The organism is Limnohabitans sp. Rim11 (genome assembly GCF_001269365.1).
In the GTDB taxonomy this organism is placed as follows: domain Bacteria; phylum Pseudomonadota; class Gammaproteobacteria; order Burkholderiales; family Burkholderiaceae_C; genus Limnohabitans_A.
The window spans coordinates 224,819-282,489 of the sequence record NZ_CXOM01000002.1 but is presented as its reverse complement, the minus strand read 5'-3'; the positions used below and the strand labels follow the sequence as shown (position 1 = coordinate 282,489).

The following is a 57,671-nucleotide window of genomic DNA, read 5'->3' as shown; positions in this document are numbered from 1 at the left end:
CGTGAATACCTTTCACAGCCATCAGGTTTTGACGGACTTAAAACCTGGTCAAACGGTTGCGTTAGAGTTTGAATTCGATGCCAACTTAGGCCCGGGCCATTACTCAGTCACGGTGGCACTGCATGCGGGTGCCAATCATGTTCAAAGCAATTACGATTGGCGTGATTTGGCTTTGATGTTTGAAGTGATCAATGTAGGCAAAGAAGAATTTGTGGGCGTTAGCTGGTTACCGCACACGCTAAGGACTCGACATGAGTGATCAGTTTTACAGAGCGTTTGAAGATAAGTTTCGCGGCACCAGAGCGCTGATTCAAAAGCGTCTTGAGGTTTACTTGCCTTTTGTGAAGCCTCTGCACCAGGCTCATCCCAGCGCGTTGATGCTGGACTTGGGTTGTGGGCGCGGTGAGTGGTTGGAGCTGTTGCAAGCTCATCAAATGGCTGCATTGGGTGTCGACCTCGATGCTGGCATGTTAGACGCTTGTTTGGAAAAAAATCTGCATGTTCACTGCCAAGATGCGTTGGCATATTTAAAAGAATTGCCCAGCGACACTGCGGCGGTGATATCGGCATTTCATTTGGTAGAACACCTGTCCTTTGATCGCTTGAAAGAATTGGTGGCAGAAGCACACCGTGTGCTGAAGTCGGGTGGTTTGCTCATCATGGAAACCCCCAACCCAGAAAACTTCTTGGTGGCCACACAAAACTTTTACTTAGATCCAACGCATGTCAGGCCTATACCACCCGACTTGCTGGCATTTGTGCCAGAGTTTTTTGGATTTGAGTCGGTCAAGGTTTTGCGTTTGCAAGAAGCACCAGAAGTGTTAACGCAAGCCAACCTGTCTGTGCTGGAGGTTCTAACGGGTGCCAGCCCCGACTATGCCGTTGTGTCACAAAAAGCGGGTCATCCAGGTTTGAAGCATGACTTGCAGGCATTGTTTGACAAAGCTTTTGGCATCAGCGGCCATGCCCTGCTCGAGCGTCATCGGCAACAAACCCACGATGCCCAGTTTCAACTGGACAGGTCAATGTCGCAGTTGGCGAATCAGTTTCAGTCAAATTTGAATCGACTCGCAGATGCTGTATCTGGGGTTCAACAAAACCATTCGCCAAAATACAAAGGTGTTGTGGGATGGCTTGTATTGCAAACCCTCAGGCTGGCAGAGCAGGGTGTTTGGGCTAGAGTTCGCGCGCTAGTCTTGAAAGTACTGCGCCTCTTATTGTCGCCTCTGGTGATCGTTATCAAGTCGAATCCAGCATTGAAGCTGAAGATGATCAAGCTCGCGCAAGCAGTTCACTTGGATGTTTTCCTAAGAAAACTATGGGCGAACCATTCGATGTCTGACGAAATGACATCCGCAACTGCAAACGAACAACCCATTACGGAAGTCAGTATGTCTAAAAATGCGCAAAAAATGGCGCAGACTTTCCAACATCACAAGACGCCATAGGCCCATCCATGCGAATCGTGATCGATATGCAAGGTGCGCAAACGGAAAGTCGCTTCCGGGGTATTGGTCGTTACAGTCTTTCATTTGCGAAAGCGGTCATCGAAAACTGTCAGAACGATGAAGTAATTTTGGTTCTGAATGGTTTATTTTCTGAGTCCATCGAGCCCATCAGGAAAGCCTTCAGCGAGGACCTGCCCCAAAGTCAAATTCAGGTTTGGGAGGTGCCGGGCCCGCTGGGAATTGCAAATCCTAACAATCAACTGCCGTACGCGATGGCCAAAAGGTTTCGGCATGCGTTCATTGCCAATTTGAAACCTGATGTGGTGCACCTCACTAGTTTATTTGAGGGATATTCTGACAATGCAGTCGCAGAAATAGAGAGCTTCGGGCCGCATGTGTTCAGCAGTGTTGCCCTGTACGACCTCATTCCTTACGTTAACCAAAAGCAATACTTAGACCCCAACCCTTCCTATGCCTTGTTTTATTTGAACAAAATAGAACAACTCAATGCGGCAGATGCATGTTTGGCCATCTCTGAGTTTGCAGCGCAAGAGGCCAAGCAATATTTGCCGGCGCTCACAGAAAAGATACAGACCATTTCAACCGCCATTGACGCGCAGTTTGGACAAGTTCAGATGGCCGAACTTGAAGTTGAGAACATACTGCATCGTTTGGGCATTGAAAGGAAATTTGTCCTATACACCGGCGGTGCTGACGAACGAAAAAATTTACCAAGACTCATCGAGGCATATGCAAATTTGCCTACCGCCATCAAAAGTACAACGCAATTGGTGTTTGCGGGCCGTCTGGCAGACCAATTTGTATTGCAACTGCAAGACGTGGCTCAAAAGTTTGATCTGAAGAAAAATGAGTTGCTATTGACTGGATTTGTGACCGACGCAGAGTTGATCACTTTGTATTCGCAATGCCATTGTTTCGTTTTCCCATCTTGGCAAGAAGGCTTTGGCTTGCCTGCACTAGAAGCCATGGCTTGTGGTGCCGCCACCATCACTTCTAACACGTCAAGCTTGCCGGAAGTAGTGGCTTATGAAGAGGCCATGTTTGATCCCTACAGCGTTGTACAAATGGGCCACAAGTTGCTGCAAACATTTGAAGATCAGGCCTACAGAGAAAGACTCATCCGCAATGGACTAGAGCGCGCCAAGTTATTTACCTGGAAAGATGTGGCGCTGCGAGCGTTGAACATTTGGAAGCAATGGTCGGTGCAGCGTGCAAAAGATCTGAATCACGCCCCTTCTTTAGGACGCCTGCAAACGCAAAAACCCAAAATGGCATTTGTTTCGCCCTTGCCGCCTGTTCAGTCAGGTATTGCGGCCTACAGCGCCTTGCTATTGGACAGCCTGTCAGCGTATTACGACATTGATGTCATCACCCAGTCTGACTCACCAGAAGTATTGTCACAACAACTGTGCTTGCCAGTTTGTTCCGTGGAAAGTTTGCATGACAACGCAAAGTCGTATGCGCGAGTGCTCTACCAATTGGGAAACTCACCCACGCATGCGAGCACATTGGCACTAATGCGCGCTGTGCCTGGCGTGGTCATGCTGCATGATTTTTATTTGAGTGGCTTGAAATCTTGGCTAGAAGAGCATGACCATCAGGTGGGTGTGTGGACCCAGGCGCTTTACGAGTCGCATGGCTATGAGGCACTGGATGTGTGGTCTAAGGACCCCCATCAAGCCTTGTTGAAATTTCCCGTCAACCTTGAACAATTGCTGCTGGCCAAAGGTGTGCTCACGCATTCTGAATTTGCCAAAAGTTTGGTGGAAAAATGGTACGGCCCTTCACTGGCGGCATCCATTCAAGTGATCCCTCTGCTGCGGGACGTACCCAAGCCACCGGACCGTCAAGCAGCCCGAGAGCGTCTGGGCATTCACCCTGATACCCAATTGGTTTGTAGCTTTGGCTTCATTGATCAGACCAAACACAGCAAACACCTACTGTCAGCTTGGGCTCAAAGCAGTTTGTCTGTTTTACCCCATTCGCAGTTGGTGTTTGTGGGGAAAAACGAGGGCGGTGACTACGGCCAATCGCTGATCAACAGCATTCAGCAATCTGGCCGCCAAGACAGAGTGCTGATTACGGGCTTCGTCGACGACAGTGTGTATGCCGATTATTTGGCGGCAGCCGATGTCGCTGTTCAACTTCGCTCGGTTTCGCGCGGTGAAACATCTGCTGCCGCATTGGATTGCTTGGCAGCCGGCTTGCCCACCGTGGTCAACGCCAATGGCGCCATGGCCGAATTGCCAGCAGAGGTGGTATGGCAATTGCAAGACGAATTTTCAATAGAGGATTTAACCCTGGCCTTGGAAATGTTGGCAGCCAATGGTGAAAGACGTGAAAGCATGCGTCAAGCGGCTCGCAGCTTCATCCACACACATCACGCGCCCCAGCACTGCGCATTGGCTTACCAGTCGGCCATTGAAAATTTTTACCAGAGAGATCAGAAACTGGCCATTGAAGTTGCCAAAGATTTGGCAACGTTGATTCCAGAAAACTTCGGAAAATCGCAATCGCTTCGATGGGCAGAATCGGTCAGCTGGAACTTCCCAGGTGTACAGCCAGTTCGCAAATTGTTTCTTGACATCACCGCCACACACGATACATCAAGGCAAACGGGCATTGAACGCGTCGCAATTTCATTGCTGCTTGAACTTCTCAAAAATCCACCCCTAGGATTCAGAGTCGAGCCGGTGCATTTAAGTTCGCTGGGAAACCGTTGGCATGCAAGGTATGCACGCCAGTTTGCATGTCGATTACAAAACCTGCGTACCACCCAATTAGATGACGACGTCGTTGAGCCGCAGCCAGGTGACGTGTATGTCACCCTTGACTTGGCCAGTGGCCCCTTTATTCAGGCCAGTGAAGCCGGGTTGTTTGAAAAATTCCGACAGCGCGGCGTTGCAATGCACGCTTTGGTCTATGACTTGCTGCCCATTCACTTGCCTAACGCATTCCCATCGGGTGCCCAAGCAACGCATACCGAGTGGTTAAAGGCTGTTGCCAAGTTAGATGGCGCCTTGTGCATTTCAAATTCGGTAAAGGCCGATCTTCAAGCTTGGCTCTCTGAGCAGTCCATCACTTGGCAGAACCGCCGTCCCTTTTCGAATGCATCTTTTGCCTTGGGTGCCAACCTTTGGGAATTGCCTGCTTCGGCCAATGACCCCTCGATTTTGGCAACGCTTTTGGGACAACTGCCTACAGGCAAAATATTCTTATCGGTTGGCACCCTAGAACCACGCAAACACTTCATGCAAGCCCTACTGGCCTTTGAAGATTTGTGGGCACGTCAGATCGATGTCAATTGGGTGTTGGTCGGCAGAGAAGGTTGGACCCAATTGCCTGTGGATCAACGTCAAGAAATTCTGACGCTGGTTCATAGAATTCAAGCCCATCCAGAAAAAAACAAACGCTTGTTTTGGTTGAATGACTTACAAGACGAATCCTTGGTGCAGTTGTATGCCCATTCAAATTGTTTGCTCAGTACCTCATTGGGTGAGGGTTTGGGTTTGCCTTTGTTAGAAGCTGCACAGTACCGTTTGCCGATGCTTCTCAGAGATTTGCCCGTGTTTCGAGAAGTGGCAGGTGAGCACGCCAGCTACTTCAATGCCAACACACCTGAGGGCTTGGCTTTGGCCATTGAGAGTTGGCTGAACTTAAAAGATCAAGACAAGCCCGATGTCACTCAAATTCAAACGGTCACCTGGGCTGAAAGCGCCAAACAGTTTTTAAAGTTCACAGGCCTCAGGGCATGACGCAAGTGAACCCAGCACGCCATCACTCCGAAGGGCTTGCAGGCTTGCTGTTGAGCTTGCTCATGGCTGCTGCATTTGTGGGCAGTTTTTTTGGAATTGATTTTGTATTAGGCCGTTCTGTTTTTTGGCAAACAGAAGTGCGCGATGTCACGCAATATGTGGCAGGTTTTAATTTCTATTTCACAGCGCCCTGGCAAAGCCCGTGGTTGGCATTCAATGCCTTGAATTACCCAGAAGGCACCCTGGCCACTTTTGTGGATGCTATTCCCCTTTATGCCTTGTTGCTCAAGCTGGCAGCGCCTGACCATTGGGCACCCTTTAACCCTTATGGCGTGTGGGTTGCACTTTGTTTTGCATTGCAGGCCACAGGTGCATGGTGGCTTGCCAAAGAATTAAAAACGCGCTCATGGGCTTTTCTGATGGCCTTGGTGCTGTTGTTGCTCAGTTTTCCAGCGTTGCTAGATCGCATTGGGCACATTTCGCTCATGTCTCATTGGCTGCTTTTGTTTGCCTTGGCCCTCTACCTTCGAAGCCGCAATTCAAGTGAGTGGCCTTTACTGGCATGGACGCTCTTGTGTCTTGGTGCCTTCTACATCAACATCTATTTGTTTGTCATGGTGGGCTGCGTGTGGGTCAGTGCGATGTTGAATGCTTCACAGCATTCAATGGCCAAACGCGCCAAGGCGCTTGCACTGCCCGCACTCTGTGTCATGGCAACAGCTTGGATGGCGCTGTGGCCATTGCCAAGCGGCAAGCCGACGCCGGAGTTTGGTTTTGGTTATTACGCCATGAACCTTTTGTCGCCTTGGGTGGGTGGCCACATCTTGCCAGCGGCCAATGGCTTGGGGCTGAATCCCATTGCTGGTTTTACGTATGTGGGGGGACCAGGTCACTACGAAGGTTTTAATTATCTGGGTCTGGGCGTCTTGCTGCTATTGAGTCTCGGCGCATGGCGCATGGTGAAATCTGCCATGCACCACAAAGCACTGATCGCTTTGATGCTGATGTTTGCGGCTTATGCGTTGTCTGACCATGTGATGTTGGGGCAAAAAATTGCATTCGAATTCAAATACCCTGAAGCCCTGCTGCCGCTTACCTCGCAGTTTCGAGCGTCAGGCCGCTTTTTTTGGTTGGTGGGTTATGCCTTGCTGATCTTTTCTCTGTACCACTGCCACCAGATGTTTCCAAAGCGTCATTTTGCGGGTTTGGTGGTGCTGGTATGCGGGCTCCAGTGGGTTGACCTTCAAGGTGTTTACCAAGGCTTGAGCTTTAGACTGAATCGACAAGACGCGCCCGTTATGGACGCTGCCAAATGGGACGAGGCGCTGGGTACTAACACGCGTATTGTGTATGCCTATCCAAAGTTCAAATGTGGCAAGGACCCTCAAAATGCGTTGTTGCCTTTGATGAAATACACGTCAGAGCGTCATTTGAAGCTCAATACCGGCTACATTGCTCGTTACACACCCGATTGTCAGGACATGAAACTTGAAATAGCCCAATCAAACCCCGCCAATTCAGCCTACGTGCTGAGTGGCGACGCCCTGGCTGCCAATTTCAAGTTAGATTCAATTTTCCCCAGCACTTGGCAAGTAGATTGCAAGCCCATTGACTTTGCGCAGGTTTGCCGCGCCACTTCTTTGAAAGCCTCACCTTGACATTGAAAACGGTTTCTTTGGTCATCCCCTTCTTCAATGAAGGGCAGGGCGTTGCACCATTTTTTCAACGCTTGATGCAAACCTGTCACAAGCTCAAAGCACGTTATGCCTTTCAAATGGTGTGCATCAACGATGGCAGCACAGATGCCACCCTCGATGAGTTGGTGAAAGCAAGACAGACCTTGATGGGTTTTTTGGCTGACGACAATGCATCCGAGATCACCATCACCATCATTGATTTTTCAAGAAACTTTGGTAAAGAGGCAGCCCTCACCGCAGGCATCGACCATGCAACAGGTGATGCCGTCATACCCATGGACGCTGATCTACAGCATCCCCCCGAACTGTTACCTGTCTTGTTAGAAAAATGGGAAGAGGGCTATGAAGTGGTATTGGCACAAAGAACCAGCAGGCACACCGACCACTTTGCTCAAAAATTTGCTGCGAGGCTCTTTTACAAACTGCATCAAAAGATTTCTCAAATTCACATGCCCGCCGATGTCGGCGACTTTCGCTTGATGGACCGGCGTGTGGTCAACGCAGTGAAGCAACTGCGAGAGAACAACCGATTCATGAAAGGTATCTTTGCGTGGGTGGGTTTTAAATCTGTGTTGGTTCCCTTTGAAGTAGAAGCTAGAAGCACAGGCCACTCTAGTTTCAATGTTTGGAAACTTTGGAACTTAGCCTTGGATGGCATTACCAGCTTTAGCACAGTACCACTGCGCGTTTGGACCTATTTGGGCGGCTTGGTGTCGCTCACAGCATTTCTCTATGCCAGCTACATCTTTGTCAGAACCTTGGTCTACGGCGTGGACACGCCTGGCTATGCGTCCCTCATGATTGCCATTCTCTTTTTAGGTGGCGTACAGCTGATTGGTATCGGTGTTTTAGGCGAGTACCTGGGTCGAGTCTATTCAGAAGTGAAAGCCCGACCCGCTTACATCATTCGTCAAATTATTTCGTGAAGGTGCTGTATTGAACTTGCCTGTTCAGTTTGTGAAGTTTGGATTGGTGGGTGTGGTCAACACCTTGATACATGGCTTGCTCTTGTTTGTGGCCGTCGAAACTTTACAAGCCGGCCCCTTGCTGGGCAATCTGTTGGCCTTCTTGGTGGCCAATGTCAGCTCCTATTTAATGAACAGTTATTGGACATTCAAGGCCTTGCCTACACTTTCACTGTATGGCAAATTTTTACTCGGCTCCTTGTTTGCCTTGTGCTTAACTTTGATCATTGCAAGTTTATTTGAATTTTGTGAACTTCACTACGGACTGGGTTTTGCTTGCATTGTGCTCACAGTGCCGCCACTCAATTATTGGATGCTGAAGCGTTGGGCCTTTGTTGAACAGGTCGCAAACTAAGATGTCAAACATTACAGGAACCAGTAAAAAAGACAACTTGTTGGGCACGCCCGGCAATGACGTCATGAGTGGTCTTGAGGACGATGACATTGTGGATGGCGCTGCAGGTGGCGACGCTCTGTATGGTGGTGAAGGCAATGACCAACTCTACGGCCGTGACGGCAACGATCAGTTGTATGGCGACGGTGGCGACGACTATTTGAACGGCGGTGATGGTCTCGACACTTTGTATGGCGGCGATGGCAACGACAATCTCAGCAAATATTTAAGTGGCGGCGACAGCAAACTTTATGGCGGTGCTGGGTCTGATGAGATTTGGGGGGGCGATGGCGATGACCTCATTGATGGCGGTGAAGGCAACGACAACTGGTTAGAAGGCTTTGCCGGCAACGATGTAATTTACGGCGGCGCTGGCAACGATGAGCTTTATGGTGATGCCGGTAACGACACGCTTGATGGTGGCCTGGGTGCTGATCAAATGAGTGGCGGCGAAGGCAATGACACTTATTTCATCGACAACATTGCAGACTACGTGAATGATTTGACCGGGACCGATGTGGCCAATGTTGCAGTTAGTTTTGTCAAACTACCCAGCGGTATTGAAAAAATAAATTACCTCAACGGCGCAATGCCTTTGCCCTATTGGATAGATGCATTGCTGCCTGATGAAACAGCCGGCTTGTTTTTCAAAACCATACTGGGCAGTGATAAGACCTTTCTGTACGCTTTCCCCGCATCGCTTCCGTCTTACTATACGTCTGAGCAAGATGCGGCGGGATTCTCCGAGTTCAATGCCACCCAAATTTCACAAACAGAAGCTGCGCTGAATTACATTGCTTCATTGCTTGATTTGAAGTTTGTCAAAACAACAACGCCAGCAACACTCAATACCTTGTCGTTTGCAAACAACCAGCAGGGCTCTAGTGCGGGCTATGCATTCCAGCCTAACGAATCATTCAGGGGCAGTGATTTGTTTTTTGACATTGGCGCTAGCAATGCCAAATTTGCTGACGGTACATATGCCGCGTTAACCTTGATTCACGAAATTGGCCATGCCATTGGTTTGAAGCATCCCTTCTCTGCACCGCAAGCTGGTGGCGGTGTGGCCGTCCCTCCCTTTTTGCCAACGACGGAAGACAGAACGTCTTGGACCGTGATGAGTTACACCGACTCAAGCGCGCAATACCACTTGCAATTCAGTCCCTTAGACATTGCAGCCTTGCAGTACTTGTATGGTCCCAGTCCACAAGCCAGAGCGGGCAATGACACGTATCGCGTGCTAGATACCACCAGTCATTTTATTTGGGACGGTGCAGGAACAGACACACTAGATTTGTCAGGCGTGCGCCAGGGCGGCACCATTTATTTAACGCCTGGTTATTGGGGCTACATCGGTACTGCCGCTGCCAGCACGATCACTGCGGCGGGCCAGGTGACCGTCAACTTTGGAACTCAAATTGAAAACTTGGTGGGGTCAAGCTACGCAGACAAACTGTATGGCAATGAACTTGACAACAACATCAGCGGGGGCAGTGGCAACGACACCATTGAGGGCCGAATGGGTAACGACACTCTCGCAGGCGGTGCGGGCAATGACATTTTGCTCGGCGGTGACGGCTTGGATGTTGCTACCTGGAACATTGGCTTGACCAATTTCAAAATCAACAAAACAGCCACTGGCTATCAAATTGTTGATGCTTCTGGTGTGAGCGGTACGGACGATGTCTCGCAAATAGAAACTTTGCGGTTTTCAGACAAAACCATCAACCTCGGCGTGCAAGCCAAGGCCAGTGCCGTGAGCGTAAGCAAAGTAACGCAATTGGCAGAGCTTTACATTTCATTTTTCAACAGGGTGCCCGATGCCGATGGCATGAGTTATTGGATAGACCAACTCAACGGCGGTCAGACCATCGTTCAAATTGCAGAGTCTTTCTACAGCGCCGGTGTGGCGTATTCAAAGCTCACGGGTTTTTCAAACACCATGAGCAACGCAGACTTTGTCAATGTCGTCTACAAAAATGTTCTGGGCCGAAAAGACGGCGCCGATGCGGGTGGTTTGGCGTTTTGGGAAGCTTCGTTAAAGGCGGGTCAAGCCACGCGTGGCTCTTTGGTCAGCGATATTTTGAAATCGGCGCACACCTTCAAAGGCGATGCCACGTGGGGTTGGGTGGCCGATTTGCTCGACAACAAAATTTCGGTGGCTACCAAGTTCAGCATCAACTGGGGCTTGAACTACAACACCCCTGAAGAGTCGATTCAACAGGGCATGGCCATTGCCGCAGCCATTACACCCACCGACACCGAGGCGGCCGTTGCTTTGATTGGTGTGCCAGAAGGCAATTTGTACCTTGGCTGAACCCGTAAATTGACTCCCTTACAATTCAGACTTGAAGAAAGTCGCCAAGGAGCTCAATTTGAAAGCCATCGTTACAGGTGTCACGGGACAAGACGGAGCCTATCTCACGCAGTTGTTGCTAGAGAAAGGGTATACCGTTTATGGCACCTACCGTAGAACCAGTTCGGTCAATTTTTGGCGCATGGAAGACTTGGGTGTGCAGGCGCATCCCAATTTGCATTTGGTCGAGCATGACCTGACCGACCTGGGCTCTAGCATTGCACTGATTCAAAAGGTTCAACCCACTGAAATTTACAACCTGGCGGCGCAGAGTTTTGTGGGTGTGAGTTTTGACCAACCTAACACCACTGCGCAGATTACTGGCATTGGTGCTTTGAATTTGTTGGAAGCCATTCGCTTGGTCAATCCTAAAATTCGTTTTTACCAAGCCAGCACGTCTGAAATGTTTGGCAAAGTGCAGGCCATTCCACAAGTTGAAGAAACCCCGTTTTACCCTCGCAGCCCGTATGGCGTGGCCAAACTGTATGCGCACTGGATGACGGTGAACTACCGAGAAAGCTACGGCATTTTTGGCAGCAGCGGTATTTTGTTCAACCATGAGAGCCCATTGCGCGGTCGCGAATTTGTCACGCGCAAAATTACAGACAGCGTGGCCAAAATCAAATTGGGACAGCTCGATTGCATGGACCTTGGCAATCTGGATGCCAAGCGCGACTGGGGCTTTGCCAAAGAATATGTAGAAGGCATGTGGCGCATGCTACAGGCCAAAGAACCCGACACCTTTGTGCTGGCCACCAACCGAACAGAAACGGTGCGCGACTTTGTGCGCATGGCTTTCAAAGCAGCCGACATTCACGTTGAGTTCAAAGGCCAAGCCGAACAAGAAACCGCTGTGAACACGGCCAATGGCCAAACGGTGATGCGTGTGAACCCACAGTTCTATCGCCCCGCTGAAGTTGAATTGCTGATTGGCAACCCTGCCAAAGCCAAAGCAGTGTTGGGCTGGGAACCCACAACCACTTTAGAGCAACTGTGCCTCATGATGGTTCAGGCAGATTTAAAGCGCAACACGGCTGGGTACTCTTTCTAATGAGAATTTTGCTCACTGGATCGGCTGGTTTTACCGGCCTTTTTTTTAAGAAGGCGGCTGAGTTAGCAGGCCATGTGGTGCATGACCTGCAGGCCGATTTGTTGGCACCCGACGACATCAAGCAAGAAGTGTTGAGTGTCCAGCCCGAGGCTGTGGTGCATTTGGCGGCCATCAGTTTTGTGGGGCATGACAGTGACGCAGACTTTTACAACGTCAATGTGGTGGGCACCGTTCACTTGCTGAATGTCTTGGCGCAGTTGCCAGTGATGCCGCAAAAAGTATTGTTGGCCAGCAGTGCCAATGTGTATGGCAATTCACCCCATTCTCCACTTGATGAAGCCCAAGCCCTGGCGCCTGTGAACCACTATGCCGCCAGCAAAGCCGCCATGGAATTGATGGCGGCCAATTACAGCACCAAGCTACCCTTGGTGTTGGTGAGACCCTTTAATTACACGGGCCCTGGCCAAGGAGCGCAATTCCTCATTCCAAAGTTGGTGCAACATTTCAAAAGCAGGGCGCCCCACATTGAGTTGGGCAATTTGAATGTAGAGCGCGAATTCAATGATGTACGCATGGTGAGTGAAGCCTACTTGGCATTGCTTCAACACCAGCCTCATTCAAAAGACCTTCAGGTCTACAACATTTGCACTGGCAAAGCCTTCACGCTGCAACAAGTGATCGACACCTTGACCCAGCTCACAGGCCACACCTTGAAGGTGAACGTCAATCCTGCGTTTGTGCGGGCCAATGAAGTGCGGCAGTTGTGTGGCAATCCAGGCAAGCTGCAAAGTGCTGTGGGCCAGCTCAGCACCTACACCTTGCAAGACACTTTGCAATTTATGTTGGAAAGTACGCTGTGAGTTTGCAAGTTGGTTTTGGTGCCACAGTGTGGGCACGCGGCAAGCTGCACCAAGAGCTGGATGGCATTGGCTATTACACGCAGGCTTTGGCAGCGCATCTGCAGCCTGCACAGGTGCAATGCCTGCCAGTGGTGTTTGGGCCTGCACCAACTTCCTTGAACAAGCAGCCCCCGTTCAATCAACCACTGGTGACCACCTCCGCCTACAAATGGTTGGCACTGCAAAGCGCCATCACTGGCTTGTCTTTTCCGGTGGAGAATTCTTTGAAACAAAAAATCAATTTGTTTCATGCCACAGACCATCACATTCCCAAACTCAAAGGCATACCGGTGCTGGCCACCATCATGGACGCCATTCCTTTGAGTAACCCAGAGTGGGGCAATCAGCAACTGCGTCAATTCAAAAATGCCCTCTGGAAAAAATCGGTTGAATGGGCCGACCATGTCGTGACTATTTCTGATTATTCCAAGCAAGAAATCATGACGCACTTTCAAGTGCCCGAAGACAAAATCAGTGTGGTCTATTTGGGTGTAGACCCCAAGTATGGTCAACGCTTAGACGCTGTGCGACTCAAAACTTGTTTGAACAAACACAATCTTCAGCGCCCTTTCTTCTTGTGCGTCGGCACTTTGCAGCCGCGCAAAAACATTGGCAGGGTGCTAGAAGCCTTCAAGCAACTGCCTGCCAACATTCAGTCTGAATTTGACTTGGTCATTGTGGGTCGCAATGGCTGGGGTGTTGAGGGCTTGGTCAATGAACTTCAAAACCAAGGACCCGCCTCGCATGTGAAGTGGCTGGGCGCCGTGTCAGAAGAAGACAAATTGTGTTTGTTGCAAGCCGCCACCAGCTTGGTCTTTCCTTCATTGTCTGAAGGTTTTGGTTTGCCATTGTTAGAGGCCTTTGCAGCAGGCACTCCGGTCATATCATCGAACACCACGTCTTTGGCAGAGATAGCTGGTGGCAGTGCTTTAAGCATTGATCCTGAGCAAACAGAATCCGTCAGCCACGCCATGCAAACTTTGGCTGAAAGCACACAGTTGCAATCTGAATTGGTGGTGTTGGGGCGGCAACGCGCAGCAGCCTTTACATGGCAAACTTGTGCAGACCAAACGGCTGCAATTTACAAACAAATGGCGCGTTAGTTGCGCTGTTGCATCAGCCGCAGCCGTGGCTGCTATTGCTTTTAATCAATCCCTGCCCATAGCTTCAATGTCTCTGGGTCAAGCACAGACAATTTGCCACTCGGCATTTTCTTCACAATGCGATGTGTCGCCAATTGCCCCATGGTTCTGGACACTGTTTCGCGCGTGGTGTTGACCATGGATGCAAAACTTTTTTGTTTGGGCATTTCAAACTCAATGAGATCACCTCGGCGATGTTGTTCGCTTAAATCGACCAACATGGCGCAAATGCGTTGCGATGCCGATGGAATGACCAACAAACTGTGGTGATGCGTTAAGCGCCGAATCATGCCGGTTAAGTGCATGAACATGGCTTTGGCGCCTTCTGGTGTTTCAGTAAAGGCCGCCATCAAAATGCTCTTGGGCACAATGGCCAGATCTACTTTGGACATGGCCACCACATCGGCCGACCTTGGTAAGTTGTCGATAACCCCCAGCTCACCAAACACCGCGGGCCCTTTGATCAAGTTCAGGCCCACCTCTTGGCCTTCACGGCCAGATTCAAAAAGTTGCAGGTCACCGCGAATGAGCACGAACAAACCATTCGAAGGGTCGCCCTTGTTGCAAATGACGTCACCTTTTTCAAACACCTTGTAAACGGCGCCGCGAGAAATGCTGGCAAAAGCATCGTCTTCCAATTGTTTAAAAATGGGCAACAACCGAACCTGCAGTGGCAGACTTTTCATACGGCGGCACTCACAGTTGTCGTAGCAGGTGGCAGCGTGTAGACCTGCAAATTGTTGCGCAAGCCTTTCACTTCAACTTCGGCCAAAGCTAGTAACTCGTCTTCTACCAAAGCAGCGGTGTGAGGGCCAATGACCAAATCGCATTTCAAATTGCGACCCAGTTCTTGTAGCCTGGCTGCGGTGTTAATGCAGCTGCCCACAGCGGTAAACACACTGCGCGCTGCAGAGCCAAAATCACCCACCAATGCCGAGCCCGATTCAATGCCAATGCGCATCCCGATGGCATCCAGTCCTTGGGCCTTGCGCTGTAGGTTCCATTCGGCCAAGGCAGCTTGCATGGCTTTGGCGCAATTCAAGGTTGCTATAGCGTGATCTTCGCGGCTTAAGGGCGCGCCCCAAAACGCAATCAAACCATCGCCACTGTAACGGTCCAGGGTGCCTTCGTGGTCCAGCACAGGTTGTGTGATCAACGCTAAAAATTCTCGGGTTAAGGCTGCAATGTTTTCAAGCGACATTTCATCGGTGTGCCGCGTGTAGTCGCGCATGTCGACCACCAGCACCGTGATGTTTTGTTGTTGCGGTCGCAAGCTGTTGGCCAAGCCCATGTCATAGAGCTGTTTCAAAACAGGTCCCGCTACAAATTGCGACAAAGTCAGAAGCGCGCGTTGTTTAATGTCGCGCAGCATCTTGTATTCAAACACCGTCAGGCTGAGCAAGGTACCCAAACACAGTGCGGGCACAAACAGCAGCCATGGAAACACAAGCTTGGTAAACGCAAACGCACACACCAAGGGCCAGCCCAGCAAGATGCACACACCCCACAAAGTGGCATATCTTTTTCGCCAATGCCAAAGAAACCACGTGACAGCGCTTAAACACAAAGCCACCAAAAGCTCTGCCCAGTGCAAAGTGCTGGTCGGTTTGGGTGACCCGTTGTCTAACAAATACGCCAGCGCTTGGGCATGCACCAACACACCGGGTGTGAGGGCCTGCAGTGGTGTGGTGACATAGTCACTCAGGCCAACAGCAGAAGAACCCACCAACACATACTTGCCTTTGATGCGTTCTGGGTCTACAGCGCCATCCAGCACGTCCATGGCTTCAACTGAATCAAAGGCATCGAGACCTTGCGTGAACGGCAAACGCCAACTGGTAGGCTGCCCCTGCACAATCTGAGCGGGTGCTGCAACTGGCGTTTGAGTTTTGGTAGGCAAGCCGCAATCCAAAATGGCTCCAGCAAATGTGTTCATGTTGCCGTTGGGGCCTTTGACCATGGGTGCCAGTCTGCGCACCACGCCATCGGCATCTAGTCGCACCCCCACATGGCCGACGCAGCGTGCATTGCGCAAACCGGCATGGTTGGCCACATAACCAAAACTGGGCACGGCCGCCCATTGATCAGAAAACAATTGTGGCGCCTTAATTTTGTCAGCCGTCACCCCCACCTTGATGGGCGTGCTTCTCTGCTCCATGTCCAACACATGCGCAAGCACCAAGGGCCCGTGTTCTGCCATGGAGGCTAAACGTGCATCGCCCACGGCATCGCCCGCTTCTGGAAACATCATGTCCAGGCCCACCACCTTGGCACCCAAGGGGCCAATCAACTCCTCGACCAAGTCGGCCATTTGCGAGCGTTGCAAGGGCCAGCCCCCCAGCTTCTGAATGGAAACGTCGCTAAAATCGACCAACACCACCTTGGGATGCGTGTCCTTGGCCATTAAGAATTTTTGCGTCATGCTGTCACGAGCTTGATCTTCTAGCATGTGCCAAAAAGGCATGAACAACAAGGCGCTGCTCAGCAACACAAAGGTGGCGGCCACGATCAAAGCGCGCCAGAGTCGCACTTGCTTGCTTTCAGCCACTTGAGGTACGGCAGTGTTTGACCACACTGTCTTGCTGTTTTTATCCATACTGTTGATTTTGCACTGAACCCCGCCAAAAACCATGGGCCTGCTTCGTTTCATTCTTGCCATGCTGGTGATGCTCAGTCACACCGGCCTGACCTTGGGTGGCCTGAATCCGGGTGTGGTGTCGGTGGTGGTGTTTTATGCCATTTCTGGGTATGTTATGTCGGCGCTCATTGGTAAGCATTTTTCTGAAGCCGGGCAGGCAGGGCACTTTTACATTGACCGGCTAGCGCGCATTTACCCGCAGTATCTGCTGTACGCCGTGGCCACTGCGGTTTGGTTTTTCAGCGTGGGGCACACCACGCCATTTTTGCAACACGCACCTTCAGGCCTAGAAGTTCTGAACAATGTGCTGATTGCGCCACTCAATTTCTTCATGTTCAATGCGGCCGACCAATTTACCTTGTTGCCGCCGGCATGGTCCTTGGGGGCAGAGGTTTTGTTTTACGTGTTGGCGCCCTGGCTCTGGCGCTTTTGGAACACTGGGCGCTTTGGCTCATTGGCCATGTGGGTGGCCTTTGCCAGCTTGGCTGTCCAGGCCTTGGCCGGGCTGGGCGTGTTGCCCACAGATGCCTGGGGCTATCGATTGTTGCCGGGAGTCCTTTGGATTTTCATGGCGGGCATGGCGCTGCAGCGCTTGCAGATAAGTTGGCCCACACTTTCACATAAAGCTTTGTGGCTTGTACCTTTGGTGGCTGTTGCAGCTATTTTGGGCCTGCAACAACAAGGCGCTTTGGGCACCCCTTACAACACAGAAGTTTGGCTCGGCATTGGCATTGGCCTGCCTGCAATTCAGCTGCTCACCCAAGTTTTGAAGCTAGAAAACCCCACCTGGAAAGCCTGGGACCAACGGCTGGGTGACCTGTCTTACGGCATCTTTTTGAACCACTTTTTCTGCATGTGGGTGCTGGACCTTGCATCCCCCAAAACGGCTGGTCAGTGGTTAACGCTGTGCGGCAGCAGCATTGCATTGAGCTTCATCAGCCAAGGTTTTGTAGAACGACCCTGCGTGGCATGGCGTCAAAATAGGCGCAAAGCTTGGCACTTGGCCCGCAATGCACTTAAAATCGGGTCATGAACTTTTTAAGCACATTGACAACACTCGTCAGCAGCATGCAGCGCAAATTGCAGGCTGTGCGTCATGGCGCTGTGTCAATGTCTGTGTTTGCCTTCAGTGTGTTGCTTGGCTTTGCGCCTGTGCAAAGCGCGCTTGCTGCCGAAGCCACAGAAACTGCTGCAGCCAATGTAGTGGCGGGTCATGTGGCTTTTGTGAATGGGCAAGTCAGCTTGGCCGTACCCGGCAAACCTGCACGCACGGCCCAAACTGGCGAACCAGTTTTTGTAGGCGACCACATTCAAACCCAAGCCAACAGCCACGTTCATTTGCGCATGGTTGACAACGCCTTCTTGGCCTTGCGTCCTTCTTCGCAAATGGTCATCAGTGCCTACCAATACGACAAAGACCAACCCCAAGCTAGCCGCATTCGCATTGACCTAGAGCAAGGCACCAGCCGCGCTGTCAGTGGCAAGGGTGGCCAGGCTGCCAAAAATCAATACCGCTTCAACACACCGTTGGCGGCCATTGGTTTGCGCGGCACAGACTACACCGTGTTGGCCGATGACCAAAAAACGCGCGTGTCTGTAGCCCAAGGCGGCGTAATTGTGAGCCCCATTGGCCCCGATTGCTTAAGCTCTCAATTGGGCCCTTGCGCATCACCTTTGGCGCGTGAACTGAATGCAGGCATGCCCAATGTATTCATGGAAATCACGGCCAACCAAGTGCCCAAAATTTTGCAAAAACCAGCGGCTCAAACTGCACCTGTAAAAGCTGTGGGCGTAGGCATCACAGACGACGCCATCAAGCCCGACACTTTGCAGCAAACCATTGAACGCAAGTTGGTGGCCGATCAAGTGAATTCGGTTGAAGCTGCCACCAACGTGGCCAATCAAGCCACGCAACATGAATCATTGGCCAAGTGGGGCCGTTGGTCGGCATTGGTGCAACAACTGCCTGAGGGCAGCGATAGCATCAACCAAGTTTTTTCACAAATTGCAGACTTGCGCATTGTTGACAGCAACTCTGTTTTTGGCCTGGCTTATTCAGGCAAAACAAACATCAACATGCCAGACCAAGGGAAGTTTCAATTCTCTTTGGTGGCTGCTGAAGCGTATGTCAAAGACAAAGACGCAATCAGTCGTGTGGCCGTTAAATCTGGCCAGTTAGAAATTGATTTTGCACAAGGCTTGTTCAATACCCAGGTAGCTGTGGCTTTGAACCCAAGCACCCTTGAATCTGTGAAGTCTCAAGGTGTTGTAGACCGATATGGTCGCATGTCATCGACTGCATCTTTAAGCAATGCCAACATCAGTGGCATTGTGCTCAACAAAGGCCTAGAAGCCACCTACTTGTTTGACAAGAGCCTCGCTTCGGGCGGCCTGTTGTCTGGCGTGGCTCAGTGGGTCCGATAAACTTCCAAACAATTTTCAAGTGAATTTCTCTCGTGGCCTTGCTGTGGCGCTGTTGGCATTTCCTGCCGCATTGTGGGCTCAGAGTTCGGCTTCCAATCCAGCGATATATGTGCAAGCACTGTCTGCTTTACAAAAAGGCGAAGTGGAAGTTGCAGAAAAATTATTGCAAGACGTGGTTCAACAATATCCAGAGTGGGCCGGTGCTTGGCTGGACCTTAGCCTGATTGCGTTTCGCAAAGGTCAATACGCGCAGTCTGAAGAATTTTTGTTGGTGTTAGAGCAGCGCTTTTCACCCTTGCCAGAGGGTGTACAAATCGCGGTGCAACAACTGCGATTGCAACTTGCCGCACACTTAAAACCCACGCCATCTTTGGCAGCCAACTGGGTTGACCAGTTCCGACAAAATGTGCGGCACCAAACTGCTGTTACCTTGGGTGCGGGCTACGACAACAATGTGAATGCGGGGCTGCGCTTCAACACCATTACGCTAACTCTGCCCGACAGAAATGTAGAGCTGACGTTGGCGCCCAACAACAAGCCCATGAGTGCGTCATTTGTGCGCGTGGGTGCCGTGCATCAAGCCAAAGTTTCATTGCCTGAAGTGGATGTGTCTTTTCAGATGCAAGCGCAAGCGCGCTCATACAACGGCTTGCCACAGTATGGCAATTTAGAGTTGGTGCCGCAGGTGTCTTTAGAAGGTGCAGCATGGGGCGCTGTAACGCTGGGCATGCAGGCCATTTCTTTGAACCATGCGTTAACGTACAAGGCCCCCATTTTGCGTTGGCAAAAAGAACAAGCATTGCCTATGTGCAAACTGCAACACCAAGTGCAGTTAGAAAACAGGCAGTACGCCGTTGCCACGCATTTGAACAGCCATTGGTCAGCCTACAAGCCAATGCTGCAATGCGAGAGGGCAGATCAAAAGCTGGGTGTTTATGTGCAGTCTGCTAGAGAAAGCGCAGCGTCTGAGGCGCGACCTGGGCAAAACACAAACAGTGTGATGTTGGGCATGCAACATGAGTGGTTAAACCCGATGGGTCTTCAGGGCCACCGGCTGCAATTGCGTGCTGAGGTGCAAAAGTCATTGGACACAGCGGGCTACAGCTATTTGCTGGACAACGGCAACCCCAGAAGACTGCAAAACAAGCTGGCCTTGGTCAATTGGTCTGCCCCTTTGTATGGTCAAAACGACTGGCGCTGGGGAATTGGCTTGCAAAGCAACAGGCAGTGGAGTAACCTCGCTGTTTTCTCCCAAAGAAATTTTTCTTTAGAATCAAGCATTTGGCGCGGTTGGTGAATGTTGTTTTTTACCAAATCATTTTTAAAAAACTTGAGAAAATGTGATCTACGTCACATAAATCCACTTTCCTGTGGGTAGAATCACGCCATTACTGTACAAAAGTCAGTAGTATTTTTGTGTAAATCATTTTCTTTCTAAAAAGTAGGAGCTATCAATGGCTGTCATCACAACTGCAATGCGCACGCAAGTTTCACAACTGTACGTTTCGTTATTTGGCCGCGCGCCAGATGCGGAAGGTCTGGGTTTCTGGGTTGATTCTTTGGCTAACACATCTGGCCAAACCATCGCCAAGATCGCTCAGTCAATGTATGACACTACACCTGCTCGTTCTTACTACCCTCTGTTCGCTACACCTGAAGAAGTTGTTACAACTTTCTACACCAATGTGTTGGGTCGCGCTCCTGATGCAGAAGGCTTGACTTTCTGGGTTGCTGAATACAAAGCTGCTGCCACCAAAGGCGCATTCTTCGACAAGCTGGTTTCTGCTGTTGTTAACTACACAGGTACAGACGCCGCTGGTTTGGTTTCTAAAAACTTGTTCGTGAACAAAGTTGCTGTTGCTCAGTACTACGGCGAGCAAAACGGTAACGTTGCTGGCGCTACTGCTGCTTTGGCAGGCGTGACAGACGACGCTGCAACAGTTGTTACAGCTAAAGCTGCAATCTTGAGCGGTGGCGGCACAGGCCAGACTTTCACGCTCACTACTGGTATTGACTCTGGCGTCGCTTTCACTGGCGGCAGAAACAACGATACGTTCACGGGCAATGACGCTGCTGGCGTAATGACACTAACTAGCTTGGACTCGATCGACGGTGGCGCTGGTACAGGCGACACACTGAACATTACAGCTTTGTTGGCAATTAACACAACTACACCAGTTGCATACACAGTTAAGAACGTTGAAAACGTGAACTTAGTTTCCGCTTCAACTATCACTGCCGATACAACAACAACCAACTGGTCTGGTGTTACAAACCTAACATCTTCTTCTGTTGGCAATTCCAGCGTAACAGCAGGAGCAACAACAGCCGTAACAGCTGCTGCAACAGGCACAAACACGATTGTTGGTGGATCTTCACAAACTGCAACTGGCGTTGGCGCTCTGAGCTTGACTGGTTCTGCTGGTCCTATCAGCGGTACTACTTCAACATTGGCTAACGGTGCTGTGACCATCTCTGGTGGATCAAGCATTACAGCTGGTTTGAGCGGTATTACAACTGGTGGCTCCGCATTGGCAGTTGGTACACAGTCAGGTACAACTGCTACTACCGGTGCAATTTCTGTTACTGCTTCTGAGGTAAATACAACAGCAGTAGCAGGTAATGTGTTGACAGTTAATGGTGGTACAACTGTTAATGTTGCTAAATCAATTACGGCTGGTATCTCCAGCGTTGGTGCAGCAGTAAGTACAACTGGTGGTGCAATCATTGTAAACGGTGGTGCTTCAACATCAAATGTCACTGTTACTCAGACTGCACCAGTCACAGCTGTTGCAGGAGTGACTGCGGTTACAGGTGTTACAGGTGTTGCGGCCGTTGCGGGTGTTGCAGAAGTAGCGACTATGACAAATACAGGTGGTGCGCTGGCAGCATTAACTGCTGGACAAGCCTACACTATCGGCGGATTAACTTTTGTGTCTACTGGCGCCACAACAGCAGCTCAACTTTTGACTGCTTTCGCTAGTTTGGCAGATGGAGCCACATCAAACGCCGCAGGCTTGGCTTTGGGTACATACCATGGAGCACTTACTGGCTATTCAACCAGTGCTGTTGCAGCTAATGCAGTAACATTTACTGCAAGCGCCACTGGTGTCAAAGCCGATTTGACTGACAGCGGAACTGGCGCTGCCTCGGCTGATGTTGCAGTTACAACCCAAGGTGTGACTGCAGTTACATTGGTTAATGCGGTTGCTGCGGTTGCTGGTGTCACTGCCGTAAACGGTGTGATTAACGGTGCAGTCACAATCAACGACTTGAACAATACAAGTGGAACTGTTGCAAACACAATTACATCAGCGACTCTGTCAGGTTATGGCACAACGGCCATCAACAGCAATGCTTTGTCAAATCTTACTTTGTCTAATTCTGCTGCAAACGTAACGGTGACAGATGCTGGTACTGTTAAGACTGCTGTATTGAACCTCAATACAAGTGGTCTGACAGGCGGCACCATCACAGACGCAACTGTCACCACATTGAATGTCAACAACACGGGTGTTACAACTGGCGTTACTTTAGCTGCAGCTGCTGCAACTGGTGTTACTTTAGCTGGTTCTGCTGCACTGACAGTTGCCAGTTTGAATGGTGCTGCTGCAACAACCTTGACAGTAAGCAACTCCGCACTGACAACCATCTCTGCATTTGGTACAACCAATAAATTGGCAACATTGAATGTGACTGGTGGCGGTTTGAGTTCCAACGTTTCAGGTCAAACTGCACTGACAACAATCAATGCTTCAACTTCAACTGGCGCAAACACAGTTACTATTGATAATACTAAGGCCACTTACTCTGGTGGTTCAGGTGTCGATAAGGTTACCGTGACAGGCGTTGCTACTAAAGCCATCAGTGGTGGTGCAGGTTCTTCTGACGTTTTGGTCTTGACTGGAACGGGCGGCACAATCCTGACTGCTGCAACAGCGCCTTTGTACACAAACTTTGAAACTTTGGATACAACGGGTGGTCAAGGAACTTTTGATCTGAGCTTGCTGTCAGCTGCAGGGAATTCAATTTCTAATCTGTCGCAAGGAGCTATAGCTGATGCAGTTACCTACTCGGGTGCTGTTGCAGGTCAAAACCTGACAATGACTGCTTCACCAGGATTTGGTACAACTTACTCATTGGCTAATTCCGCAGGTTCCAGTGATTCCTTAGATGTCACATTGACTTCAGCTGCAGCTTTAACAGGCGGCACTTTGACTGCAAACGGTATTGAAGCAATCAACTTGACTGTTACAGACACCGACGCGACAGTTCAAACTGATACCTTGACTTTGTCAGCTAACACGCTCAAAACTTTGACTATTACTGGTAACTCTGGTTTCACTTTGACTTCTGCAAACACCACTGTCACAAGTGTTAATGCTAATGCTTTGACTGGTGCCTTCACCTGGACAGCTGGTACAGGCAACTTAGCCGCCGCTGCTACGATCACTGGTTCTGCAACTGCCGCCAACACTGTTACATTCACAGCAGCTGCAACAGCTGGTGTAACTTATACAGGTGGCGAAGGTGCAGACGTGATCATTGGTCAGAACGGTAAGGCCAATACAGTAACTTTGGGTAACGGTGCAAACAGCTACACACATGCTGGAAGTGCTGGTATCCAAAACGTTACAGGTGGTACTGGGGTTGATGTGATCACTGGTGGTAGTGCTGCAGACGTAATCGTTGGTGGCGGTGGTGCAGACACAATTACTGGTGGCGCAGGTGCTGACCGTATTACTGTTTCAGGTAACACATCCACTATTGTGCAGGCCTCAGGTGCTTCAGGCAGTAATACATCTACAACGAATCAGCCATCTCAACTGACTGCTGCATTCGATGTTATTTACGGAGCGTCTACAGGATTAACCTTTGATTTGGGTAATACCAATATGCATACAGGTTTGATTACATCAGCAGCTACAAACTTAGCTGCAGGTGTAGCAGATAGCATCCTTTTTGCTCGTGGTACTTATGACGCTGCAAACGGCGTATTCACATACGGAGCTGCTGGTTTAGATACTGCAATGACTTATGATTCTGATGCCGCTGGTGGTGTAACTGCTGAAACCGTGATCTTGGTCGGTTTTGTAGCTGGAACCGCATCTACAGTATCAGTTGGTATCTTGACTCTGGGTTAATTTTTAAACCAAGGCTGACTGCAAAACTAGCCTGTTTAAAACCCTCCAAACCCCATCCCTCAAAAGGGGGTGGGGTTTTTTAACATGTAAAAGGAAATCTATGTCCATCGTCAAAATCGATAACAAGGACTACGAGCTCGATTCGTTGTCTGTAGAGGCCAAGTCGCAGCTAAGCGCACTGCAGTTCTGCGATCAAGAACTTGCTAAACTCCAAGCCCAAGCGGCTGTGTATCAAACAGCGCGCATCGCTTATGCCAAAGCACTGAGTGAGGCCCTTCCTGTCATTGGCGGCAGCGACACCATCAAGCTGTGAACATAGAGGTTGTATATGAGCGATTGGACAGAAGGCTACGTAGCAGAGATCGGCTACACCCACGGCTACTACGGCGAGCTCAACCCAATGCGCATTAAGCTGGCGTTTTTAAACGCTGGCATTGCCTTTCCAGAAGTTGGCACGGCCTGCGAGCTAGGTTTTGGCCAAGGCGTGTCTGCCAACATTCATGCAGCAGCCTCCATCACTCAGTGGAGCGGCACGGACTTTAACCCCGCGCAAGCATCCTTTGCACAAGATTTAGCACGCACCAGCGGCGCAGGCGCTAGGTTGTTTGACCAAGCGTTTGATGAGTTTGCTGCGCGAGCAGACTTGCCAGACTTTGATTTCATCTGCCTGCACGGCATTTGGAGCTGGATCTCGGATGCCAACAGGGCCGTAATCGTTGACTTCATGAGAAGAAAGCTCAAAGTGGGCGGCGTGGTCTACATCAGCTACAACACGCTGCCAGGGTGGGCCGCCTTTGCGCCCATGCGCCACCTCATGACGGAGCACGCACAAGTGCTGGGCACCAAGGGCAAGGGCATCACCAGCCGCGTAGACGAGGCCTTGGCTTTTGCAGAAAAGCTCATGGCAACGCAGCCCCTGTTTGCCAAGGTCAACACCAGTGTTGCATCGCGCCTTGAAGGGATGAAAGGGCTTAACCGCCACTACCTCGCTCACGAGTACTTCAACCGCGACTGGCATCCCATGTACTTTGCCACCATGAACGAGTGGATGGGTCAGGCCAAACTGCAGTATGCGTGCTCGGCCAATTACTTTGACAGCGTAGAGTCCATCAACCTCACGCCCGAGCAGCAAGCGCTCTTGAATGAAATCCCAGACCTTGAGTTTCGCCAATCTATGCGCGACTTCATGGTGAACCAGCAGTTTAGGAAAGATTATTGGGTCAAAGGCCGGCGCTCAATGAGCAAGTTGGCCCAGCAAGAGCTACTGAACGAGCAGTTAATCCTACTAGTCTCTCACCGCCCAGACATCAAGCTTAAGGTACAAGGCGCTTTGGGCGAGGCAGATTTGTTCGATGGCGTGTATACCCCCATCCTAGATCAGCTAAGCGACCATCAATGCACGAGTATTGCTCAGTTGGCGCAGAGCGTGAGCGCCAAAGGCATCACCTTTGCACAGGTGATCCAAGCGGTCATGGTCCTGGTTGGTGCAGGCCACGTGGTGCCCGTGCAGCCTCAAGACAAAGCACTACAAGCGAAGGCACAGGCTGACAAACTGAACGCGGCCTTCATGAACAAAGCAAGGGGAGACAGCGAAGTGGCGTACCTGTGCAGCCCCGTCAGCGCAGGCGGCCATGTGCTCAACCGCTTTCAGCAACTGTTCTTGCTGTGCGCACAAAAAGGTGGACAGTCGCCAAGTGACTGGGCTCGATATGCGTGGGAGGTATTGAACGCGCAGGGCCAGAAGATAATCAAAGAAGGTCAAACGTTGGCAACTGAGCAAGAAAATGTTGCAGAATTGTCACGCCAGGCTGAGGAATTTAAGCTCAAGCAAATGCCGATCATGAAGGCGCTTCAGATCGTCTAACCAATTGGTCAGAACTCATTATGAACAAGCACCAAGACATCGAGGCAGACTTCTGGCTAGAACTGGCCCAAATCCAAGCAGAGTCCATTGGCTGGATTCCAATGGATGAGGGTGCTTACATGCACGTGGGATCTGATTCGCCAGTCATTCAAGTGGTTGGCATCGCCAAAGAAGAGATGGCTGGCTCTAATGTGCTTTGGCTAACCTAGAAGCCCAAGCCTTCTCCGCCCGTTTGGTAGAGGAACTCAAAGCCAGTGGTCACCCCATCTCGGCTACCTACATAGCCCGTCAAATCCACGTTACGCCTCACGCAGCTAGGCTGTGGCTTTCAGGCGTGAACATCCCCAAAGAACGGAACATGCAAGCCTTGGCTAATTGGCTCAAGGTAGACCCACGGTGGCTTCGGTATGGCGGTGTACTGGAGGACTCATTTGTTGCCGATTTCATGTCGCTCGGTGAAGAAGACAGGGCTACTGTGATGGCTGTGGTGGGGGTGTTTTGGGATCGTTTGAGCAGAACAGTATGTAGCCCAGAATGGGGGACTCCTAATCTGAATTAGGGGGGTGGGGGTACGGTGGGTCTGCGCTTGGCAGGATTTGACAAGGGGTGGGGGTGTTGCGGTTAAATGTCGGAATGTTTAAAGCCGAAAGGGGCTTCGTCGACAATGATCTCACTTTACACAACCCCAATCCATCCCTTGGTAACCGTTGATGAAATGGTTGAGGCCCTTGCGGTGCAAAACAACCTTAACGCTGCAAGCCAAACGAAGATTCTAAATTTGGCACGGAAAGCCATCCTTAGTGGTGAACTGAACTCCCGTGATCCACAAACGACCGCACGAATAACAGATTTATCCAAAGCCACACCGCTAGTTATTCCTCAAGATTTCAATACATGGGTGGCCAACACAGGCATGACTTTGAAACTGCCAGCAATAATTCCTAAAAGAGTTCGGGTTAAAAAGCCAGCGGTCCAAACCAATAATTGGAGGTTGAGAGTTCAAGGGGAGGCCACGAAACACATGCTTGCTTTGCGGAAGACAGGATCAAATCCAACTGTCCTTTCTATCTTGAAAGACATACATACTTGGTGTGTTCAAAACAATGTGAAAACTCCCCGTGGGATCGTACCTAGTCAGGGTTATATAAGAACACACGCTCTAGGTGGTAGGTATTGGTCACCACCCCCATGAAAATGCTGCACAAATTGCACAACCATCAAACTGCGCATAGTTTGTGCAACTTCAAATAACCTAAAAATCCAACTAAAACAACACCTTAGACGTTAGAAAATATTTTTTAAAAACAATTTGAACACTGTTTTGTGCCATCAAGAATTTCCTATGACCGCTTCAATTGTTGGGGCGGCGAACCTAGGAAACTTTTATGACATACGATTTATCTCACACTCAAGCGGCCTCAACTCAAGGGGGGCACGACCAACATAAATCCCCCTTCTCATCATTGCGTTTAGCGCAAAACTTCGGTGAATCACTGGGGGTCAAAAAAGTACTATCAACAGTACAAGTCGGTAAGCCCGGTAAAGACCGGTTTTTCCGCGCTCATAAATCACCAGACATGGTGTTCCCAGCCATGCTGTTGGAAAACAAAGCCACCAGTGAGGTATATCTTGTGAGTGCCCCAATTGCCGGCATTTTGGGCAACCTAGTTCGGCCCGTCGAACTGAATGCAGCAATTGATCGGCAAGGTAATCCATTTCTGATTCCAGTACCCCTTCCCGACCAAAACGGAAATCGCAATCATTGGCATCAGTCTTTGGCTGAAGCTGTTATTCGTTCACAGGACACTTGGATTCGAATCACGGCAAACAAAGCAGTCGGCGGCTACGACATCTTTGAAGCAAGTGCCAAACTGCCAGAACCTATTTGGCCGACAGAGTCAATGGATTCCCTGTTAGATGTCGCGTTCCGTGGCCGTGTTCTGGACGTTCCAAATCACCCAGTGGTGATCGACTTGCTTGGGGGCATCTAATGAACCAGTTATCAGACTTCACCGATGGTGTGTTTCTGATCGACTTCGAATTCCGCCCTGAAAACGGGCGGGAGGGTAATACCCCAGAACCTGTGTGTTTGGTTGTCAAAGAATTTCTAAGCGGCGTTACATCCCGATACTGGAAAGACGACATCCACTCACGCAGTTCTGCACCCTTCTCGGTCGGTCGCAAGGCGCTTTGCGTTGCCTATTACTCCAGCGCAGAAATGGACTGCTTCCTCAAATTGGGCTGGCAGCTTCCAGAAAACGTGTTGGACTTGTATGTGGAGTTCCGCTGCTTAACAAACGGCACATCTCCACAAAACGGCGCGAACTTGCTTGGAGCACTTTTGTACTTTGGGCTTCCAACAATTTCAGCCCAGCATAAGGATGCAATGCGTGACTTGACGCTTCGTGGTGGTCCTTGGAGTCAACAGGAGCAGCTTGACCTATTGGACTACTGCGAGACGGATGTCAGTGCACTTGAGCTGCTGCTGCCAGCAATGCTGCCGACCTTGGACCTACCTAGAGCTTTGATGCGTGGGCGTTACATGAAAGCGGTAAGCCATATGCAGGCCACTGGGACACCAATTGACACACAGATGCAACTTGAAATTGCCACCTATTGGGATCAGATTCAAGATGCACTGATTGAAGAGATTGATGCCAGTTACGGGGTATTTGAGGGCAGAACGTTCAAGACCAAAAATTGGGCCGACTACCTCCAAAAAGAAGGCATCGCTTGGCCACGACTGGCTACTGGTCGACTTGAGCTTACAGATGACACGTTCAAACAGATGGCACGCATTTACCCCAAAGTGGCCCCGATTCGGGAACTTCGCTCTGCACTGTCTGAGATGCGTTTGTCAAACATCACCGTCGGCGACGATGGCCGCAATCGTTGTTTGCTCTCGCCATTCGCTTCAAAGACAGGGCGAAACCAGCCATCGAACTCCAGATTCATTTATGGACCATCGGTGTGGCTGCGGGGCTTGATCAAACCCCCCAAAGGTTTCTGCCTTGTTTACGTTGACTACTCCCAGCAAGAGTTCGGTATTGCCGCAGCCCTGTCTGGTGACGAGAAAATGATGGAGGCATACCGTAGCGGTGATCCATACCTGGCCTTCGCAATCCAAGCGGGCGCTGTGCCGCAAGGCGCTACTAAGCAGTCCCACAAAGTGGAGCGTGAGCAATTCAAAGCCTGCGTTCTGGCCGTGCAATATGGCATGGGGGAGATTTCCTTGGCCCAGCGCATTAACCAACCCGTGGCAAGGGCTAGGCAATTACTGGCTCTTCACCGCCAGACCTATAGGACCTTCTGGGCTTGGTCAGATGCAACGCAAGACGAGGCCATCCTGAACGGGAAACTGTGGACGACCTTTGGTTGGGAAATCAGGGTCAAGGGTCAAGTCAATGCGCGCAGTTTGCGTAACTTCCCAATGCAGGGCAACGGTGCTGAGATGTTGCGTATCGCGTGTATCTTTTTGACTGAAGCTGGCATCCGTGTTTGCGCTCCAGTTCATGACGCAGTACTGATCGAGCTGCCGCTGGTTGGGTTAGATGAGGGTATTGCAAAAGCCCAAGGCTTGATGCGACAGGCCAGCGGTGCTGTCTTGGGTGACTTCGAACTTGGCTCAGACGCAAAGATTGTGTGCTACCCCGATAGGTACATGGATGAGCGGGGGCAGGTGATGTGGGACACGGTCATGCGCCTCATTCAAAAAATCAAGGACCAGTAACCTGAGGCAGCAAGCCGCACCACCTGCGGCTGCTTACCGCACCCGTACATTCTTATAAAGATATATAAATATATGTATAGAGATGATAAAAGTATTCCTGTAAAAAGAGTCAAATTAGATTCTTCCTCTGGTCAATACATAGATGCTCCAATGAGTGTTCCCTTCTTAAAGGGTCCAGTACCAATGGATTGGTTAAGTGCAGCAGGAAAGTTGCCGGGTAAGGCATTCAATCTAGGGATTGCTATTTGGTGGCTTGCCAATATGGCAAATTCTAAAAATGTTAAATTGACAGGTAGAGCTTTAGGCTATGTCGGCATTTCAAGAGACGCTACATCAGATGCACTCAAGCGGCTTGAAGACAATGGTTTGATTTTGGTTAAACGATCACCCGGCCAACGACCAACTGTACAAATATTGCCGGTTGCACAAGGTGTAACAAAGAGAGAAAATACAGGGTGAAAAATCGACCGTTCAAGGGGTGGGTCGATCAATAAATTTTCTGCTCTCCCTTTGAGGCCTACACATAGTGTATTTTGATGTCTAAGACTTTACATTTAGAACAATATCTTCAAACACTGGGTGGCCGGGTAACCTGCAAGAGATGCCAAGCCCGCTCAAAACGCACACAAAACCAATGCTGCGCACCAGCAATGCTTGGTAAAAATGTTTGTAGATTTCATGGTGGCAAAAGCACGGGTCCTACATCTGAAGCTGGCCGACAACGTTGCGCGCAGTCCCGTCTGGTTCACGGCAGGGAAACTTCCACTATGCGCATGGAGCGCAGCATCGCCAGCGCAAGGTTGGCATTGCTGGAATCGGTTGGCTTTGAATTCGGCATCATGGTCGGCCTTAAATCAAGGGGTCCAAAACCGCACAGAATGGCGCAGGTGCTTCCAGAATTGCACGCCCTAGTGCGACACCTTCGTTCTCAAAAAATGCGCTCTGCGTGAGCAGATTAGGGTTCATAGTAATCTGTGGGTTCCATCAACCAAATTAGGGGGGTGGGGGATGGGTGGGGGTCAGATATTCCAAAAATCACAAGCCCTACCCCTATGCTTGATTCACCTCATCACTAAGCTCTGGCTAAGCCGCAAACCATCCGCATACTGGGTAAACAGAGCCCCTTTGCAAAATATTATTTTACAAATACCTCAAAGTACTTGCATAATCCAACCTATCAAAATGATAGGTCCTGAGCGTGGCTTCTCCATCAGATCGACAACTAGAAAAACATATCAAGCTAAGCGCAGTTGACTCAGCACATGTGATCTTTACCGATCATGCCCGTCAGAGAATGCGACAGCGGTATATCAATGATCCGATGGTCTTGGATGTACTTAGAAACGGCGTTATAGCCCCAAAGCCTGAGCCAGACATGAAGCACACCGGGCTTAAATGCCGGATGCAGCGTTATGTTGCTGGTGTTCAAGTAGCAGTGGTTGTGTATGTCGAGTACCCCGCTACAGATTTAGTTGTTGTAACAGTGATTGATGTAAAAAAGGATTGAGATGTACCACTACACAGACGGCGGTCTACGCAACGTGTGGCTGGCCAACGGCTACGAAATCAAGAAAACCCCCTTTGGTGAGGGTGTGGCTTTTCACAACCTAGATGGACTCACCACTTCTATTTGCATTGCGCTTACCAATAAGGCCGGCGTGCTAACTGGATCAGAGTTCCGATACATCCGCAGCGCAGGCATGTTGCTCTCACAACCTGCCTTGGGCAAGCTCATGGGTATTGATGGCCAATCTGTGGCGCGTTGGGAAAAGACAGGCAAGGTTCCAAAATGGGCCGACAAGTTGGTTCGCCTTCTTTATCTTGCGCAAGCACAAGGCAACGAGCCTATTAGCGCAGCAGTCGAACGAGTCAAGACAGTTGAGCGTTTGGTCAAACAAAAAATTGTTGTGCAAGAGCGCCGTGGCCATTGGGCGCCCAAGCTGATTGTAGAGAACTCGCTACCTGCCTAGCGGTGGTTGTTCTCTAATTCAGCTATTTTCTTTTTAGCTGCAGCCAGTTCAGCCTCGAGGCTAGAATTTCTATCGGACATGGTATCCATAGCCAGGACAAGCTGTTCATAATCAGTGAAGCTGATCATGCAGTGGAAGTTAAGTTCATTAACTACATTGCCCTCTTCGTGGTTGGTTTCATCGCCGTCTAAGTAAATCACATTACCTTCGAACTCGTCTTCAAAATTAGCTTGCATAACATTCCTTTATTGCGCCATTGGTAACAATCCAGCACTCTGTGGCGAGACGAGTGTTGGTGCGAAAAGATGTCCTACAGCGCGGGTAACAGCATTAGAGGCATCCAGCAATGTGTCCTGTGAGAGATGGCTGTAACGGGCTGTAGTCTTGATTTGGGTATGCCCCAGAAGTTGCTGAACCTCATAAAGCGTACGACCTGAATTGACCAAAAATGACGCAAAACTGTGCCGTAGGTCATGCATGCGAACGTCCTTCAAGCCAGCCGCTTTTCGTGCTGTGTTCCAAGAATAAAAAATAGAAACATAGGGCTTGAATGTTTTTGGGTTTGGAAATGCCCAAGGACAATCATCAAACCTTTTCATTGAATGCAGTAGTGAAACTGCACCATCGCTCAATGGGACATGACGTGGACGTCCTAGCTTCGTTGTGTGGATGCGCCATGAACGGCGCTCAAAGTCAAAATCTTCCCAACGAGCATCAAGAACTTCACGCTTTCTGGCGCCCGTCAATATCAACATTGGCACGATGTACTGAAGCATGGTGTTGTCAGATAGCTTCAACTGTTCATACAAGACCTCAGCTTCTTCACTGGTCAGGAAGCGTTCTTGCTTGTTGTCTTCCTTCATCAGCGGATGGCCCCCCATTGGGTTTTTTGTAATACCCACATCGCCATTTTTGATGGCGGTACTGAATAAGTAGCGCAGCAAAATTGTCAGGCGGTTACAACTTCCTGGTGCATGTGTTTTGCGGTGGTTCGCCAAGAGCGTAATCAGGTCACTTTTTGTGATCTGGTCAAGGTAGCGTTTCCCCCATACAGGTTCAACATGGTTTTTTAACAAGCCACGATCGCATTTCCAGCTCTTTTTGTACCCTTCAACGTAGGGCAGGTACACCTTGTGGATAAATTCTGAAACAGTTGGAATCTTCTTAAGGTTCGCCTTCGCCGCCCTTGGGTCGTGTCCCATAGCTATTTCGTTGCGCTTCTTGTCCGCCTGTTGCTTTGCTTGACCAAGCGTTATGTCACGAGCATCCCCCAATTTAAGTTGGCGGCTTTTCCCGCGCTCATCTGTAAAACGCAGATAATAAGTACGACCGCCTGATTCACGGACTTCCAAAAAAAGTCCCTTGCAGGTTGAGTCAAAGTAGACGATCTTCTTGCTGCCAGAGGGGCATGTCAGGGTTTTGATGGTCTGTTGGTTTAAGTTAATGATGGGCATTTCACACCTCTAACAATATCAGTTGCAACCGTTAATGTGACTAATAATAGCAGAACTGCAAATAATGTCAAATACAGAATTGCTTGAAAGTGGGAAAATTGTGGTCGCTTTACGCACCGCAAGAGCCGCTGCTGGCTGGAATCAGGGTGAATTCGCTGATCTGATGGGCGTAGCGAAAACTACGGTTGCCAGAATCGAGACGCTAGAGATGTCTGCAAGGGCTGAGTACCTGAGCAAGGCAATCCGTTTGTTCAGAGAAGCGGGCATCGAAGTTGACTTGTCAGAGATTGACGCAGTGCCGATTAAAGTATCCATGCTTGCTGTAGCCAAGGCCGTAGATGATCTTCAGGATGTCAGCAAACGGCGTAAAGATCGCCGAACCGGCATTGCAGCCCTGTTACCAGTCAAAGAAGATTGAGGCAGTCGGTACGCGCTGGGTCTGATTTGGGTGTCCGAAAATGCCCAACCCAATTAAGTCACTGTCACCATACGGATTTCTGGTTTGCCCAGCTTGCGGGCGCTGAAGTTTGGCGTGAGTACTGTGGGTATATTTTGGGTAAATTGCAAATATGCGCTTATTAGTAGCAATTATGCTTTTAAATCAACACTTTATAAAAGCGTGACTTAGGTCGCTCACTACTGGTATTGATGCTGGTCTCGATTTCAAAGGCACGGCCAAAGGTGATACTTTTGACGCGACTAAAGGTGCTTTAGGAGCTGCAACTTTCACAGCGTTGGATGGTTTGGATGGCGGCGCAGGTCAAGATGCCTTGAATATTGTTCAAGTTGGTGCTTTCACAGTTCCTGCTGGCGCAACAGTATCAAATATCGAAATTGCTAACGTTACCTCTGGCGCTACAGTTGCTGGAGACTTTTCATCTTGGACTGGCCTTACTACACTAAGAACTGCTGGTGTAGGTGGCTCAACAATTACTGGTGCAACTACAACGGCAATTACTACATCTGACACAGGTGCAGTTTCCGTCACAGGCGGCCTCAGCCAAAAAGTTACTGGTGCTGGTGGTTTGACATTGTCAGGTTCAATTGGCGCAATTGATGCAACTGATAGCGCGCAAGCTGCTGCTGTAACCGCAATTAATGGCGGTACAGACGTAACTCTTGTTTCTAAAGGAATCACAGCCTCTACTGGAACTATTACAGTTGGCGCTACAAAAGCTCCTACAGGCAAGATCGATGTGACAGCGACAGCAGCCTATGTGGCTACAGGAACAGGCGGTATCATTACTGTTAATGGCGGTACTAGCTCAGCAGTAACGCAAAATATCACATCAACAACTGCCGATGCATTAATCACTATCACTGGTGGTGCAGTAGCTGTTAATGGTGGTGCAGCCACTACTAGCACTTCCGTAACTCAGTCTGCTGCTGTTACTGCTGCTGCTGCTGTTACTGCAGTTGCAGAAGTTAAAGATACTGGCGCAACTACAAATGGCAACATTTCAACTGCAGCAGTGGCTGCAAAGGCTGCCCTCAGTGGTGTAGTCAATGGTGCTGTTACGATTAAAGATGCAACTGCAATTGCCTCTACTGCAGCAACGGTTGCTGGTACGCTCGCTACTGTTACCCTGAACAACTATGGCGACTCTACAATTTCTTCAAATGCATTGACTACAGTTAACCTGTCAGGCACTGCAGGTACATTGGGAATCACTACTGGCTTAACAACTCCAGTCAATACGACACTCACATTAAATGTGAACGGCCTGAGCGGAGCAAACACAATCACTGACTCTACCGCTGGAGCTGGTGCTGGTTACAAAACCTTGAACGTAATTACCGATACTGCTAACTCAACTATTGCACAAATTGCAGCAGTTGATGCAACAGCATTGAACGTGTCTGGTTCAAAAACCCTAACATTGACATCTGCAACGGGCATGACGACTCTTGCTACTGTTGCTGTGTCAGGCGCTGCTGGCTTGAACGCTACTTTGACTCAAGCAAGCGTTACCGACATCAATGCATCGGCATCTACAGGAAGCAACACCATCACACTGACCTCTACACAAACTACCTATGAAGGTGGTTCAGGTGTTGACACTGTGACTATCGGTGGAGTTTCTACTAAAGTTATCGACGGTGGTGCTGGTTCAGCCGACGTACTTGTTGTAAATGCGGCGTCATATGCCACTAACCCAACCAAGAATATCAACTTTGAAATTCTGCAAATGGGTGCAAGTGCTTCCGGCGCATTTGATGCGAATGGTTTTACAGCATTGGCCGCTGGCGCAATCACCGGCGACTCTTCATTCACAAATGTGGGTGCAGGTGTTGGCTTGACCTTAACAGGTGCTACAGGTCATGTTGAAACTGTCACATTGCTAAACGCTACCGGTTCAAGCGATGTATTTAACCTTACCCTCAGTTCTGGAGCTAGCGTAACAAACTCAGTTTCTGTTGCTGGAGTTGAGACTGTCAACATTTCCTTGGTGGACACCGGAACTGCTGGTCACGTAACCACACTTCAAACACTTACTGTGACAGATGCTGACGCAACTACCATTAATGTCACAGGCACAGGCGGAATGAATTTGCTGCTGACTGCTGCAAGCACTGCTCTGACATCTGTTGATGCTTCTGGCATGACAGCAGCAGGTTTTGCTTGGTCATCTGGCAACTTGGCGGCGGCGGCAACAATTAAAGGTTCAGTAGCTAACACCAATACAGTTAATTTAGGTACAGCCGCTACAGCTGCAGTGACCTACATCGGTGGCTCTGGTAATGACAACGTCACTCTCAGCACTGCTGGCAAGGCTAACGTCGTGACGCTTGGCGATGGTACCAACGTTGTAATAGGTGCAACTACTGGTGCTAACACCATTACTGGTGGTGCTGGTGCAGACACATTCACAACCGCTTTAGGTGGTAACAACGTCATTAACTTTGGCAACGGCACTAATGCATTCACTGCAACAACTGGCAATAACACATACACAGGCGGTACTGGTGTTGACACTGTGTCAGTTGGCGGTGGCATGAACGTATTGACATTGGGCACAGGCGCTGATGCAGTAACTTTCTCAGCACTGACCGCTAACGCTAACACTTACTCAACCATCACTGACGCTCATGCAACCATGACTATCAATTTGGCTGCTGTTGATACAGTTGCTTGGCGTGATCTGGCAACAATGAGCAAAGTAGCCACATTGGCTGGTACTGCAGTATTCCAAGACTACTTAAATGCTGCATCAGTTGGTAACGGCACAACAGCTTTGACTTTGCTTACCTTCGCAGACTTTCAAGCCACGGCAGATGCTGGTGGTGCGATTGTTAGCTACTTCAATTACAGTGGTGACACGTATATTGTTGTTGACAACTCTGCATCCACTTCGTTTGTGAACGGTGCTGACTTTGTAGTTAAGTTGTCTGGTATTGTTGATTTGTCAACAGCTACACACGCAACTTCAATCATCACTCTGGCTTAATTTTCCAGATGGAAGCTCAAGCCGAAAGGTGAGAGTTTACGAAACCTCCAACCCCATCCCTCAAAAGGGGGTGGGGTTTTTTCTTAGTGCATTGACCATAGTGCATTTAGAAAAAACCTTCACAGACATCAAGAACCAAAAGGACGAGAAATGAGCGACTGGACCGCTGGCTACGTAGCCGACATTGGTTATACGTTTGGTTACTACTCTGAGTTGAACCCACAGCGCGTCAAGCTGGCATTCATCAACCAAGGCTTAGTGTTTCCCGAGGTGGGCGCTGCCTGTGAGCTAGGTTTTGGTCAAGGCATGTCGGCTAACATCCACGCAGCCGCCTCTGTAGCGCAGTGGCATGGTACAGACTTCAACCCCAGCCAAGCTGGCTTTGCACAAGAGTTGGCTGTAGCTTCTGGGACAGGTGCAAAGCTGTACGACGAAGCATTTGATGAGTTCTGCAATCGCCCTGATTTGCCAGACTTTGACTACATTGGCTTACACGGTATTTGGAGTTGGATCTCTGATGAGAACCGCCAAGTTATTGTTGACTTCATTCGCAAGAAACTCAAAGTAGGTGGTGTTCTTTACATCAGCTACAACACGCTCCCAGGTTGGGCTGCCTTTGCACCTATGCGCCACCTGATGACAGAACATGCAGAAATTCTGGGCTCTGAAGGCCGAGGGATTGTCAGCCGCATTGATGGCGCGCTTGAGTTTGCAGAGAAGATGTTGGCTACAAACCCTGCGTTTAGCAGAGCCAATCCGCTGGTGGGTGACAGGCTTACAAAGATGAAGGAGCACAACCGCCACTATTTAGCGCACGAGTACTTCAATCGAGATTGGCATCCTATGCACTTTGCAACTATGGCCAAGTGGCTAGAGGGCGCAAAAGTTCAGTTTGCGTGTTCTGCCAACTATCTGGATGCGGTTGAAGTCATTAACCTGACTGCTGAGCAGCAAGCTTTCTTAAAAGAAATTCCAGACCCTATATTTCGCGAGACTACGCGTGACTTCATGGTCAACCAACAGTTTCGCAAAGACTACTGGATTAAGGGTGCGCGCAAGATGTCTGCACTCGAACAAGCAGAGGCACTGCGAGCGCAAAGGGTGATCTTGACAACACCTAGATCGGATGTCAGTCTGAAAGTTGCTGGTGCTTTAGGTGAAGCCACTTTGACAGAGTCTGTTTACGCACCCATTTTGGATGTATTGGCAGACCACAAAGTTAAAACGCTTGGGCAAATTGAACAAGCGATCAGCGCCGAAGGTATAAACTTCAGTCAGGTTACAGAAGCTGTTATGTTGCTGTCAGGAGCAGGCCATATTGGTTTGGTTCAAGATGACAACGTCATTATCAAAACTAAGAAACAAACAGACAAACTCAACGCCCACCTTTGCCAAAAAGCGCGGGGCAGTAACGAGTTGAACTACCTAGCCAGTCCGGTGACTGGTGGAGGTTTCACACTCAATCGGTTCCAACAGCTTTTCCTAGTGAGCGTTGCACAGGGTAAGAAACAGCCGGCAGAATGGGCACAAGCGGTATGGCATTTGTTGGCAAGCCAGAGCCAAAAGTTAGTCAAAGAAGGTAAGACTCTAGAGACCCCAGAAGAGAATATTGCAGAGCTGACTTCACAGGCTCAATCCTTTGCAGAGAAGGTGCTGCCTATCTTGAAGGCACTACAGATAGCTTGATAAGAAATGAACAGATCTATTGAAGCTGACTTCTGGGAAGAACTGGCCCAAATCCAAGCGGAGTCCATCAGATGGATTCCTTTGGATGAGGGCGCTTATCTGCACATCGGATCTGATGCAACAGTCATCGAGGTCGTCGGCCTTGCTAAGCCTGAGATGCAGGGCAGCACCTTACTCTGGGTGTTTTAAGTTAGCGCTGCGCGAACAGCATTGAATAATCTCTAGACACCCAACCACCCTCAGGTCAACACAGAGCTGGGGGTTTTGTCTTTGCACCACCGTCCCCCACAAGAAGCCATCAAGCCTTTAGAGAAAGCTGTCTCAGCCCTATTTCTAAAGCTACCCTCAAGTTATCCCCCCATCTGTCGATCTACTGAGCGTCAACCTACAAACCAGTACCGGCAGAAAACCATGAATTCACTCAGCAAACTCGCCTTGGCAATGACCCTTGTTGGCGTCTTGTCGGGCTGCGCCAGTATGCTGGACGAAGATTCACAAGATGTAGCGGTCAACATTCAGTGCTATGACAAGCCCGTTCGGGCGCAGTGCGTGGCAGAAAACGCCCGAGGCCGTTGGACCTTTAAGGCGCCTGGTAATGTGCAGGTTAAAAACGACTACGGCGACTTAGAAATTACCTGCAAGGTCAATTATTTCCCCCAATTCACGGTGAACGCACCGGCGCTGCCTAGCTGGAATTTTGCGGGCAATGTGTTGGTTGGCGGCCTCGTAGGCGCGGCCTACGATTTGCACAACAACACTGGCCTAAAATATCCAGAGACCATCAACATTACCAGCCCCACCTGTAAATAATTGCCATGAAACTCATCAAAACCCTCGGCGCACTTTGCTTATCCAGTTTGTTGGTTGCCTGCGGCGGCGGTGGCGGTGCGGCGCTTGGGGTGTTGGTTGAGGCGGCTCGGCCTTCTGCTGCACCCAATGTAGCGCCAGTGGCCAATGCGGGCATTACTCAAAACATTACTTTGGGTTATGCCGGCGGTGTGGCTTCTAAGGTGGTCACGTTGAACGGCACAGGCAGTACCGATGGCAATGGCGACACGCTCACCTTCAAATGGTTCTTGACCCAAAAGCCTGCTGGCAGTGTGGCCGAGCTGTCTAGCACCACAGATCCCAAGCCAACATTTACAGCCGACGTGGTGGGTGTCTACAAGGTCAGTCTGATTGTTAACGATGGCAAATTAGACAGCGTAGCGCCGTCGGTTGTTACCGTGACAGCCAGCATTTCAAACAGTGCGCCTGTTGCCAATGCAGGTACCAAACAAACTGTGGTGTACGGTGCAACCAGCACGGTAACTTTAGACGGCACCTACAGTACTGACGCAGACAACAACCAAATTTTCTACAAATGGACCCTCATGCAGAAGCCTACGGGCAGCAGTGCAGCGCTGGTGGGTGATACCAAAGCACGTCCTACCTTCATTGCTGATGTGGCGGGTGACTATGTGGTGCAATTGGTTGTGAACGACGGCAGTGTAGACAGCCTGCCCAGCTCCGTCATTGTCACTGCCACCCGAGAAAACCGTGCACCCACTGCAAATGCCGGTGAAGACAAGAACGTCACCAAGAATACAGCGGTCACTTTGGATGGCACCAGCAGCTTAGACCCAGACTTCGATACACTAACCTACAAGTGGAGTTGGATGTCTTACCCAAGCACCACAGCACCCACTCTGGTTGCTACAGGGTATACCGATACTTCTACGTCACCCAAGCCTAGCTTTACACCTACCGTGGTGGGCACCTATGTACTAACGCTGACTGTTTCGGATGGCAAGCTTTCTAGTACTGCTGACGCCATTACCGTCACTGTGTCTGACACAAACAATGTGCCTGTGGCCGCAGCAGGTGCTGATCAAAATGTATTGGTCAGTGCTGTGGTGACTTTGAATGGCACGGGTAGTACCGATCAGGACAAGCTAGACACGCTCACCTACAAATGGTCATTGAATGTACCCTCTGGCAGCTCAGCCAGTTTGTCTTCTGACACAGCTTCCCAACCTACCTTTACAGCGGACGTAGAAGGTGTATACGTGGCCAGTTTGGTGGTCAATGACAGTAAAGCGAGCAGCGCCAATCAATCGCTGACGCGTGTCACGGCATCTACCACAGCCAACTCACCACCTGTTGCCACCGCAGGTACCTCCGTTAGCGTCACCACTGCAACTGCTGTAACGCTGACAGGTTCTGGTACCGATGCCAACAGCGACACGCTTTACTACCGTTGGTACTTGGTTTCAAAACCAACTGCAAGTACCTCAACAGTGGTGACAGCGTCTTCAACCACTGCAACAATTTCAGTGATACCCGATGTGGTGGGTGTGTATGTGGTTCTACTCATCATAAATGATGGCAAAGCTGACAGCAACCCCGCAACTTTCACCATCACAAGAACGCTGTAAATTATTTAACCTGCAACGCACCCGTAATGGTGACATCTGCAAGCGGCACGTTGGCATAGCCATTGAAAAACCCTGTGGCTTTGCCAGCAATGGTGTCCACCACTTCCATGCCCTGCACCACCTTGCCAAACACGGTGTAGCCTGCACTGGCGGCGCTGTAATCTAAATACAAATTGTCCACATGGTTAATGTAAAACTCTGACGTGGCAGAGTCTTTGTCATCCAGGCGCGCCATGGCAATGCTGCCGCGCACATTTGACAAACCATTCTTGCTTTCAGACACAATGGGCGCGCCTTGGCCAGTCTTCTTCACCATGCCCGTGGTAAAGCCACCGCCTTGAATCATGAACCCAGAAATAACGCGGTGAAACAATGTGCTGCGGTAAAAACCATTGTTGGCGTAGTTCAAGAAGTTGTTTACCGTAATGGGTGCAGCCACGGGGTCTAGCTCTACAACGATGTTGCCTAAATTAACTTGGCCCTCGGCCACCACCAACACGACTTGCGGGTTGGGCACGGTCAGCGTGCCGGTATAAACCACAGCCCCTGTATCTGATTTAACGGTTAGCACAAAGTCACCCGCTTGCTTTACCAAGCAGTTCAGAACCAAAGTGTCTGTGGTACTGTTTGACGCAAAACTGGGGTTAATGCAGGCGCCGTTAGATTCAACCACCAAAGAAGACCGCAAGTCTTTGCCGCCCAAATAAATGGTGGCCGTCTTGCCGAACATCAATGACTGCGGCTTAACGCCGGTAATGGTGGGGGGAAATCCGCCGCCGCCGCCGCAGGCGCTTAGCAATAAGGCAAGAGTTGAAGCTATTGCAAAGTAAAGACTGCAAGTGACGTATTTAGGTTTGAAAGTCATTCACAAATTCTAACCGGCACGCCCAAGTTTGAACTTATCTTTTGTACCAGGCCTTCACAATAGATTCGGCAGGTTTCCCCCTAATGCTTTGAGAAATATTGGGGAAGCCTTCCTCACTGGGCACCAACGTGTCAGTAAGCCAATACCCTGTGCTGAAATTGATGCCATAAGTCTTAAATTGAGTTTGAGCTTGCAAGGCCTGAAAGGCCGCTTCAACGGCAATGGCTTGCACACCAAAGTCTGTGACGTAGCTCTTCTGAATGCAGTTGGGGTCTGAGTAAGCAACCGGTGCACCGTTGCTGGCAGGGCTAATGCAAAAACCATCTTCTACCCAGCCGTCACTGATGGCTTTGTCTCGGCTTTGAATGTTGAAATCCCAAATGATAGGAATGTTGGCAGGGCTAAGCCCTGCGCCCGCCAAAAAGTCTGCATAGATGTTCATGATTTGCGCGGTGTATTTTTGCTTCAGTGAACTGACAGTCATCGTGGCATCGTCTGCATAAGTCCATGGCCAAAGCGGTGTGAGCGGCACAATGATGGCATCTACTTTTTGAATAATGCGTTTGTCATAAAACCTGGGGGTGCCCATGTACAACTTGCCGCTGTACACACTGCGCACATCGTCAATGAGGGCCAAGAATTCTTGCGTGGCGGGTTCTGGGTAATTGGTTACCTGAGGAAAATAAAAAGCACTCCATTGAATGTTCAGAATGTCAATTTTGAAATCATTAGACAAGACCGCCATAGACTTCATTACGTCATGCCAACCGCGCAAGATGCGAACCATTTCTGCTTCTGGCATGTTGGATGCGTTGTACACCGTCATGCTTTTGTTTAGCTTGTCGACGGGCCACAACTGCCAAGCCAAAGACACCTTCAAGTTTTTACTGTGCGCGGCTTCTACCAGCCACTTGAGTTCTGCTTTGGGTATTTGCCAGGTGGCTTCGTCGGTGGTCCAAGTTTTAGCAGCAAGGTCATTGATGGGGCCGTACTGGTAAATCTCAACCACGTCCACGCCGTCACTGACCAGCTTGTCCAAGGTTTTCAGGTACAGCAGCCGCGCATATGCTGCATTGGAGGCGCAACCATTGTTTTCTCCACCAGGGTAATAGTCTTTCAGACCAATGCCCCGGACAATTGAGTTTGCAAACTGCCCAGATGCAGTGGGTATGGCGCGGGTACCCATGAAGCTGGCTGGGTAGTTGGTGTTGTAGGTTTTAAGGGTACACGGGGGTTGAGAAGTTGTAGCAGAGCTTGTGGAAACTGTGTTGACAGCACCTCCGCCTCCACCACAGGCGCTTAGTACCATTAAAATTAGTGTGTAAAAAAAGAATTGCACTGTACGCAGCATATTGAAATCACCTTGTTGCTAATTTGGGTGCAACTGTAGGCTTCTAATGCACAAGATGCAATTTAAAACACCCAAAGTAATGTGCTGCCCTGCATATCTGCTTTGGCCAGGCCCACGACCTCGATGACAGTTGCTTCATATCCAACGTGCAGATAAGTGCCCTCATCCAATGAAATCCAGTCGATTGACTCGGCTTGGATTTGGGCTAGTTCTGAGTCTACAACAAGGGGGCAACCTCTGGGTCAGGGTCAGTCGCCGGGTGCAATTAAACCTTCGCTGGTGCCTAAACCTAAATCTGGTTTGCGGGCCAGTAAACCCAGTGCGTCGTGCAAGCTGGTGCCATCGTCAAAATCTGCGGCCAACTGCTTGTTGGAAATGGCTGCCCACGCTGGCGTGCTGCTGAAAAAGGGCAGCAGGGTGCTGACATCTGTGTCAAATTGGTTTTTGGCTTGCAGGCGCCAAGGCGGATTCGAAGGCGAGCTCAGTTGGCCAGCACTGCCAGTACCAGGACGGCCGTAGCCCACCATGGTGAAAGTTTTGCCAATTTCATCTTCAGCGCGGTACAACTCGTAGCGTTCTGCCGAAGTAGGGGCTGGACTGGAAAGCCATACCAGTGCCAAATCGTTGTTGCTGCTGGTGCTGTTGTAATCTGAATTGATCAGCACTTTTTTGGCCGCAATGCTTTGCGTGCCGTAGCTGGTTTCAAACACCACGCTGGTGCTTGTGGTTTCTGATGCAAACACATGGGCAGCCGTTAAAACAGCTTGACCGTTGTAGAGCAGCACCCCTGTGCCGTAATAAGAACCGGCCACCACACGCACCACACCGTCGTAACCATTGCCAATGAGTGCGCGGTTGCGAGAGTCTGTGTAAGAAGTGACGGTGGTAACCAAGTTGGGCTGCTGTAGGGTTGGCTGATAGGCTTTGATTTTAGGGTTTGGCAAGGCCTTGAAAATTTTTTAAGAAATGCTTGAAAACTTCATATAGGAACAGCTATACTCGCTTCCTATATGAATTCCATCATCCGTGTACCCCTCAACACAACGCCCGAACAATTCGAGCGTTTGTTAGCCTTGCAGGCTGCTTTTGCAGAGGTCTGCAATGCTTTGGCGCCCGAGGTGCAAAAGAGCAAAGTCTGGAACCGAGTGGCCTTGCACCACTTGCATTACCGCAACCTGCGTGAAAAGTTTCCGGCTTTGGGCTCCCAAATGATCTGCAACGCCATCTATGCCGTGTCGCGCACCTCACGCTTGGTGTTCCAAACTCCGGCCAGCCCATTCAGTTTGGCGAAGTTAGGAACAAAGCCGCTACCTTTGTTGAATTTTGCCAACAGTTGTCCCGTTTACTTTGACCGCCACACCCTCAGCATCAAGGGCACGCAACTGTCTTTGTTCACCTTGGACGGTCGCATGCACTTTGAGCTAACTTTGCCGGAAGAGCAGCTTCAGCTGTTTAAAGTGGCCAAATTGCGCGAAATCTCCTTAACTCGCAGGGTTGACAACCTGTTTGAGCTGTCTTTCTGGCTTGACACCACCGTGCAGCCCCAAATTGTGGCCTCACAGGCGGCGGTACTTGCCCAATTGGCCGGTCAGTTGGCTGAAGTTCCGGCAGTGTCTTTGCCACTCATTCCTGATTACGTTTCTGTAGAGGTTGCTATATGAAGCCCCAAATGCCCCCTTCCGAACTCTCGCAGGCCCTTGAGCCATTGCGCCCTGAAATTTATCGGGCCATTGGTTTCAGTTTGCTCATCAGTTTGCTGGCGCTTTCACCCACCGTTTACATGCTGGAGGTGTATGACCGGGTGGTCAACAGCCGCAGCGGCGTGACCTTGCTGATGCTCACCCTCATGGTGGTGTTGGCCTATGCCGTTATGGAGCTTTTAGAAAAAGTGCGAGGTGCCCTGATGCGTGCTTCGGGTGTGCGCTTAGACGCTGCCTTGTCGAAGCGGGTTTATGACGCCATGTTCATGGGTATTTTAAAGCGCCAAGTGGGCGGCAACATGCAGGTGCTCAATGACCTGAAGTTGGTGCGCGAATTCTTGGCCAACCCCGCATTGATGGCTGTCATGGAAGCGCCGGTGGCGTTTGTGGCATTGGCTTTGATCTTTGCCATCAACCCCTTGTTGGGCTGGTCTGCTGTGGTGGGCGCTGTGGTGCAAGTGGGCATTACTTGGATGAATGAACGTGCCACGCGCAAACCTTTGATGGAGGCCAATCGTGCGGCCATGGGTGCGCAGCAGTTTGCCGATGCATCGCTGCGCAATGCGCACGTGATGGAATCGATGGGCATGCTTGACGCCGTGCATGGTCATTGGCAAAAACGTCAACAAGAATTTTTGGCATTGCAGGCACAGGCTTCAGAAGGCGCTGGTTATTGGACGGCCATGTCCAAGTTGTTGCAACAAATCATGTCGTCATTGTTGTTGGGCTTGGGTGCTTGGTTGTTGTTGGGCAACTCGCTCAATGGTGGCGCTAGCATGATGATCATTGGCTCTGTATTGGGTGGTCGTGTGTTGGCGCCTTTGAGCCAATTGGTGGCGCAGTGGAACGCCGTGGTCAATGTACGCAGTGCCTGGACGCGCTTAGAAAACTTGTTGGCACAAGTGCCGCCCAAACCAGAAGCCATGGCCTTGCCCGCGCCCAAAGGTCATCTGGCAGTAGAAGGCCTGATGGCCGGTGCCCCAGGTACGCAAGTACCCATTGTGCGCGGTGTGCAGTTTGGCTTGTCATCCGGCGAAGTGTTGGCCGTGGTTGGCCCCTCTGCTTCAGGCAAAACCACTTTGGCCCGTTTATTGGTGGGCTTGTGGCCTGCCATGTCTGGCAAAGTTCGCTTAGACGGTGCCGATGTGCACACGTGGGACAAAAAAGAACTGGGCCCGTACTTGGGTTATTTGCCTCAAGGCGTTGAGTTGCTCGAAGGCACGTTGGCAGAAAACATTGCGCGCTTTGGCGACGTCGACATGGTGCAAGTAGAAGCTGCAGCGCGTTTGGTGGGTTTGCATGAACTCATTATGAGTTTGCCGCAAGGCTACAACAGCCCCATTGGCCGCGACGGCGCTATGTTGTCTGGTGGACAACGCCAGCGCGTGGGCTTAGCACGTGCCTTGTATGGCAAGCCCGTGTTTGTGGTGTTAGATGAACCCAACTCTAGCTTGGACGAAGCTGGCGACGCCGCCTTGGCCAATGCCATTGCAGCACTGAAACAGTTGGGCACCACCTTTGTGGTCATGACACACCGCACCAGCGTATTGGGTGTGGCCGACAAAATGTTGATCATGCGCGACGGTGCGCAGCAAGCCTTTGGCCCACGCGATGACGTGCTGGCGGCATTGCAAAAAGCGCGGCAACCCGCATCGGTACCTGTAGCAGACGGCACCACCGTAACTGCACCTGCAGCACATTCAGCGGCCTAACAGGCATCACCTCTCAGAAAAATCAGAACATGAAAATTCCTGAACTATTCAATCGCAACGAGCTGACGCGAACGCTGTGGGACTTCCGTTATGAGTTCATGGTGGCAGGCTTGTTCAGCATGATTGCCAACTTGCTTATGCTGGCCCCTACGCTGTACATGCTGCAAGTGTATGACCGCGTTTTGGTTAGCCAAAGCACGGGCACTTTATTGGTGGTGTCGCTCATTACTTTGTTTTTATTGGGCGTGCTGACGTTTTCTGAATGGGCACGTTCTAAGTTGTTGGTGCGCTCTGGCGTACGCATGGACCAGCTGCTTAGCCGCAAGTTGTTTCATGCCAGTTATGAAGCGCATTTGAACCCCGCGGTGAGCAACCCCTCTAGGGCCTTCACAGATTTAACAGAGCTACGTCAGTTCTTAACGGGCAATGGCATCTTTGCATTCTTCGATGCACCTTGGGCGCCCATTTACATTGCCGTGTTGTTCATGTTGCATCCTTGGCTGGGTGTGATGGCCTTGTTCTTTGCCGGTGTGCAATCGGTGTTGGCATGGTGGGGCAGCCAAGCCACCAAGCCTGCACAAGCCAACGCTAGCAAGTCGCAACAAGAAGTGACGGGTTATTTACAAAGCAAGTTTCGCAACTCTGAAGTGATTGAGTCCATGGGCATGGTGGGCCATTTGTACCGCCGCTGGGCAGAACGCAATGCCAATGCCATGGGTGCCAATTTGCATGCGCAAGATGTGGTGGGCCGCGTCACGGCCTTGAGCAAGTTTGTGCGTTACACGCAGCAGTCGCTGGCGTTGGGCGGTGGTGCGCTGTTGGTCATTTATGGTGAGTTGTCGCCAGGTGCCATGATTGCGGCCAACGTGCTCATGACCCGTGCCTTGGCCCCCATTGATTTGATGGTGGGCACTTGGGCCGGGTTCTTAAATGCACGCGAAGCCTTTAACCGCTTGTCTGATTTGTTGGAAGCCCATCCACTGCGTGATGTACCGCCATTGGGCATTGTGCCCAAAGGCGATGTGGTGGTGCAAGACGTGGTGGCTTCTGCCCCTGGCCGCGACACGCCCATCTTGCAAGGCGTCAGCGCCATCATGCCGAAAGGCTCGGTCACGGTGGTGTTGGGTGCTTCTGGTTCTGGCAAGTCCACCTTTGCGCGGGTGCTGTTGGGCATCTGGCCGCATTCTGCGGGCCAAGTTTTGTTAGACGGCCAGGCCATTGGCAAGTGGAACCGCACAGAACTGGGCCCCCACATTGGTTACTTGCCACAAGACATCGAATTGTTTGACGGCACCATTGCCGAAAATATTGCACGCTCTGGTACGGTGGCTTCTGACAAAGTGATTGAGGCAGCAGAAGCAGCGGGCTTGCACAGCATGATTTTGCGTTTCCCAAAAGGTTACGACACGCCCATGGGTGAGGCCGGTGGTTTGTTGTCGGGTGGTCAGCGTCAGCGCATTGGCCTGGCGCGCGCCATGTACGGCATGCCTTCCTTGGTGGTGCTAGACGAGCCCAATGCCAACCTAGACGACGAAGGCGAAAACGCTTTGGTGCGTGCGGTGCAAGGTTTGAAAGCACAGGGCAAAACGGTGGTGCTGATCAGCCACCGCCCAGGCATTGTGAGTGTGGCTGATCGCTTGCTCATTTTGCAAAACGGCATGGTGCAAGCCAGCGGCCCCCGCGATGGTGTGCTGGCCGCATTGAAGAAACAACAAGAAGAAGCGCAAGCCGCTCTTTCTCAAGCTTAATTTTTTTGACACTGTAAATCGAGACTGTCATGGCCATTCAAAAATTCAATCCTTCCAAAAACACTGTGGTGCAAGATGCGCAAGTGGTGACCTCTTCTGACGATGCATTGCACCAAGCTTCGGGCGACACACGTGCAGTTGCGCGCATGGGCTTGTGGGTCTTGGGCTTAGGCTTCGGTGGCTTCTTGCTGTGGGCTGCGTTGGCGCCACTGGACGAAGGCGTGCCAACACAAGGCGTGGTGACCTTGGACACCAAACGCAAAACTGTGCAGCATTTGTCTGGCGGCATTGTGAAAGAAGTGCTGGTGCAAGAAGGTCAACAAGTGAAAGAAGGCCAAGCCTTGTTGCGCTTAGATGGTGCCGTGGCCAAAGCCAACTACGAAGCCGTACGGCAGCGCTATTTAGGTTTGCGCGCTATGCAAAGCCGATTGTTTGCAGAGCAAGTGGGTAGCAAAAGTATCAGTTTTCATCCGGATGTTCAATCTGCCATGAAAGACCCCCTTATCAAACAACAGGTGGAAACGCAGCAGCAACTCATTCAGGCTCGCCAAGGCGCCCTTGCAGCCGACCTACAGGGTCTGGAAGAAAACATGCAAGGCCTGAAAGAACAATTGACCTCTTATCAAAATGTATTGGTGCAGCGCCGCAACCAGCAGGCCTTGCTGACAGAAGAGTTGAACAACACTCGCGGCATGGTGAAAGAGGGCTATGCCCCTCGCAATCGCCAATTGGAGTTGGAGCGCATGTTGGCCGAGTCCAATGCGTCGATTGCCGACCTGACTGGCAACAGCTTGCGCATCAGCCGTCAAGTGGCTGAACTGACGCAGCGCTCAGTTGCACGCAAACAAGAATACCGCAAAGAAGTTGAATCGCAGTTGGCCGATGTCACACGCGAAGTTCAATCGGATGCTGAGAAGTTTGTAGCGGTAACTGCCGACTTAGACCGCATGGAAATCAAAGCTCCTGCGGCAGGCCAAGTCGTGGGCTTGTCTGTGCAAACTGTAGGCGCTGTGTTGCAGCCAGGCCAAAGATTGCTAGATGTCGTGCCAGATAATCAAACTTTGCTTTTGGAAGCGCACATTCCGCCACACCTTATTGACAAAATTCAGCAGGGCTTGTTGACCGATGTTCGCTTTAACACGTTTGCTCACTCGCCTCAGTTGGTGGTGGAAGGCAAAGTGATGTCGGTGTCGGGTGATTTGTTGTCGGATCCGCAGAATCCTCAAATGTCATATTTCTTAGCACGTGTCCAAGTTACACCCGAGGGCATGAAAACCTTGGGTACACGCCAAATGCAACCTGGCATGCCTGCAGAAATTGTGATTAAAACGGGTGAGCGCTCTATGCTGACTTATTTGATGCATCCTTTGCTTAAACGCGTAGCCGCTTCGTTGAAGGAAGAATGATGTTGAATTTTAAAAGCTTTCGCAAAGCTTGGGTGGCTCTGAGCTTGTGCGGTATGGGCAGTTGCGTACTCGCATCCCCTGCTGTGATGGACCTTCGGCAAATTTACCAAGCCGCTTTAGAGCAAGATGCCACTGTGCGTGCTGCGCGAGCTACAGCTGACGTTGGTAGAGAACGCTTGCCACAAGCGAAGTCGCAATTGATGCCGACGATCACCGCCAATGTGGGTAAAAATAACAACGACCTGAATACCACCTCGCCTAACTTGTTGGGGCAAGACACAACCACCAACGACAAGTATTTGAGTGACAACCGTACGCTTCAACTTCGCCAACCGTTGTTCAATATGCCGCGTTGGTTGCAATTTGAACAAGCTAAATCGTTGGTGAACGAAGTCGAAGCCACCCTTGACCGTGAGTATCAAAATTTGGTGGTACGCGTGGCAAGTGCTTACTTTGAAACCTTGATGGCAGACGAGCAACTCGACTTGGTGTTGGCCCAAAAAGCCACCTACACTGCCTTGGTGGATGCTGCCAAGAAAGGTCTGGCTGCAGGTTCTGGCACCCGCACCGACATTGACGACGCCCAGTCGCGTTTGGACATGGCCTTGGCGCAAGAGCTCGAAGCGCGTCAAAACCAAGACCTCACACGCAGACAACTTCAGTTGTTGGTGAACCAGCCCGTGATGGCCATTGCCAAATTGAATGTGCCAGCCTTGAAACTGAGCAGCCCACAACCAGCTAGCCTAGATGAATGGACTGTCAAAGCAGAACAAAATAGCCCTGAGATTAAAGCTTTGCAAGCCAAACTGGAAGCGTCGCGACAAGAGGTGAAAAAAACGCAGGCAGGCCACTTTCCTACTTTGGACGCCGTTGCACAATGGTCGAACAGTGGCAGCGAAAACATCACCCGCATCAACTCGCGCTACGAGAATAAATCCATTGGTTTGCAGTTAAGTGTGCCCATTTTTTCAGGCGGTTATGTGAACTCGACCATTCGCCAAGCCGTGGCAGAACAAACCCGAGTAGAAGAGTCCTTAGAAGCCTTGCGCCGTGATTTGGGTGTGCGTGTTCACAGAGAATACCGCGGTGTCAGCGAGGGTGTGATGCGGGTGCGCGCTTTGGAGCAAGCGGTGCGCTCTTCTGAGCAAATGATGAAGTCAACCCAAATGTCCTTCAAGGCCGGATCTCGTACCCAACTGGATGTGCTCAATGCGCAACAACAATACTCATTGGCCATGCGCGACTTGGCGCAGGCTAGGTTTGTTTACATCATGTCCAAGGTGAAGTTGGCTTCCTTGGTGGGTGACGACCCCGCTGCTTCTGTGGAAGAGGTGAATGCCAGTTTGGCAAAGGCCACCAATTGAGGCTATCAAGCTTGCCAGCAAGCCATCAAACCAAGTTTGGGTCTTGCCGTACCACGAATCGCCACCGCCGCTCAGTTGGACTTGGGGCTTATTTCCAAAGAACGTTGATGACTACATGGACCCCAGTTACAACAGCCCTGCGCGCATCACCTCTGTAGCGTGCGGCTAACTTCGTCAAATCCTGCGCCGCGCTCAGCCAGCGTGATGTAGGCCGGTAGGTGTTGGAGTTCTTTTTCAAAACGTCGAATGTTGGCCACGCCTACGCTGTGCGTGAAATGCTCAAACATCACTTGGTCATTGGTGGAGTCACCTACATAGACCCATTGGTCAATTTCTTGTTTTAAATCTCGGCCCGTGAGTTCTCTCAATATCCACTGTGCGCCATGCCATTTGTTGTGATCACCAAACCAGGCATTGATGTGGATGCTGCTGACTGTGGCGGTCATGCCTTCTTCTTGCAGCAGTTTTAAGACTTGTTGGATTTGTGCTTTTGACAGATGATGAAATTCGCTGTGGTCAAACGCAATGTCGGTTTCTCGACCAGCTGAGTCTTGGGCCATCACGGTGCCCGGAATTTCTTGCAGCACGCGTTGTGCGATGCGCTGCATTTCTTGGTAGTTGTGTGTGCGGGTGGCCAAGTCTTGTTGGTAGATTTTTCTGACTTGCTTTGTTTGCGAGTTGTGAAGCAAGGCCACTGCGCCGTTCTCGGCCACCATGGCATTGACGGGCCAGGTGGATGCGAAGGGGATGCTCCAACCCACAGGTCTGCCTGTAATGGGGATGACCATGAGGCCCGCGGCTTTTAAATCGTGCAGGGCCTGAAGCGCATCGGCTGTGATTGCGCCTTCGGTGGTGAGGGTGTCGTCAATGTCGGTGAACACGCCCACGATGTTGGCGCGGGCGCTTTCAGGCCAAGTCGAAAGATGCTTCACTCAAGTTCTCTTCGAAGTTTCATTCAACTTTTCTGTCAGCCATACTTTCATGAGTGATTGATAAGGGACGTCTAGTTTGTTGGCTTGGCGGCGAATGCCATCTAACAAACTATCGGACAAGCGCAATGAAATGCTGGTGGTAGAGGGCTTGAGGTTGGTGAATTTTGCAACCTGCATATTGGCCACATCAAAATACTCCGTAGCGTCGTTGGCCGCATCTTCCCAAAATTTTCTTTCGGCTGCTTCACTTTTGAATTTGGGAATTGCCTTGGTGGTTTGGACCTTCCTTGGAAGCTTAGTTTGCTTTGGCATAAACAAGCCTTTCTTTGCTGTGTTGATCTCTGGCAGAAATGATTCGAATGAGGGTGTTGTTGTCACGTAATGTAAAGACAACTGTTAACAAACGTCTTTCGTGGGTGATGCCTAATGCCAAGAACCTAGGTTCAGATTGACTGTGTTTGGCATCGTGATTGAGCAGTAGCGGGTCGTTGAAGAAAATTTCCTCTGATTCAGAGGGGCGCACATCGTGTTTTAGATCGCTTTTTTCTGCATTGCCTACATCCCACTGAAACCCGACGATGAGATCGAGGTTAAGCATTTGTGTATGTTATGAACATATACATATTAGGTCAATTTATTTCAATCAATGCAATCTAACGTGTGTTGCTATTCTTTTTAATTGAAGGTAAAGTAGTTTTAATCACTACTTAATTGAATATGAAAACCATTTCAGCTGCAGATGCCAATCGCTATTTTTCAAGTCTCCTGCGAGATGTTGCCACGGGTGAAGTGGTGACCGTGGTGTCTCGGGGTAAGCCTGTCGCAGTCATTTCTGCGGCCAATCAAGAGGATGACTTTAAAGTTCGCGCCCACAAGCGTCTTGTAGAAAGACTCAAAAGTCAGCCTTCTGGTGGCGCCAGAAATTGGACGCGTGACGAACTTTATGAAGGCTAAGCCATGAGGGTGGCTTTGGATACAAACGTATTGGTCTATGCAGAAGGCTTTGGCGATGATGTTCGTTGCCAAATAGCTGGCGATTTAATTGCACGGCTTAAGCCAACGGACTCCATCGTGGCGGTGCAAGTCTTGGGCGAATTGTCTAGGGTGTTTACTTCTAAAATGAAGAAATCTGGATCAGAAGTACGAGACTTGTTGTTGTCGTGGTCCGATAGTGTGATTGTGGCGGACACAACATGGACTGCATTTCAATCAGCCCTAGATTTGTCTGTCGATCACAAAATTTCAATGTGGGACGCTTTGATATTGGCCGTCGCGGCTGAAAATAAATGCAGGCTGTTGTTAAGCGAAGACTTTCAAAATGGATTTACTTGGCGAGGTGTCACCGTTGTTAATCCATTTGAAACCAAAGCCAAGCCATACAAGCTACTGGCTTCGGCCTTGTAATTATCCTGCCGATCCCAAAGCCAAACCCGCATGCTCACGCAGCGGATGGAAGTGAATTTTTGGAAAGCGCTCTTGTGCCAAACGCACATCATAGGGCGAGGTGCAAAGGTAAGCCAAGGTATCGGCCGCATCTAATGCCATGCGCTGGGGATACGCGTTTAAAAACTCGCGCAGTTCAGCTGGTGTATCGGCAGTAATCCAACGTGCACCGGTGTATTGGCAGCCTTCCAATCGCACATCGCAATCGTATTCAGCCTTCAAGCGGTGTTGCACCACTTCAAACTGCAGCTGGCCCACGGCGCCCAGCAACATAGGTCCGCCCACTTCAGGTTTAAAGACCTGAATGGCACCTTCTTCGCCCAGCTGGTCAAGACCCGCTTGCAGTTGTTTGGTTCTCAGTGGATTCTTCAAGATGACCGTCATGAACAATTCAGGGGCGAAGAAAGGCAGGCCCGTGAACAGCAAGTTGGCGCCATCGGTAATGGTGTCACCCAACTGCACACCGCCGTGGGTGGTGAAGCCGATGATGTCGCCCGCATAAGCTTCGTCCACCGCTTCACGGCGTTGGCTCAAGAAGGTCACCACGCTGGTGGGGCGCAATTCTTTGCCGGTGCGTTGCACTTTCAGTTTCATGCCGGGGGTGTACTTGCCCGAGGCCATGCGCACAAACGCAATGCGGTCGCGGTGCGAAGGGTCCATGTTGGCTTGAACCTTAAACACTACGCCTGCAAAGGCAGCGTCTTCGGGCTGCACTTCTTTGATGACCGGTTGCTTGTTCACAATCAGTGAACTGGTGCGGGGCTTGGGTGAGGGGGCCAAGTCGACCAAGGCGTCTAGCACTTCCATCACACCGAAGTTGTTCACACCGGAGCCGAAGAAGACGGGGGTTTGTTTGCCGGCCAAAAAAGCTTCTTTGTCGAAGGCTGGTGAGGCACCGGTTGCCAACTCCATGCTTTCAAGCGCTGTGGCAAATTCATTGCCAAAGCGAGCGTGCAATGCAGCTTCTTCTGTGAGGGGCATGGCTTCAAAGTCTTGCGGCAAGCGCTCGCTACCGGATTCAAACACGGTCATGGCTTGCGTGCGCAAGTTGATGATGCCGCCAAACGATTTGCCTTGACCCACAGGCCAGGTCATGGGCACGCAGGGCATGCCCAGTTCGCGCTCCACTTCGTCCAAGATGTCGAGGGGGTCGCGCACTTCGCGGTCCATCTTGTTCACAAAAGTGATGATGGGCGTATCGCGCTGGCGGCAGACTTCAATCAGTCTGCGAGTTTGAGCTTCGACACCGTTGGCCGCGTCAATCACCATGAGGGCGGAGTCGACGGCGGTTAGCACGCGGTAGGTGTCTTCGCTGAAGTCTTTGTGGCCGGGGGTGTCGAGCAAATTGATGACGTGGTCGCGGTACAGCATCTGCATGACGGAGGAGGCCACCGAAATGCCCCGCTGCTTTTCAATTTCCATCCAGTCGGAGGTGGCGTGGCGCGATGCCTTACGGGCCTTGACCGAGCCTGCAATTTGAATGGCACCCGAGAACAGCAAGAGCTTTTCTGTGAGCGTGGTTTTACCCGCGTCAGGGTGAGAAATGATGGCAAACGTCCGGCGGCGCCGGGTTTCTTGGGCGTAAGTCAATGTAGCTCCAGGGGAGATTGGGGTGTCTGGCTGGTAAACCAGAGAAGCCGCTAGTATAATTTGCCCCATTCCGAGGAGCGTTGCAACGGCCCCCATTCTGTTGGTAGATATGGCGAGGACGTGAGGCTCGGAACCCTAATTTGCAACGACGCTCATCCACTTTTCTGCGGGATGAGCTCTATTTTCCAACTGAGTTCAACGGGTTTTACCTCTGGGCGTCCCTCTGAGAAGTGGTTTCAAACTTTAATTTGGAGCACACCATGAACGCACGTCTAAACACCGCTGTTAACGCCGATTGCGCCATTGCCGACATTGGCTTGGCCGACTGGGGACGCAAAGAGATCAAAATTGCCGAGACAGAAATGCCCGGTTTGATGGCCATTCGCAAAGAATTTGCTGCCGCTCAGCCCCTCAAAGGTGCCCGCGTCACTGGCTCTTTGCACATGACCATTCAAACAGCGGTGCTGATTGAAACTTTGCAAGCCTTGGGCGCCCAAGTGCGCTGGGCCTCATGCAACATTTACTCCACCCAAGACCACGCTGCGGCTGCCATTGCGGCGTCTGGCACGCCTGTGTTTGCGGTCAAGGGCGAGAACCTGACTGAGTACTGGGATTACACCCACCGCATTTTTGACTTCGGCGCCAAGGGCACTGAAGGCGAAGGCCCCAACATGATTTTGGACGACGGCGGCGACGCCACGCTCCTGATGCACTTGGGCAAGCGCGCAGAAAAAGATGCATCCTTGTTGAACAACCCAGGCTCTGAAGAAGAGACTTGCTTGTTTGCTGCCATCAAAGCCAAGTTGGCCGAAGACAGCACTTGGTACAGCCGCAAGTCTGCCCAAATCATTGGTGTGACCGAAGAAACCACCACGGGCGTGCACCGCCTGAACGAGATGAGCGCCAAGGGCGAACTGATGTTCCGCGCTATCAACGTGAACGACTCTGTGACCAAGTCTAAGTTTGACAACTTGTACGGCTGCCGCGAATCTTTGGTCGACGGTATCAAGCGCGCCACCGACGTGATGATCGCAGGCAAAGTGGCTGTGGTGGCCGGTTATGGCGACGTGGGCAAGGGCAGTGCACAAGCCTTGCGCGCTTTGAGCGCACAAGTGTGGGTGACCGAGATCGACCCCATCAACGCATTGCAAGCCGCCATGGAAGGCTACAAAGTTGTGACCATGGATTACGCTGCCGACAAAGCAGACATCTTCGTCACCGCCACTGGCAACAAGCACGTGATCACACACGACCACATGTTGGCCATGAAAGACGAAGCCATCGTTTGCAACATTGGTCACTTCGACAACGAGATCGACATTGCCTCTGTTGAAAAATACACATGGGAAGAAATCAAGCCCCAGGTCGACCACATTGTGTTCCCCAATGGCAAGAAAATCATCATGTTGGCCAAGGGCCGTTTGGTGAACTTGGGTTGCGGCACAGGTCACCCCAGCTTTGTGATGAGCTCTTCCTTTGCCAACCAAACCATTGCGCAAATTGAATTGTTCACACGCCCTGACGCTTACGAAAACGGCAAGGTCTATGTGTTGCCCAAGCATCTGGACGAAAAAGTGGCACGTTTGCACCTGATGAAAGTGGGCGCCATGTTGACAGAATTGTCTGACATGCAAGCTTCTTACATTGGCGTGGACAAAAACGGTCCTTACAAGCCTGATACTTACCGTTATTGATTTAGTTTGAAGTACGAGCGCTCATTGGGCGCTTGTGCTTGATGGCTATAGACGGGTTTTGATTGTTATTGGATTATTTTGCGCATTGATCAATTGTTAGTAGAGCGCGGCTTGGCCGCGTCTCGTTCACAGGCCCAGCGGCTGATTGCGGCGGGTGTTCAGTGGCGTACGCCACCGGGCGCTTTGCCTACGGCTGTGGTGGAGGCTGTGAAGTCTTCGGTGGAATGGCGCACGATCAATAAGAACAAAGACGAAGTGCCCAGCGATGCAGAGATTGTGTTGCTGGATGATTCCGAATCTAAGTATGTTTCTCGCGGCGGTTTGAAGCTGGAAGGGGCACTGCGTGACAGTGGCGTTTCGGTGTCAGGCCTGCGGTGTTTGGATGTGGGTCAGAGTACCGGTGGCTTTACCGAGTGCTTGCTGTTGAATGGTGCTGCCGAAGTGGTGGGCATCGATGTGGGCCACGGTCAAGTGCATCCGCGTGTGCGTGAAGATGCGCGCGTGATTTGCATTGAAGGTGTCAACGCCAGAGAGCTCACGCCCGATGACGAGCGCATTCCTGATGCTGAAGCTGGGTTTGATGTGATGGTGGGCGATGTGTCCTTTATCTCGTTGACCTTGGTGCTGCCGGGTGTGGTGCCGTTTTTGAAGCCTGGTGGCGTACTTCTGATGTTGGTGAAACCCCAGTTTGAATTGCAGCCCGAGAACATTGGCAAAAACGGTTTGGTCAAAGACCCCGCCATGTACCCCGTGATTGAAAAACGCATTCGCACATCGCTCAAAGAGTTGGGTTTGAAAGTGACCGGTTGGTACGACAGCGCCATTGAAGGCGGTGATGGCAATCGTGAGTTTTTTGTGCAGGCTGTGAAGCCTGAGTGACTATGAAAAAATTACCAGTTAGCTTTGAATTTTTTCCACCCAAAACACCAGAAGGTGCCGAGAAGCTGCGCGTTGTGCGTCAACAGCTTTACACGCAATCACCTGAGTTTTGTTCAGTAACTTATGGCGCTGGCGGCTCAACGCAACAAGGCACCTTTGGCACTGTGGGCGAGATTTTGAAAGAAGGTGTTTCTGCTGCGTCTCATTTCTCTTGCATTGGCGCCAGTGAAGAATCTGTGCGCGCTGAATTGGCCACTTTAAAAGCCATGGGCGTGAAGCGCTTGGTGGCCTTGCGTGGCGATTTGCCCAGCGGCTACGGCATGGGCGGTGCGTTTCATTACGCCTCCGATTTGGTGGCGTTTATTCGCAAAGAAACGGGTGATGACTTCCACATTGAAGTGGCGGCTTATCCAGAAATTCATCCTCAGGCTAAGTCTGCTGAGTCCGATTTGCAGGCCTTTGTGGCCAAAGTGAAGGCTGGCG

The 57,671-nt window shown here is 50.7% G+C and carries 52 protein-coding genes and 1 riboswitch (2 of these 53 running past the window's edge); of the genes, 41 read left to right on the top strand and 11 right to left on the bottom strand.

The features are described 5' to 3' along the window. The 10 genes in view from AMM03_RS06100 to AMM03_RS06055 are tightly spaced (at most 31 nt apart) and all read left to right on the top strand, a layout consistent with a single transcriptional unit that may run on beyond the window. A protein-coding gene (locus tag AMM03_RS06100) for an ABC transporter ATP-binding protein (RefSeq protein WP_090129596.1) crosses the window boundary here: on the top strand, positions 1 to 259 show its end. 965 nt of this gene lie to the left of the window's left edge; the window shows 259 of its 1,224 coding nt (coding positions 966-1,224); the start codon falls outside the window, past its left edge; its stop codon occupies positions 257 to 259. Then, positions 252 to 1,448 carry a class I SAM-dependent methyltransferase gene (locus AMM03_RS06095; protein WP_090129594.1) on the top strand — a complete coding sequence of 399 codons (1,197 nt, stop codon included), beginning with the start codon at positions 252 to 254 and terminating at the stop codon, positions 1,446 to 1,448. Before AMM03_RS06100 ends, AMM03_RS06095 begins: the two co-directional genes overlap by 8 nt. 8 nt (positions 1,449 to 1,456) lie before the next feature. Next, entirely contained in the window at positions 1,457 to 5,224 is a 3,768-nt protein-coding gene (locus AMM03_RS06090; protein WP_090129592.1) for a glycosyltransferase, read from the top strand. After that, positions 5,221 to 6,882, top strand: a complete 1,662-nt coding sequence (locus tag AMM03_RS06085; RefSeq protein ID WP_090129590.1) for a DUF6311 domain-containing protein — start codon at positions 5,221 to 5,223, stop codon at positions 6,880 to 6,882. The genes AMM03_RS06090 and AMM03_RS06085 overlap by 4 nt, the downstream gene beginning before the upstream one ends. Further along, positions 6,879 to 7,847 (top strand): glycosyltransferase family 2 protein, encoded by a 969-nt coding sequence (locus tag AMM03_RS06080; protein WP_090129588.1) that lies wholly within the window; start codon positions 6,879 to 6,881, stop codon positions 7,845 to 7,847. The genes AMM03_RS06085 and AMM03_RS06080 overlap by 4 nt, the downstream gene beginning before the upstream one ends. A 10-nt stretch (positions 7,848 to 7,857) precedes the next feature. Then, the gene (locus tag AMM03_RS06075; RefSeq protein WP_090129586.1) at positions 7,858 to 8,241 is read left to right on the top strand and encodes a GtrA family protein; all 384 of its coding nucleotides are present in this window, start codon (positions 7,858 to 7,860) and stop codon (positions 8,239 to 8,241) included. Between the two features lies 1 nt (position 8,242). Further along, on the top strand, positions 8,243 to 10,597 hold the full coding sequence (locus AMM03_RS14350; RefSeq protein ID WP_090129584.1) for a DUF4214 domain-containing protein: 2,355 nt from the start codon (positions 8,243 to 8,245) through the stop codon (positions 10,595 to 10,597). A 31-nt stretch (positions 10,598 to 10,628) separates the two neighbouring features. Continuing rightward, entirely contained in the window at positions 10,629 to 11,687 is a 1,059-nt protein-coding gene (gmd, locus tag AMM03_RS06065) for a GDP-mannose 4,6-dehydratase (RefSeq protein WP_369793668.1), read from the top strand. After that, entirely contained in the window at positions 11,687 to 12,547 is an 861-nt protein-coding gene (locus tag AMM03_RS06060; protein ID WP_090129580.1) for a GDP-mannose 4,6-dehydratase, read from the top strand. Before gmd ends, AMM03_RS06060 begins: the two co-directional genes overlap by 1 nt. Then, positions 12,544 to 13,689 (top strand): glycosyltransferase family 4 protein, encoded by a 1,146-nt coding sequence (locus AMM03_RS06055; RefSeq protein WP_194942804.1) that lies wholly within the window; start codon positions 12,544 to 12,546, stop codon positions 13,687 to 13,689. Before AMM03_RS06060 ends, AMM03_RS06055 begins: the two co-directional genes overlap by 4 nt. A gap of 41 nt (positions 13,690 to 13,730) precedes the next feature. Here AMM03_RS06055 and AMM03_RS06050 read toward each other — a convergent pair whose 3' ends face one another. Beyond that, a complete protein-coding gene (locus tag AMM03_RS06050; RefSeq protein ID WP_090129576.1) occupies positions 13,731 to 14,414 on the bottom strand; it encodes a Crp/Fnr family transcriptional regulator in 684 nt (227 codons plus the stop codon). Then, positions 14,411 to 16,324 carry a CHASE2 domain-containing protein gene (locus AMM03_RS06045; RefSeq protein ID WP_194942803.1) on the bottom strand — a complete coding sequence of 638 codons (1,914 nt, stop codon included), beginning with the start codon at positions 16,322 to 16,324 and terminating at the stop codon, positions 14,411 to 14,413. The genes AMM03_RS06050 and AMM03_RS06045 overlap by 4 nt, the downstream gene beginning before the upstream one ends. Before the next feature lie 34 nt (positions 16,325 to 16,358). On the opposite strand from AMM03_RS06045, the gene AMM03_RS06040 reads away from it, so the two are divergent. The 14 genes from AMM03_RS06040 (at position 16,359) to AMM03_RS05970 (ending at position 31,498) form a co-directional block, all read left to right on the top strand. Continuing rightward, positions 16,359 to 17,399 (top strand): acyltransferase family protein, encoded by a 1,041-nt coding sequence (locus AMM03_RS06040; protein WP_090129573.1) that lies wholly within the window; start codon positions 16,359 to 16,361, stop codon positions 17,397 to 17,399. Then, positions 17,396 to 18,790 (top strand): FecR family protein, encoded by a 1,395-nt coding sequence (locus AMM03_RS06035; RefSeq protein WP_090129571.1) that lies wholly within the window; start codon positions 17,396 to 17,398, stop codon positions 18,788 to 18,790. Before AMM03_RS06040 ends, AMM03_RS06035 begins: the two co-directional genes overlap by 4 nt. Positions 18,791 to 18,809: 19 nt before the next feature. After that, the gene (locus tag AMM03_RS06030) at positions 18,810 to 20,087 is read left to right on the top strand and encodes a tetratricopeptide repeat protein (protein WP_090129570.1); all 1,278 of its coding nucleotides are present in this window, start codon (positions 18,810 to 18,812) and stop codon (positions 20,085 to 20,087) included. Positions 20,088 to 20,244: 157 nt separating this feature from the next. Continuing rightward, entirely contained in the window at positions 20,245 to 23,934 is a 3,690-nt protein-coding gene (locus AMM03_RS06025) for a DUF4214 domain-containing protein (protein ID WP_090129569.1), read from the top strand. A gap of 100 nt (positions 23,935 to 24,034) precedes the next feature. Further along, positions 24,035 to 24,247, top strand: coding sequence for a DUF6447 family protein (locus AMM03_RS06020; RefSeq protein WP_090129568.1), 213 nt, complete (start codon positions 24,035 to 24,037; stop codon positions 24,245 to 24,247). Positions 24,248 to 24,262: 15 nt separating this feature from the next. Beyond that, positions 24,263 to 25,798: a class I SAM-dependent methyltransferase gene (locus tag AMM03_RS06015; RefSeq protein WP_090129567.1), complete on the top strand. Its 1,536-nt coding sequence runs from the start codon at positions 24,263 to 24,265 to the stop codon at positions 25,796 to 25,798. 20 nt (positions 25,799 to 25,818) lie between these two features. Beyond that, positions 25,819 to 26,007 (top strand): hypothetical protein, encoded by a 189-nt coding sequence (locus AMM03_RS06010; RefSeq protein ID WP_090129566.1) that lies wholly within the window; start codon positions 25,819 to 25,821, stop codon positions 26,005 to 26,007. Continuing rightward, the gene (locus AMM03_RS06005; protein ID WP_194942802.1) at positions 25,995 to 26,357 is read left to right on the top strand and encodes a helix-turn-helix transcriptional regulator; all 363 of its coding nucleotides are present in this window, start codon (positions 25,995 to 25,997) and stop codon (positions 26,355 to 26,357) included. The genes AMM03_RS06010 and AMM03_RS06005 overlap by 13 nt, the downstream gene beginning before the upstream one ends. 826 nt (positions 26,358 to 27,183) lie before the next feature. Further along, the gene (locus AMM03_RS05995) at positions 27,184 to 27,789 is read left to right on the top strand and encodes a hypothetical protein (protein ID WP_194942801.1); all 606 of its coding nucleotides are present in this window, start codon (positions 27,184 to 27,186) and stop codon (positions 27,787 to 27,789) included. Next, positions 27,789 to 29,528: a DNA polymerase gene (locus AMM03_RS05990; protein ID WP_090129562.1), complete on the top strand. Its 1,740-nt coding sequence runs from the start codon at positions 27,789 to 27,791 to the stop codon at positions 29,526 to 29,528. Before AMM03_RS05995 ends, AMM03_RS05990 begins: the two co-directional genes overlap by 1 nt. Before the next feature lie 72 nt (positions 29,529 to 29,600). Further along, complete coding sequence (locus tag AMM03_RS05985) at positions 29,601 to 29,987, top strand: MarR family transcriptional regulator (protein ID WP_194942800.1); 387 nt, start codon at positions 29,601 to 29,603, stop codon at positions 29,985 to 29,987. A gap of 77 nt (positions 29,988 to 30,064) precedes the next feature. Then, on the top strand, positions 30,065 to 30,478 hold the full coding sequence (locus AMM03_RS14380; protein ID WP_369793667.1) for an HGGxSTG domain-containing protein: 414 nt from the start codon (positions 30,065 to 30,067) through the stop codon (positions 30,476 to 30,478). Positions 30,479 to 30,726: 248 nt separating this feature from the next. Further along, a complete protein-coding gene (locus AMM03_RS05975) occupies positions 30,727 to 31,035 on the top strand; it encodes a DUF4258 domain-containing protein (RefSeq protein WP_194942799.1) in 309 nt (102 codons plus the stop codon). A 1-nt stretch (position 31,036) separates the two neighbouring features. After that, a complete protein-coding gene (locus AMM03_RS05970; protein ID WP_090129558.1) occupies positions 31,037 to 31,498 on the top strand; it encodes a hypothetical protein in 462 nt (153 codons plus the stop codon). Here AMM03_RS05970 and AMM03_RS05965 read toward each other — a convergent pair. Then, positions 31,495 to 31,734, bottom strand: a complete 240-nt coding sequence (locus AMM03_RS05965; RefSeq protein WP_090129557.1) for a hypothetical protein — start codon at positions 31,732 to 31,734, stop codon at positions 31,495 to 31,497. The genes AMM03_RS05970 and AMM03_RS05965 overlap by 4 nt on opposite strands. Before the next feature lie 9 nt (positions 31,735 to 31,743). After that, positions 31,744 to 32,952 carry a tyrosine-type recombinase/integrase gene (locus AMM03_RS05960; protein WP_090129556.1) on the bottom strand — a complete coding sequence of 403 codons (1,209 nt, stop codon included), beginning with the start codon at positions 32,950 to 32,952 and terminating at the stop codon, positions 31,744 to 31,746. 64 nt (positions 32,953 to 33,016) lie between these two features. Between AMM03_RS05960 and AMM03_RS05955 the strand changes: the two genes are divergently transcribed. The 6 genes from AMM03_RS05955 (at position 33,017) to AMM03_RS05930 (ending at position 40,504) form a co-directional block, all read left to right on the top strand. Continuing rightward, positions 33,017 to 33,370, top strand: coding sequence for a helix-turn-helix transcriptional regulator (locus AMM03_RS05955; protein WP_090129555.1), 354 nt, complete (start codon positions 33,017 to 33,019; stop codon positions 33,368 to 33,370). A gap of 316 nt (positions 33,371 to 33,686) precedes the next feature. Beyond that, positions 33,687 to 36,401: a beta strand repeat-containing protein gene (locus AMM03_RS05950; RefSeq protein ID WP_090129554.1), complete on the top strand. Its 2,715-nt coding sequence runs from the start codon at positions 33,687 to 33,689 to the stop codon at positions 36,399 to 36,401. A 150-nt stretch (positions 36,402 to 36,551) separates the two neighbouring features. Next, complete coding sequence (locus AMM03_RS05945; RefSeq protein ID WP_090129553.1) at positions 36,552 to 38,087, top strand: class I SAM-dependent methyltransferase; 1,536 nt, start codon at positions 36,552 to 36,554, stop codon at positions 38,085 to 38,087. 6 nt (positions 38,088 to 38,093) lie between these two features. Next, positions 38,094 to 38,276, top strand: coding sequence for a hypothetical protein (locus AMM03_RS05940; protein ID WP_090129552.1), 183 nt, complete (start codon positions 38,094 to 38,096; stop codon positions 38,274 to 38,276). 222 nt (positions 38,277 to 38,498) lie between these two features. Continuing rightward, the gene (locus AMM03_RS05935; RefSeq protein ID WP_090129551.1) at positions 38,499 to 38,897 is read left to right on the top strand and encodes a hypothetical protein; all 399 of its coding nucleotides are present in this window, start codon (positions 38,499 to 38,501) and stop codon (positions 38,895 to 38,897) included. A 5-nt stretch (positions 38,898 to 38,902) separates the two neighbouring features. Next, complete coding sequence (locus AMM03_RS05930; RefSeq protein ID WP_090129550.1) at positions 38,903 to 40,504, top strand: PKD domain-containing protein; 1,602 nt, start codon at positions 38,903 to 38,905, stop codon at positions 40,502 to 40,504. A gap of 1 nt (position 40,505) precedes the next feature. Here AMM03_RS05930 and AMM03_RS05925 read toward each other — a convergent pair whose 3' ends face one another. The 3 genes from AMM03_RS05925 to AMM03_RS05915 all read right to left on the bottom strand — a co-directional run bounded on the left by AMM03_RS05925 (position 40,506) and on the right by AMM03_RS05915 (position 43,613). Next, on the bottom strand, positions 40,506 to 41,369 hold the full coding sequence (locus tag AMM03_RS05925) for a peptidylprolyl isomerase (protein ID WP_228764589.1): 864 nt from the start codon (positions 41,367 to 41,369) through the stop codon (positions 40,506 to 40,508). Between the two features lie 34 nt (positions 41,370 to 41,403). After that, a complete protein-coding gene (locus AMM03_RS05920) occupies positions 41,404 to 42,555 on the bottom strand; it encodes a hypothetical protein (RefSeq protein WP_194942798.1) in 1,152 nt (383 codons plus the stop codon). A 413-nt stretch (positions 42,556 to 42,968) separates the two neighbouring features. After that, a complete protein-coding gene (locus AMM03_RS05915; protein WP_228764588.1) occupies positions 42,969 to 43,613 on the bottom strand; it encodes a trypsin-like serine protease in 645 nt (214 codons plus the stop codon). Positions 43,614 to 43,730: 117 nt separating this feature from the next. Between AMM03_RS05915 and AMM03_RS05910 the strand changes: the two genes are divergently transcribed. The 6 genes from AMM03_RS05910 to AMM03_RS14135 are packed head-to-tail and all read left to right on the top strand — an operon-like array spanning position 43,731 to position 50,819. After that, entirely contained in the window at positions 43,731 to 44,381 is a 651-nt protein-coding gene (locus AMM03_RS05910; protein ID WP_090129547.1) for a hypothetical protein, read from the top strand. Next, positions 44,378 to 46,132 carry a type I secretion system permease/ATPase gene (locus tag AMM03_RS05905; protein ID WP_090129546.1) on the top strand — a complete coding sequence of 585 codons (1,755 nt, stop codon included), beginning with the start codon at positions 44,378 to 44,380 and terminating at the stop codon, positions 46,130 to 46,132. The genes AMM03_RS05910 and AMM03_RS05905 overlap by 4 nt, the downstream gene beginning before the upstream one ends. Before the next feature lie 29 nt (positions 46,133 to 46,161). Continuing rightward, on the top strand, positions 46,162 to 47,880 hold the full coding sequence (locus AMM03_RS05900) for a type I secretion system permease/ATPase (protein WP_090129545.1): 1,719 nt from the start codon (positions 46,162 to 46,164) through the stop codon (positions 47,878 to 47,880). A 29-nt stretch (positions 47,881 to 47,909) separates the two neighbouring features. Then, positions 47,910 to 49,286 carry an HlyD family type I secretion periplasmic adaptor subunit gene (locus AMM03_RS05895; RefSeq protein WP_090129544.1) on the top strand — a complete coding sequence of 459 codons (1,377 nt, stop codon included), beginning with the start codon at positions 47,910 to 47,912 and terminating at the stop codon, positions 49,284 to 49,286. Further along, positions 49,286 to 50,650, top strand: coding sequence for a TolC family outer membrane protein (locus tag AMM03_RS05890; RefSeq protein ID WP_228764587.1), 1,365 nt, complete (start codon positions 49,286 to 49,288; stop codon positions 50,648 to 50,650). The genes AMM03_RS05895 and AMM03_RS05890 overlap by 1 nt, the downstream gene beginning before the upstream one ends. Then, positions 50,622 to 50,819 (top strand): hypothetical protein, encoded by a 198-nt coding sequence (locus AMM03_RS14135; protein WP_194942796.1) that lies wholly within the window; start codon positions 50,622 to 50,624, stop codon positions 50,817 to 50,819. Before AMM03_RS05890 ends, AMM03_RS14135 begins: the two co-directional genes overlap by 29 nt. Here AMM03_RS14135 and AMM03_RS05885 read toward each other — a convergent pair. The 3 genes from AMM03_RS05885 to AMM03_RS05875 are packed head-to-tail and all read right to left on the bottom strand — an operon-like array spanning position 50,797 to position 52,180. Then, positions 50,797 to 51,582 (bottom strand): HAD-IIB family hydrolase, encoded by a 786-nt coding sequence (locus AMM03_RS05885; RefSeq protein ID WP_090129543.1) that lies wholly within the window; start codon positions 51,580 to 51,582, stop codon positions 50,797 to 50,799. The two genes, AMM03_RS14135 and AMM03_RS05885, sit on opposite strands and share 23 nt — an antisense overlap. Next, positions 51,583 to 51,894 carry a BrnA antitoxin family protein gene (locus AMM03_RS05880; RefSeq protein WP_090129542.1) on the bottom strand — a complete coding sequence of 104 codons (312 nt, stop codon included), beginning with the start codon at positions 51,892 to 51,894 and terminating at the stop codon, positions 51,583 to 51,585. Continuing rightward, positions 51,878 to 52,180, bottom strand: coding sequence for a BrnT family toxin (locus AMM03_RS05875; protein ID WP_090129541.1), 303 nt, complete (start codon positions 52,178 to 52,180; stop codon positions 51,878 to 51,880). The genes AMM03_RS05880 and AMM03_RS05875 overlap by 17 nt, the downstream gene beginning before the upstream one ends. A gap of 119 nt (positions 52,181 to 52,299) precedes the next feature. Here AMM03_RS05875 and AMM03_RS05870 point away from each other — a divergent pair, with 119 nt between their 5' ends. Continuing rightward, complete coding sequence (locus AMM03_RS05870; RefSeq protein ID WP_090129540.1) at positions 52,300 to 52,536, top strand: type II toxin-antitoxin system Phd/YefM family antitoxin; 237 nt, start codon at positions 52,300 to 52,302, stop codon at positions 52,534 to 52,536. A gap of 15 nt (positions 52,537 to 52,551) precedes the next feature. After that, the gene (locus AMM03_RS05865; protein WP_228764586.1) at positions 52,552 to 52,986 is read left to right on the top strand and encodes a PIN domain-containing protein; all 435 of its coding nucleotides are present in this window, start codon (positions 52,552 to 52,554) and stop codon (positions 52,984 to 52,986) included. Here the strand turns inward: AMM03_RS05865 and AMM03_RS05860 are convergent, their stop codons facing one another. Further along, complete coding sequence (locus tag AMM03_RS05860; protein ID WP_090129538.1) at positions 52,987 to 54,615, bottom strand: peptide chain release factor 3; 1,629 nt, start codon at positions 54,613 to 54,615, stop codon at positions 52,987 to 52,989. It abuts the gene before it with no gap. A gap of 66 nt (positions 54,616 to 54,681) precedes the next feature. Then, positions 54,682 to 54,776, top strand: a riboswitch (S-adenosyl-L-homocysteine riboswitch). 99 nt (positions 54,777 to 54,875) lie between these two features. Between AMM03_RS05860 and ahcY the strand changes: the two genes are divergently transcribed. The 3 genes from ahcY to metF form a co-directional block, all read left to right on the top strand. Further along, a complete protein-coding gene (gene ahcY, locus AMM03_RS05855) occupies positions 54,876 to 56,309 on the top strand; it encodes an adenosylhomocysteinase (protein ID WP_090129537.1) in 1,434 nt (477 codons plus the stop codon). 78 nt (positions 56,310 to 56,387) lie between these two features. Then, entirely contained in the window at positions 56,388 to 57,188 is an 801-nt protein-coding gene (locus AMM03_RS05850; protein WP_090129536.1) for a TlyA family RNA methyltransferase, read from the top strand. A gap of 2 nt (positions 57,189 to 57,190) precedes the next feature. Further along, positions 57,191 to 57,671: the 5' portion of a methylenetetrahydrofolate reductase [NAD(P)H] gene (gene metF, locus AMM03_RS05845; RefSeq protein ID WP_090129535.1), read on the top strand. Its footprint extends 347 nt past the window's final position; 481 of the gene's 828 nt are visible here — the first part of the coding sequence; the start codon lies at positions 57,191 to 57,193; its stop codon lies off the right edge, out of view.

What these genes read in the sequence shown, in the direction of transcription:
- AMM03_RS06060 (WP_090129580.1), top strand. Translation starts at nt 11,687, where the DNA reads ATGAGAATTTTGCTCACTGGATCGGCTGGTTTTACCGGCCTTTTTTTT.
- AMM03_RS05960 (WP_090129556.1), bottom strand. Translation starts at nt 32,952, where the DNA reads ATGCCCATCATTAACTTAAACCAACAGACCATCAAAACCCTGACATGC.
- AMM03_RS06025 (WP_090129569.1), top strand. Translation starts at nt 20,245, where the DNA reads ATGGCTGTCATCACAACTGCAATGCGCACGCAAGTTTCACAACTGTAC.
- AMM03_RS06040 (WP_090129573.1), top strand. Translation starts at nt 16,359, where the DNA reads ATGGGCCTGCTTCGTTTCATTCTTGCCATGCTGGTGATGCTCAGTCAC.
- AMM03_RS05875 (WP_090129541.1), bottom strand. Translation starts at nt 52,180, where the DNA reads ATGCTTAACCTCGATCTCATCGTCGGGTTTCAGTGGGATGTAGGCAAT.
- AMM03_RS05930 (WP_090129550.1), top strand. Translation starts at nt 38,903, where the DNA reads ATGAAACTCATCAAAACCCTCGGCGCACTTTGCTTATCCAGTTTGTTG.
- AMM03_RS05890 (WP_228764587.1), top strand. Translation starts at nt 49,286, where the DNA reads ATGTTGAATTTTAAAAGCTTTCGCAAAGCTTGGGTGGCTCTGAGCTTG.
- AMM03_RS05935 (WP_090129551.1), top strand. Translation starts at nt 38,499, where the DNA reads ATGAATTCACTCAGCAAACTCGCCTTGGCAATGACCCTTGTTGGCGTC.
- AMM03_RS05995 (WP_194942801.1), top strand. Translation starts at nt 27,184, where the DNA reads ATGACATACGATTTATCTCACACTCAAGCGGCCTCAACTCAAGGGGGG.
- AMM03_RS06095 (WP_090129594.1), top strand. Translation starts at nt 252, where the DNA reads ATGAGTGATCAGTTTTACAGAGCGTTTGAAGATAAGTTTCGCGGCACC.
- AMM03_RS14380 (WP_369793667.1), top strand. Translation starts at nt 30,065, where the DNA reads ATGTCTAAGACTTTACATTTAGAACAATATCTTCAAACACTGGGTGGC.
- AMM03_RS06050 (WP_090129576.1), bottom strand. Translation starts at nt 14,414, where the DNA reads ATGAAAAGTCTGCCACTGCAGGTTCGGTTGTTGCCCATTTTTAAACAA.
- AMM03_RS05880 (WP_090129542.1), bottom strand. Translation starts at nt 51,894, where the DNA reads ATGCCAAAGCAAACTAAGCTTCCAAGGAAGGTCCAAACCACCAAGGCA.
- AMM03_RS05905 (WP_090129546.1), top strand. Translation starts at nt 44,378, where the DNA reads ATGAAGCCCCAAATGCCCCCTTCCGAACTCTCGCAGGCCCTTGAGCCA.
- AMM03_RS06090 (WP_090129592.1), top strand. Translation starts at nt 1,457, where the DNA reads ATGCGAATCGTGATCGATATGCAAGGTGCGCAAACGGAAAGTCGCTTC.
- AMM03_RS05985 (WP_194942800.1), top strand. Translation starts at nt 29,601, where the DNA reads ATGTATAGAGATGATAAAAGTATTCCTGTAAAAAGAGTCAAATTAGAT.
- AMM03_RS05895 (WP_090129544.1), top strand. Translation starts at nt 47,910, where the DNA reads ATGGCCATTCAAAAATTCAATCCTTCCAAAAACACTGTGGTGCAAGAT.
- AMM03_RS14350 (WP_090129584.1), top strand. Translation starts at nt 8,243, where the DNA reads ATGTCAAACATTACAGGAACCAGTAAAAAAGACAACTTGTTGGGCACG.
- AMM03_RS05920 (WP_194942798.1), bottom strand. Translation starts at nt 42,555, where the DNA reads ATGGGTACCCGCGCCATACCCACTGCATCTGGGCAGTTTGCAAACTCA.
- AMM03_RS05925 (WP_228764589.1), bottom strand. Translation starts at nt 41,369, where the DNA reads ATGACTTTCAAACCTAAATACGTCACTTGCAGTCTTTACTTTGCAATA.
- AMM03_RS06045 (WP_194942803.1), bottom strand. Translation starts at nt 16,324, where the DNA reads ATGGATAAAAACAGCAAGACAGTGTGGTCAAACACTGCCGTACCTCAA.
- AMM03_RS06010 (WP_090129566.1), top strand. Translation starts at nt 25,819, where the DNA reads ATGAACAAGCACCAAGACATCGAGGCAGACTTCTGGCTAGAACTGGCC.
- AMM03_RS05970 (WP_090129558.1), top strand. Translation starts at nt 31,037, where the DNA reads ATGTACCACTACACAGACGGCGGTCTACGCAACGTGTGGCTGGCCAAC.
- AMM03_RS06020 (WP_090129568.1), top strand. Translation starts at nt 24,035, where the DNA reads ATGTCCATCGTCAAAATCGATAACAAGGACTACGAGCTCGATTCGTTG.
- AMM03_RS06085 (WP_090129590.1), top strand. Translation starts at nt 5,221, where the DNA reads ATGACGCAAGTGAACCCAGCACGCCATCACTCCGAAGGGCTTGCAGGC.
- AMM03_RS05955 (WP_090129555.1), top strand. Translation starts at nt 33,017, where the DNA reads ATGTCAAATACAGAATTGCTTGAAAGTGGGAAAATTGTGGTCGCTTTA.
- AMM03_RS06035 (WP_090129571.1), top strand. Translation starts at nt 17,396, where the DNA reads ATGAACTTTTTAAGCACATTGACAACACTCGTCAGCAGCATGCAGCGC.
- AMM03_RS05990 (WP_090129562.1), top strand. Translation starts at nt 27,789, where the DNA reads ATGAACCAGTTATCAGACTTCACCGATGGTGTGTTTCTGATCGACTTC.
- AMM03_RS05945 (WP_090129553.1), top strand. Translation starts at nt 36,552, where the DNA reads ATGAGCGACTGGACCGCTGGCTACGTAGCCGACATTGGTTATACGTTT.
- ahcY (WP_090129537.1), top strand. Translation starts at nt 54,876, where the DNA reads ATGAACGCACGTCTAAACACCGCTGTTAACGCCGATTGCGCCATTGCC.
- AMM03_RS05965 (WP_090129557.1), bottom strand. Translation starts at nt 31,734, where the DNA reads ATGCAAGCTAATTTTGAAGACGAGTTCGAAGGTAATGTGATTTACTTA.
- AMM03_RS05940 (WP_090129552.1), top strand. Translation starts at nt 38,094, where the DNA reads ATGAACAGATCTATTGAAGCTGACTTCTGGGAAGAACTGGCCCAAATC.
- AMM03_RS06015 (WP_090129567.1), top strand. Translation starts at nt 24,263, where the DNA reads ATGAGCGATTGGACAGAAGGCTACGTAGCAGAGATCGGCTACACCCAC.
- AMM03_RS05910 (WP_090129547.1), top strand. Translation starts at nt 43,731, where the DNA reads ATGAATTCCATCATCCGTGTACCCCTCAACACAACGCCCGAACAATTC.
- AMM03_RS05870 (WP_090129540.1), top strand. Translation starts at nt 52,300, where the DNA reads ATGAAAACCATTTCAGCTGCAGATGCCAATCGCTATTTTTCAAGTCTC.
- AMM03_RS14135 (WP_194942796.1), top strand. Translation starts at nt 50,622, where the DNA reads ATGCCAGTTTGGCAAAGGCCACCAATTGAGGCTATCAAGCTTGCCAGC.
- AMM03_RS05900 (WP_090129545.1), top strand. Translation starts at nt 46,162, where the DNA reads ATGAAAATTCCTGAACTATTCAATCGCAACGAGCTGACGCGAACGCTG.